We start from the raw sequence: 57671 nt of genomic DNA on the forward strand, positions 1-57671 counted from the left end.
CGGGTCATCTGGCACGGCGCGCTCGATGAGGAACACGTCGGCCTCCTTGCCGGTCTTGAGCACGCCGAGCTCGGTGTCGATGGCGCCGGCAGACGTCACGACCCAGTCCGGCCACGGTTGCGGCCCTCGCTCTGACGGCGTGATCGCCGGCCAGGTGGACCAGCGCTGGTCTTCGTCGGGTTCGACGTCGGCGAAGGCGAGTTCGATGTCATCGAAGGTGGATGCTGGGACGCGCGGTTCGGTGGCGTCGGGGAAAGAGGCGTCGGAAGACGCGAAAGAAGATGTCACGATGTGGACTCCGGGAGAGGGAGGCCACGCGCGGATCAGCGGCTGGTGGCCTCGAGAGGAAGATGGTCGGCTGAGAGCACGACAACGACAACGACTGCGTTCATCGCTCACTCCTCTCGCTCGGATGTCCCACGGCTTCCGGGCTGATCCCGGTGCACCCGCCGAGCCTAACCCCGTGATGGGTCGGTGTCCAGCATCCGATCGGTGGCGCATCGATGCCGGCATTCGACACCGCGCTAGGGTCGAGCCATGTCGGGGGCAGACGCGGGGCCGTTGCAGCGCACCGTCGTGCTGTTCGAGGGCAGGAGCGACCGGCTGGCGTTCGAAGTGCTCGCGCGTCGGCGCGCGAGCAACCTGGCGGGACTCGACCTCGTCGTCATGGACGGCATCACGAACCTGCGCACGCGGATGATGGCGCTGCGAGGGCCTGGCGTGCGGGTGCTCGGCCTGTTCGATGCCGCCGAGGGAGCGTACGTCGCCAGGGTGCTGGGTGATCTCGGGATGGTGGATGCCCGGGCATCCGACCTCACCGCGATCGGCTTCTTCGGGTGCGAGCGCGATCTCGAGGAGGAGGTGATCCGCGCCGCCGGTGCGGAGCTGGTGCTCGAGACGCTTGCAGCCCGTGGGGAGCTGGAGCGGTTCCGGGTGTTCCAGCGGCAGCCGGCGCAGCGCGTGCGCAGCGTGGCGGAGCAGTTGCACCGCTTCGCGGGCACGACCGCCGGCCGCAAGTCGCGCTTCGCCGCCGACATCATCGAGGTGCTTCCGATGGAGCGGATGCCAGCGCCGTTGGTGGGGCTGCTGGAGGCTGCTGCTGGTGGTGCGCAGAACGGCGATCCGTCGCGCATAATGTAGTCGGCGCAGATCTCGATGCGTCGTCCGCCTCTCCGCATTCACGACCATCAGAAGGCCGCAACGATGCCGCGACTGCCCCTCCGCCCCTTTATCGCGCTGCTTACTGCTCTCGTGCTGCTCATATCCGGGGCGGCTCCCGCTGCCGCTGCTGAATCGAGCGGCAGCATCCGAGGGGAGATCTTGGATGAGGTCGGCGGGCTGCTCGTGCGCGACGAACGCAACGTCACTATCGAGCTGTACGCCGGCGACCAGGCGAAGACCGCCGTGCTCAGCACGGCGGTGGTGCTCGACTTCGACGGCGGGTTCGTCCTGCCGGATGTGCCTGCAGGGCGCTACGCAATCGCCTTCCGGCCGGCAGCGTCCCGGCTGGTCGGTGAATGGTGGGGTGACACGCGGCGGGCTGCGGACCGGGCATTCGTCGACGTCTCTGCCGGAGGGGCAGTCGATGTCGAGGTGCGCCTGTCGAGCGCGGCTGTGGTGAGTGGAAAGATCGCGGGCCGGGATGTTCTCGAAGCGCCAAACATCGCTGTCACGGCGACGAGCGGTGACGCAGAGCTGGATGGCTGGCTCATGCGCCGAACGACGGACGAGCGCATGTCCGGAACCTATGAGCTTTTTCTGCCTCCCGGGATCTATGACTTGTCGTTCAAAGATGAGTCCGGTGCTCATCAGCCGCTCGCTGTGCGCGGAGTGCAGGTCGGGAGCCAGCCCGTCGTTGAGAACGTGACTCTGGCCGCCGCGCGTGCCTCGATCGCGGGGAGGATCAGCGTGAGAACCCCGAGCGGAGTCGTCCCCCAGATGGATGGCGCCTCAGTCGTTGCTTATGCATGGTCCGCGGCGAAACAGGCCTGGTCGAGCGTGGAGTACTGTGGGAGCCTTTGGCGAGATGATGACCGGTATCTCGTGGACTGTCTCGCGCCGGGTCGGTACAAGCTTGCCGTGATCTATGACGGCACCGAGGTGTTCGCGGGGGGAATGGATCTGGCCTCCGCGAAGGAGATCACGGTTTCCGAGACGCAGACCCTCACGGGAATTGACCTCGTCATCGACGCGCCGGTGAAGGTCAGTGGTCTGGTCGCCAGGCGCACAGCCGCCGGTGTCGTCGAGGCGATATCGGGGGCCACAGTCACCGTCTGGCGGAAGACGGTGCATGGGGACTTCGCGATCGTGCCGGATGCCGTACGGGGGTACACCTCGCACGGAGCGACGTCCGACGACGGCGAGATCTTCGGTGAGCTGGTGCCCGGGACTTACATGTTCAAGATATGGGCAGGCAGCGGCACCGCCGCGACCTATCTGCAGGGGCAGCGCCTGTTCGAGAACGCACCGCAATTCGAGCTGGGTCCGGGAGACAAACTCGACCTCGGTACCGTCGTGCTCGCCAAGCAGTCCTTCGAGGTGAAGCGTGTCGCTGGGCCCGATCGATTCGCGACCGCGGTCGAGGTCTCTAAGCAGATTGTGCCAACCGGACAGCGCGCGTCTGTCGTATATCTCACCAACGCGCGCGATTTTCCGGATGCCCTCGCCGCCGGGCCTGCCGCCATGCGCGCGAACGGAGCGGTGCTGCCCGTTTCGGAGTCGTCGCTGCCCGCGAACATCGCGGCTGAACTGCGTCGCCTGAATCCGAAGCGGATCGTGCTCGCCGGAGGATCCGGCGTGATCTCCGATTCGGTGAGGGTCGCGGCTGCGCGAGTGGTGCCGTCGGCGACTGTCGTGCGGCTCGGCGGTGCGAACCGCTTTCAGACGGGCGACCGCATCGTGAGAGATGCGTTCGGCGCAGGCAGCAAGTACGCGATTATCGCAACGGGTGTCACCTATCCCGATGCACTGGCTGCAGGCCCCGCGGCTGGTCATCTGAACGCCCCCGTCGTACTCGTGGATGGACGTAAGGGCTTCAGTGCCGACACGAGGGCCACGCTCACAAGACTCGGCGTGCAGGATGTCTTCATTGCGGGCGGCACCGGTGCTGTCAGCAGCAGCATTGAGAAGGGGCTGAAGACAATGCTCGGCTCCGCACACGTCACGCGCCTCGCGGGCATCAACCGCATCGACACGGCAATGTTTCTCAATCGGGAGATCTTCGGGGAGAGTGACCACGGCTTCGTCGCCAGCTCGGCTGGCTTCGCCGACGCGCTCTCGGGTGGACCGTTGGCGGCGAAGCATGATGCCCCGCTGTATCTGGCGCAGCAGAAGTGCATCGGTCACTGGGTGCTCGATGATCTTCGTTCGAAGGCTACTGCGCGCCTGGTGCTGCTGGGCGGTACCGGTGTGCTGGGTTCGGGGGTGCAGCGACTCGTGGAGTGCCGATGAGTTGTCGCCACCGATTCGAGTTCGCCGAAAGTTGAGTCACCTGCTATCAACTTTCTTGACAGCATCCGATCGCACAGTTACACTTGAGTCATCACGACTCAGGTTTCCTTGAGTCGTATTCCAGACATTCACCAACACAAGGAGAAAACACATGGCACGTGCTGTCGGAATCGACCTCGGAACCACCAACTCCGTCGTCAGCGTCCTCGAGGGCGGCGAGCCCAAGGTCATCGCCAACGCCGAGGGTTTCCGCACCACCCCGTCGGTGGTCGCATTCACCAAGGACGGCGAGGTGCTGGTCGGCGAGACCGCCAAGCGCCAGGCCGTCACCAACGTCGACCGCACCATCTCGTCGGTCAAGCGCCACATGGGCACCGACTGGTCGTTCGACGTGGACGGCAAGAAGTGGACGCCGCAGGAGATCTCTGCGCGCATCCTGATGAAGCTGAAGCGCGACGCCGAGTCGTACCTCGGTGACACCGTGGCCGACGCCGTCATCACCGTTCCCGCGTACTTCAACGACGCTGAGCGCCAGGCCACCAAGGAGGCCGGTGAGATCTCGGGACTGAACGTCCTGCGCATCATCAACGAGCCCACCGCTGCGGCTCTCGCCTACGGCCTCGACAAGGGCAAGGAAGACGAGCTCATCCTGGTCTTCGACCTCGGTGGCGGCACGTTCGACGTCTCCCTGCTCGAAGTGGGCAAGGACGACGACTTCTCCACCATCCAGGTGCGCGCCACCTCGGGCGACAACCGCCTCGGTGGCGACGACTGGGACCAGCGTGTCGTGGACTACCTGATCAAGCAGTTCAAGGAGACCACCGGCGTCGACGTCTCGGGCGACAAGATCGCTCTGCAGCGTCTGAAGGAAGCCGCAGAGCAGGCCAAGAAGGAGCTCTCCTCCTCGACGAGCACGAGCATCAACCTGCCGTACCTGTCGCTGACCGAGTCGGGCCCCGTCTCGCTGAGCGAGACGCTCACCCGCGCGAAGTTCGAGGACCTCACCAAGGACCTGCTCGACCGCACCAAGAAGCCGTTCGAGGATGTCATCCGCGAGGCCGGCATCAAGGTCAGCGAGATCGACCACATCGTTCTGGTCGGTGGCTCCACGCGTATGCCCTCGGTCGCCGAGCTCGTCAAGCGCGAGACCGGCAAGGACGCCAACAAGGGCGTCAACCCGGATGAGGTCGTCGCTGTCGGCGCCGCTCTGCAGGCCGGTGTGCTGAAGGGCGAGCGCAAGGACGTTCTGCTCATCGACGTCACCCCGCTGAGCCTCGGCATCGAGACCAAGGGCGGCATGATGACCAAGCTCATCGACCGCAACACCGCGATCCCGACCAAGCGCAGCGAGACCTTCACCACGGCCGACGACAACCAGCCGTCCGTCGCGATCCAGGTCTTCCAGGGTGAGCGCGAGTTCACCCGCGACAACAAGCCGCTCGGCACCTTCGAGCTGACCGGCATCGCCCCGGCTCCCCGTGGCATCCCGCAGGTCGAGGTCACCTTCGACATCGACGCGAACGGCATCGTGCACGTGTCCGCCAAGGACAAGGGCACCGGCAAGGAGCAGTCGATGACCATCACCGGCGGCTCGTCGCTGTCGAAGGACGACATCGATCGCATGGTGCGCGAGGCCGAGGAGAACGCCGCTGAGGACAAGAAGCGCCGTGAGGCCGCCGAGGTCCGCAACCAGGCCGAGTCTCTCGCCTACTCGATCGACAAGCTGATCAAGGAGAACGAGGACAAGCTGCCTGAGGACGTCAAGACCGACGTGCAGGCTGATGTCGACGCGCTCAAGACGGCTCTGGCCGGCGAGGATGAAGACGCGGTCAAGACCGCGTTCGACAAGCTGAACGAGTCGCAGGGCAAGCTCGGCGAGGCGATCTACGCACAGGGTCAGGCCGATGCTGCCGCCGGCGGCACCGAGGGCGAGGCCCCGGCCGACGACACCGCTTCCGATGAGGACGTGGTCGACGCCGAGGTCATCGACGACGAGGACGAGAAGAAGTAACCATGACGGACAAGAACTTCGACGACAACAGCGCCGAGGTTCCGGGCGAGGGGTCGGGTGCGCAGGCACCCGGCCCCGAGTCGCAGAACCCGGGCGCCCAGCCCAACCCGCCTGCCGCTGACGCAGCCGCGGCCGAGGGCTCGGACGACGACCTGACGGTCGACGACATCCTGAATGCGATGCAGACCGACGAGGCCTCTTCTGACGACGGATCGGATGCTGGGATCGTGAACGCCGAGCACGCTCTGCTCAACGACCTCAAGCGTCTGCAGGCCGAGTACGCCAACTACCGCCGCCGCACCGAAGAGCAGCGTCACATCGAGATCGCCCGCGCGAAGGGGGAGGCCGCAAAGGACCTGCTGCCGGTGCTCGACGACCTCGACCGCGCGCAGCAGCACGGCGATCTGGTCGAGGGCTCTGCCTTCTCGGTCATCGCCGGGAAGGTGCGCACCGTCGTAGAGCGCCTCGGCGTCGTCTCGTACGGTGTCGCGGGCGAGGAGTTCGACCCGCAGCACCATGAGGCGATCTTCCAGCAGCCCACTCCCGGCGCCACCAGCTCGACGATCCTCGAGGTCGTCGAGGTCGGCTATCGTCTCGGCGACGTCGAACTGCGCCCTGCGAAGGTCGTCGTCTCTGTTCCAGCGGAGTAGGTGATCAATGGCAAGCCAGGATTGGTTCGACAAGGACTTCTACAAGACGCTCGGCGTCACCAAGGACGTCTCCGACGCCGACCTCAAGAAGACGTATCGCAAGCTCGCGCGCAAGTACCACCCCGACTCCAATCAGGGTGATGCCAAGGCCGAGGCGAAGTTCAAGGAGATCAGCGAGGCGTACAGCGTGCTCAGCGACGCCGAGCAGCGTCGTGAGTACGACGAGATCCGCGCGATGGGGTCAGGCGCCCGCTTCACGGCGCCAGGTTCCGGGGCATCCGGCGGCTTCGAGGACGTCTTCAGCCGATTCGGTCAGGGCGGCGGCCAGCAGGCCGACTTCGATGACATCTTCTCGATGTTCTCGCAGGGCGGCGGCGGGTCGTTCGGCTCCGGTCGATTCGGCCAGCCGACCGGTGGCTACCGCGGATTCGGCGGCCCGCAGAAGGGCGCCGACGTCACGGCGACCACCACGCTCGACTTCGTCACGGCGGCGCAGGGAGACACTGTCAGCCTGCAGTCTGCCGACGGCAAGCCGTTCAAGGTCAAGGTGCCGGCGGGCGTCAAGGACGGGCAGAAGATCCGTCTGCGCGGTCGCGGCCGTCCCTCGCCGGACGGTGGCGAACCAGGTGACATCGTGTTGCAGGTGAAGGTCCGCCCGCATCCGGTGTTCACTCGCGATGGACTGAACCTGCGCCTGACGGTGCCGGTGACGTTCACCGAGGCGACGCTGGGTGCCACCATCGAGGTGCCGACGCTCAGCGGCGACGTCGTGAAGCTGCGGGTCGCCCCCGGCACGCCCTCCGGGCGCGTGCTGAGGGTGAAGGGCCGTGGCATCAAGTCGACCAAGGGCACCGGCGATCTTCTCGCCGAGCTGCAGGTGGCGGTGCCGTCGCACCTCGACGATGCTGCTCGTGCGGCTCTCGAGGCCTTCGCGGCAGCCGAGCCCAAGGAGAACCCGCGGGCCGAGATGATGGCGAAGGCGAAGGCCTAGTCATGGATGCTGACGTGCCCGTCTTCGCGATCGCGGTCGCCGCGGAGCTGGCCGGCATGCACCCCCAGACGCTGCGGCAGTACGACCGCATCGGACTGGTGGTGCCCGGCCGCACCCGCGGCGGCTCGCGGCGGTACTCGATGCGCGACATCGAGCAGCTCCGCGAGGTCGCCCAGCTCTCGAGTGAGGGGATGAGCCTGCCGGCCATCGCCCGCCTGCTCGATCTGGAGGACGAGGTGCGGATGCTGCGGCGGCGCGTTCTGGAACTCGAGGGTGCGCTGCGCGCCGAGCGCGAGACCCGCCCCGGCATGCGCGTGTTCGCCGCCGGGTCGACCGGTCAGGTCGTCACTGTCGGCTCTGGCCGGCGGATCCGGCGCTCGACGGAGGTCGTGCTCTGGCATCCGCGCTCCCGTGCATCTGACGACGCCGCGCCCGACGAGAACTGACGCACTCGTGCCCTAGGCTTGCCGGGTCGGGGGGCGACGGGATGCCTCCTGCTCAACCGGAGGAAACCCCATATGCGCACTGCGCCGAAGTCCGTCCTGTTCATCACCGCACTCGCCATCGGCATCGGCCTCACCGGCTGCTCTGCCGGCGGGCAGTCCGTCGCCGACGCCTGCAAGATCATCTCGGATGAGGGCGCCGCGATCACCAGCAGCGCCCAGGAGGCCATGGGCTCGGCCGCATCCGACCCGAAGGCAGCTGTCGACGCGCTCGGCGACGTACAGAAGCAGTTCGAAGAGCTCGGCGGCAAGATCACGAACGCAGAGGTCAAGCCCGCGTTCGACGACTTCGTGTCTGCGTATGGCGACCTCACCAGCGCGATCGGCATCATCGCCGAAGACCCCGAGAACTCCTCGGACGCGATGACCGCGATGTCGGATGCCACCACAAAGGTCACCGACGCCGGTCAGGCCATGAACAAGCTCTGCTCGTGATCTGACCCTATTGAGAAACCAGCTCCTGCATGAGAGATCACGCAGGAGCTGGGTTTTCGTGCGGGAAGTGGTTTCTCGCGGGCGGTAGTGAGCGCGGATGGAGGGGTCAGATGCCGAGCACGGCCTTCGCGATCAGGAAGTAGATGATCAGGCCTGTCGCGTCGACGAACGTCGTGATGAAGGGGTTCGAGAACACGGCGGGGTCGACCTTGATCGCGCGGGCGGCGAGCGGCATGATGCCGCCGATGGATGCTGCCACCGTGCACACTGCGAGCAGAGTCAGCCCGATGACCAGGCCGATGTGCCAGTCGTAGATGAGTCCGGTCAGGGAGAACCCGAGGATCCCCAGCAGCAGGCCAAGGCTCATGCCGACCCTGATCTCCCGGGAGAGCACCTTGCCGAGATCCCGAGGCGTCACCTCGCCCAGAGCGAGTGAGCGGGTCACGGTCGTCGCGGCCTGATTGCCGGTGTTGCCGCCGGTGCCGATCAGCAGCGGCACGAACAGTGCCAGCACGGTCATGTGCGCCAGCGTCGCCTCGAAGGTGTCGAGCACCTGCACCGTGAGCGTCGCACCGACCGCGAGCACCAGCAGCCAGACCACCCGCGAGCGCACCAGGCGCCGGATGGGCGTGGACAGGTAGGAGCGGCGCAGCGGCTCGACGCCGCCCTGGCGGGCAGCATCCTCACTCTCCTCCTGCTTCAGGATGCGTGCGGCGTCGTCGATGGTCAGCACGCCCACCAGGCGCTCCTCGCTGTCGACGATGGGCAGGGCGAGCAGTCCGAGGTCGGTGGTGCGGCGGGCGGCGGTCTCAGCATCCTCCTCCGCAATCGCGACATGCGCATCGCGCATGATGTCGGCGATGATGCTGTCGTCCTCGGCTGCGAGCAGGTCGCGCAGGCTGACGACGCCGACGACGCGGCGGCCGGAGTCGGTGACCGGAAGCGTGTAGATCGTCTCGGCGTGGTCGAGGTCTGCGCGCACGCGCCGCATCGTCTCGCCGACGGTCAGCTGCGGGTGCGTGAGGATCACCTCGGGGCTCATCCGGCGCCCGATCGCGTTCTCCGGATACCCGAGGACGGATGCTGTCAGGTCGCGTTCGCGCTGTGAGAGCCCGCGCAGCAGTCGAGGTGCGACGGACGCCGGCAGCTCGTCGAGCAGCCAGACCCGGTCATCCGGATCCATCTCGGCGAACAGGCGGGTGACCTCGGCATCCTGCAGCGCCTGGATCAGGTCGCTCTGCATGCCAGGCGTGAGCGCCTCGAACACCTCCAGCGCACGCGTCTTCGCCAGCAGACGATAGACGATCGCGCCGTTCGCGATGCGGAGCCGCCCGAGCAGTTCGACGATGTCTGGGACCGGCATCGGTGTGAGGGCGGTGGATGCTGCCGCGAGATCACCGCGGTCGATGGACTGCTCGATCGCCTCGGCGATGTCGGAGATGTGCTGCAGCTGCTTCGGAGTCATGGCATGCCTTACGGGAAGGCACCGCCGACAGCGGAGAGCGGAGCGACTCAGCCGAGCGGTGCGGAAGGGGTGGGAAAGACGGGTCTGCGACTGTGACTGTCACTGGACATGAGATACCACCTCACTTCCTGGGGGCTCGGGGCTACTCGTGCCACCCTACCCCGGGGCGGCTGAGTGCCCTCATCCGAGCGGGTCGACGGCGAACCGGAAGGCGGCGCCCTGGCGGAACGGCTCGACGATCTCGAAATTCTCGTAGGCTGGGCCGCCGGGGATCTCCGAGGCGCTCGCCCAGTACGACCACCGAGCGTTGACCAGCACCTCAAGATCAGGGTGCGGGTCTTCGATACGCCACGTCTGACGGGCCCGTCGTCCGAGGAACCGCCAGTGCTCTGCCATGTCATCGGCGTACGTCGCGGACCACGGGTCCTCTTCGTCTCCGATCGCACTGACCACGGCGACGTCGCCTTCGCGACGCAACCGGGACAGGTCGAAGCGAGCATGCCTCGAGAATCCGGTGCCCGAGAACTCCGGCCACAGTCCACGCGGCGATGCGGTGCCATCTGCGAGCTCGAGCACGCGCAGGCGCGCCCAGTTGCCCATCGTCGCGGTGAGGATCAGGTTCTGTAGGGGTACGGACGTCTCGTTCGCGAATCCCGCCACTTCCACCTCGTGTGGACGATCGGCCCGGAATCGCACGCGTACGCGCACATCAGCGCCGTTGTCGAACCGCTCGACGCCGATCCAGACGGTGAGGTGCTCGACGCCGTCGATCACCTCGAGCATCCCTCTCGCCGGAGCCAGCGGGTCCGCTGGGACGAGCACATCGTCTGCCCGATCGCCCGACCAGAACCGCTTGCCGCGCTCGCCGGGATCCAGTGCACTCTCCTCGAGTTCTGAGTACCCGCGCACATCGCTGCCCACCGGGACCGGCTCGACGGCGATGAAGTTGACCAGCCGCTCACGTGGATGGTCGAGGTAGGACGTGAAGATCCTCAGCAGACCGCGCGGCCCAGGAATCGGATGGATTCCGACCTGCAGGCCATCGGCATGACCCCACCGCGGCTCAGCATTCGATCTGACGGTCGGCCTCAGCCAGCGTCCGTCGGTCGCGGCCCGAGCGGCGGTGGCGAAACGCTCTTCCCCAGTCATTTCCGTCTCCTTCATGTTGAAATCGATTTCTTGATGGTATCGATTTCAGTAGAGTGAGGCCAGAGTCAAGGAGGATCATGCGTCGCGCTGCTCTCGTTCGCATTCTCGCCGGTGCCGCCGCGGTGGCTTCGGTCGTCATGTTCGCCGGCTGCTCGCCAGGAGGTGCGGTGAGCATCAACACCGACCCGAACCGGCCCTTCGTTCTCAAGGGCGTCTCAGGAGTCACTGAGATCGCGCAGCTGACGGGGCCGGATGCCATGAACGACACCGCATCGGTGGGGGTCGCCGGCACCGATCTGGGCTCGATGGTGAATCTCGGCGAGCGGACCTTCTTCCTCTTCGGCGACACGTTCGGCGAACGCGCGCCGGATGCGATCGGCGGCCAGGGCGACTTCTGGCGATCCAACGTGATGGCCTGGTCGAACGACGACGATCCGACCGATGGCATCTCCTTCGATGGGTGGCTCGAGGACGACATCGGATTGGCTGCGCCGATCATCGAGGGAGACCATGACTCCAACGAGATCGGCGGCGAAGTCACCAAGATCCCGACCTACGGATTCGCCATCGCCGAGACCCTCTACGTGTCGTACATGTCAGTCAAGCACTGGGGAGAGCCCGGGGCGTGGGATGCCAACTTCGCGGCCCTGGTGAAGTCGACGGACGGGGGCGAGAGCTGGCATCCGGTCGATGGCGTGCAGTGGCCCGGCGAGTCGAACTTCATCCAGGTGGGGACGGCGAACGTCCGGGAATCAGGGGTCGACTACATCTACTTCTGGTCGATACCGGCCGGTCGTTTCGGGGGTGTGCAGCTCATGCGCGTGCCGGCCGACGAGGAGTCGGTGGAGTCGCAGGGTGCATACGAGTACTTCACGGGGGCGACGGGCGAGAAGCCGCACTGGAGTCACGAGATGGCCGACGCGACGACCATCGTCGACGGCACGATCGGTGAGCTCTCGGTGATGCACTCCGAGTACCTGGATCGGTGGGTCATGACGTACTCCGATGCCGGCAACGCGTACATCCGCGAAGGCATCACCCCGTGGGGGCCGTGGGGTGATCCCATCGAGCTCATCTCGCGGTCGGACTACCCAGGTCTCTATTCGCCGTACCTCAATCCGCGCTACACCTCGGACGACGGCAGGACGATCTACTTCACGCTGTCGCTCTGGGATCCCTACAACGTGTTCTGGTTCTCGGCAGAACTGGAACGGCCGTGATCTCGGACGGTTCTCTTGTGCTTGAAATCGATTTCGTCTAACGTGGCGATCAAGCGGTCGACGGCGACCTGTCCGCTCGACCCTGGCGCCGGCGTCAGCCGGCAACACAGCCCCGATTCGACGACGATTCGTGTTCCTGAGGAGGAACCCATGGCAATCACCACATCGAGCAAGAGGCGGATCCTGCTGTCCGCTCTCGGCGCGATCACAGCGGTAGGCCTTCTGGCCGGCTGCGGATCCAGCACACCCGGCGAGGGTGCGGATGACGGCGGCGGCAGCGCCGACGGCGTCACCACGGTGCAGTTCTGGCACCGCAACTTCACGCCTGTGGAGAACGAGTGGTACAAGGACATCGTCAAGAAGTTCAATGCGTCACAGGACAAGATCAAAGTCGTCGACACTGAGGTTCCCGGTGACGCGTGGGACCAGAAGATGAAGGCAGCGCAGGCAGCAGGCAAGGCCCCTGACGTCTACACGTTCTCTGCGAGCATCACCGATGCGGTCAACGCGAAGCAGCTGCACTCGCTGACTGACATCGTGCCGCAGGACAAGCTCGACGAGATCATCGAGCAGGCGCAGCCGATCTCGCAGATCGATGGCACGTATTACGCCTATCCGCTGCTGCTCGAGCCGCAGACGGTGCTGTTCTGGAACAAGGCCATGCTGGACAAGGCCGGGGTCGACAGCGCGAAGGGCCCGGAGACCTGGGAGGACCTGCTGGCCGCGTGCGCGAAGATCCAGCCGACGCTTGCCAAGGGGCAGTACTGCATCTCTCCCGCCGCCGACGCACCCACCTTCGCCTGGTCGAGTGTCGGCCAGCAGTGGAACTTCGCCGGCCACACGGCGCTCACTGACGACTGGACGGCCCCGAACATCGACAACGACGGCTACCGCGACCTGATGTCGCAGTACAAGGCGCTGTGGGACAACGGCTACATGGCCAAGCAGGCGCTGGCACCCTACGTCGCCGGCAAGGACTTCGGCGAGCAGAAGGTCGCGTTCAAGGTCTCGGGCTCGTGGATGATGTCGGAGATCGGCTCTGACTTCCCCGACATGCTGCAGAACACCGGGGTGGGTGCGTTCGTCAACTCCAAGAACGCCGACGGACGCGGTGCCACGACGCTCGGCAACTTCCGCTGGGTGATCGACGCCAAGACGAAGAACGCCGAGGCGGCCGCAGAGTTCCTGACCTGGGCGCTGGCTGGCGACCCTGACCTGCTGGTGCCGTTCTTCGTCGGCACGCAGTTCACGAAGGTGCCAGTGCGCACCGATGTGCAGGACGCCGTCGCGAAGGATGAGGCCGCCGCAGACGCGCCGTGGTCGGACATCGTCGTCAACGACATCATCCCGACCGCGATCCCCGAGCCGACGTACCCGTGGGATGTCTCCCTCGCAGTCGGCACGGCGATGGAGTCTGTGATGAAGGGCGCCGCGACGCCGGATGCCGCCATCGCCACGGCCGAGAAGGCGATCCAGACGGTCATCGACCGGGATTCGCTGCCTGAGAAGGCACCGAAGAACTGATCATCGGATGCCGGGGATCAGCAGCATTCTGATCCCCGGCATTCCCCTGCACCCACACGACAGGAACGCACATGACCACCGTCGAGAAGAGTGCGCGACACGACGCACGCCAACGGCACGACAGATATCGCTACCGGGACACCAAGCTCGCCTTCCTGATGCTGGCGCCGGTGGTCATCCTGCTCGGCATCTTCGTGATCTGGCCGGCCGTGTACGCGGGCTACCTGTCCTTTCAGGACTGGAGCTTCTACAAGGATCCTGAGTTCGTCGGCTGGAAGAACTTCACCGATGTGCTGAGCGATCCGCTGTTCATCGCCACGATCGGCCGCGGCTTCATGTTCGTGCTGATGACGGTTCCGCCGATGCTCATCCTGGCCTTCCTGTTCTCCAGCCTGGTGGTTGCCGTTTCGCGCCGTTTCGCCAGCATCCTCAAGGTCAGCATCTACATCCCGACGATCATCTCGGCGGTCATCGCCTCGATCATCTTCGTGCTCATCTACGACTACTCCGGCGGACTGCTCAACGCGTTCCTCGGCGTCTTCGGCGTGGAGCCGATCGCCTGGATCGGCGATCCCAAGTGGGCGCTGCTGGCGATCGCGATCCCGGCGATCTGGCTGGGCATGGGCCTGACGTCATTGATCATGGTCGCCGCCATGGTCGACATCCCCGTCGAGTACTACGAGGCGGCGGCGATGGAGGGCGCCGGCTGGTGGCAGAAGACCTTCTACATCACGATTCCGCAGATGAAGAACGTGTTCCTCTATCTGCTGGTGACCGGCTTCGTCGCGGCGATCCAGCAGTTCGAGCTTCCGCTCGTCATGACCGGTGGTGGGCCGCTCGACTCGACGACCCTCCCGAACCTCTTCATCTTCAACCACTTCCGCAACGACATGAACGTCGGCTACTCGATCGCCGCTGCACTGCTGCTGTTCGTGGTGCTCGGCACCGTCTCGGCCCTCGTGTTCAAGTTCGTCAACTCCGAGAGGCTGGTCGACTGATGGCCGTCATGCAGGGTGAGACCACCCGGATCGTCCTCGCGGGCAAGGAGCCCGCGCCTCGAACGAGGATGCCCCGCACCACCGGTGGGTGGCTGACGTTCGTCGGCAAGCTGCTCGTCGGCATCGTCTTCATCGTCGCCGCCCTGTTCCCGCTCGCCTGGATGGTGATCGCCGGATTCAAGTCCAAGACCGAGGTCATCCAGACCCCGTTCCAGTTCTTCCCCGAGGTCTGGCGCTGGGAGAACTACACGCAGATCCTCGCGGACCCGACTTTCTCACGGACCATGGTCTGGACGTTCCTCGGCGCCCTCCTGTTCACGGTTCTCGCACTCGCGGTCAACTCGCTCGCCGCCTACGCGTTCGCTCGGCTCGACTTCCGCTTCAAGCGCACCATGTGGGTCATCGTCATCACGACCATGTTCATCCCTGGCATGACCATCCTGCTGACCAGCTTCATCGTGGTCACGCGGCTGTCGATGCTCGACACGCTCGCCGTGCTCGTCATCCCGGGTGCTGCCAGCGCTGGCATGGTCTTCTTCATCCGGCAGTTCTACCTGAACATCCCCGCAAGCCTGGAGGAGGCGGCAATGCTCGACGGATGCGGGCGGTTCGGCATCTTCGTCCGCATCTTCCTGCCGCTGTCAAAGCCGCCGTTCGTCGTGATGGGCATCACGGCATTCCTCGGCTACTGGAACTCGTACGTCTGGCCGATCATGACGATCACCACGCCAGAGCGCTTCGTCGTGCAGCAGTACCTGGCGACGTTCCGCTCGGAGCGCAGCACCGAGCTCGGCCTGCTGATGGCCGGATCGCTGCTGGCCGCAGCGCCAGTCATCATCCTGTTCCTCATCTTCCAGCGCCAGATCATCGGCAACATCAAAATGGCAGGGCTGAAGTAGAGCCCCCATCGAAAAGGAACCCAATGCTGCTGTCAGTCACCGGAGCGAGTGGGGTGGGTAAGTCCACCGCACTCGGGGCGCTGCGGAAGGTGGACTTCGGGCGGCCGATGATCTGCGTCGAATTCGATTCGATCGGCGTGCCGGAAGGGGCGGACACCGCCTGGAGACATGATGCGATCGAGCGCTGGGTGCAGTTCGCGCTCGCCGCACAGGACGAGGGCAGCGATGTGATGCTGTTCGGCCAGGCGCCGCCGGGAGAGCTGCTCGCGGCGCCGTCGGCCGACCAGCTCGACGGCATCGCGATCTGCGTGCTGCACGCCTCGCCCACCTCGCAGGAAGCCCGGCTGCTCGGCCGAGGTGAGCCGGCCGACTCGCTGGTGCACCACCTGCGCTTCGGCACCTGGTTCCACGAGCATGCGCGAAACCCGCAGCACGCACCCGAGGTGATCCGTGTCGAGACGCCGACGCCGATGGCATGGGATCGCTGGATGACCCTGACGCCCGACGACTCAGATTGGGTCACCAGGTGGCCGGTCACGGTCATCGCGACCGATGACCTGACGGCCGAGCAGGTCGCGGCTGAGGTCGAGGAATGGGCGAGAGGTGTCCAGAACGGCCAGGGCCCTGGCATCCGACTTCGAGGGAAACCGAAGAAGTGATATCGATTTCTTCCTCTGAGCAGTAGGGTTTCGACATGCGCATGTGAGCTGACCATTCGACCGAGGTGCACCGCCAGGCGATGCACCTCGACAGCCGGTGCCGCACCGACGCGGCCGGCCCGACCAGCTTGTTCACCATGCGAGAGGAGCCGGGCGCATGCGCCCCATCCCCGAGAAGTACATCGAGCCGCCCGCGGGAATCACCCCGGCCGGATTCCTGCTGTGGATCGTACGCAGTCAATGGACGACCGTGCTGCAGGGCACCGTCTGCGACATCATCTGGCTGCTCGGCCTGGCGCTCACGCCGTGGGCGATAGGCCGCGCTGTCGACGAGGGGCTCGTGGCCGGCGACTACGGCGCCTTCGCGCGATGGCTGGGCGTCGTGGTGCTGCTGCAACTGCAGCACTCACTGATCCAGGGGCTGCGAGACCGCGCCGGATCCATCAATTACGAGCGCGCGGTGTCGCGGGTCAATCAGATGATCGCACATACGGCCACACGCATCACCGTCGCAGCGAACAGCAAGCTCGGATCCGGATCGGTCGTCACGATGGCCACCAACGATGCCTGGTGGTTCGGGTTCGTGCCCATCAACGTCGGCACGCTGATATCGGCGCTCGCCTCATTCATCACGGTGTCCGTGCTGCTGCTGCGCGACTCCGTGCTGTTGGGCTTGCTCGTCATCGTCGCAGTGCCGACGTTCTCGATGCTGCAGGTCTTCCTGGTGCGAGTTCTGCGGTCGCGGCAGAGCCTGGCGCGCGACGCGACGCGAGAGATGAATGCCGTCGCGGCCGACAGCGTGCGCGGACTGCGCGTCATCCGAGGCATCGGCGGCGAGACCTGGTTCCTCGAACGGTTCCGTGCGCACTCGGACCGTGCGCGTGACGCGCAGAAGACGGTCGCCGGTCCTGTCTCACTCGCGGACGCGCTGGGAGTGTTCATCTCGGGGGTGCTCGTCGTCGGTCTGACCTGGATCGGCGCCGCGATGGTGGCCCGTGGGGAGTTGAGGGTCGGCGAGCTGGTCGCGTTCTATGGGTACGCCGGCTTCATGGTGCTGCCGGTCACCCTGTTCAACCAGGTGATCCGAGTGGTCGTCAGAGGAATGATCGCGGCACGAGCAATCGTCGAGATGCTCGATGTCGAGCCGCTGTGGCCCGACGCCAGCGCCGACGCCCGAGACACCCGAGACACCGAAGGTGAGCCGACGCCCCCGACCATCGGCGGCGCCTCGCCTGTGCTGTACGACTCGCGGACCGGACTCGAGGTGCGCCAGGGCGAACTGTTGGCGGTCGTCGCACGGGACTCGCAGGATGCGCGGGCGCTGGTCGACCGGCTCGCGAGACTTGTCGCTGACACCACCGACTCGGTGCTGCTCGACGGACGGATGCTGTCGACGCTGCCCCTGACCGAAGTGCGCGAGCGGATCGTGGCGTCTGACCCTGTGCCGTTCCTGTTCAGCGGCACGCTGCGCGAACTGCTCGATCCATGGCGGCGACATTCCGATCAGGAGATCCTGCAGGTGGTGGCAGCGGTCGACGCGTCCGACATCCTGGCACCTCTGGTCGAGGGATTGGACGTGCAGGTCGGAGAACGCGGAGTCGAGTTCTCGGGCGGACAGCGACAGCGACTTGGGGTGGCGCGAGCGATGCTGTCCGAAGCGGCGATCCTGCTGCTGCACGATCCGACTTCGGCGGTGGACTCGGCCACAGAGGACCGCATGGCGACAGGCATACGCGCCTATCGATCCGGTCGGACCACGATCGTCGTCACGACCAGTCCGCTCCTGCTCGGCGGCGCGGATCGCGTCGTCGTGATCGAGGGGGCCGAAGTGCTCGCCGAGGGCAGTCATGAAGAACTGGTTCGCGGGGATCCTGACTATCGCCGTGTGGTGTTGAGGGCTGGAGGTGCGGCATGACTGGCACGGGACTGCCCCGCGCGAGCTCGGCACGGGTGCGGGCAGAACTGCGTGTGATCTGGCGACGGGATCGCCCACGGTTCATTCTCGTGATCCTGCTGAATGCGGCGGCCGCCGCGACAGGACTGATCCCGCCCCGACTGGTGGGTGTGCTCATCGACCGACTCCGCGCCGGTGCGGGCGTCGGCGAGGTTGCGGTGTTCGGCGGGATCATGCTCGCCGGCGTCGTGGCGCAGAGTCTGTTCGTGCTCGCCGCGGCGCGCAGCGCGTGGACTCTCGGAGAAGATGTGTTCGCCCGACTGAGGCTCGCATTCCTCACCGATGCGCTCGCCGTGCCGATGAGCATTGTCGAGACGACAGGAACAGGAGAACTCGTCACCCGCACCACGCAGGACATCAATTCGGTCTCCGAGACGGTGCGATGGGTGCTGCCAGGAACGCTCATCTCGGCGCTGACGGTCGTGCTCACGGTCATCGCCGCCGCGGCGACGTCACTGCTCATCGCGCCGGTGCTGCTCCTCGCCGTTCCGCTGCTCGTCATCATGATGCGCTGGTACATCAAGCGCGCGCCCGCCGTGTACCAGCGGCTGGGCGACAGCTACGGCCCGACGTTCGCGTCATTGGACGAGACCGCCAACGGCGCCCGCACGGTCGAGGCTCTCAGCCTGCGTGAGCCGCGTCAGCTGTCGCTTGCCGCAGCGATCTCGGGACACTGGGTTGCGGCAGTCGGTCGAATCCGGCTGCGCCAGATCATGCTGCCCTGGTCGAATCTCGCGTTCGCGATCCCGGTGTTCTGCTCATTGGCGTGGGGCGGGTGGCTGGTCGTGCGCGGGGAGGTCAGCATCGGCACCGTCGTGACGGTGACTCTGTACGCGGCGGCCCTGGTCGCGCCATTGGAGTCGCTGATCGACTGGACCGATGAGCTCCAGCGCAGCTTCGTCTCATTCGCGCGGATTCTCGGGGTGGAGGAAGCGGTGGATCGCTCCCGCAAGCAGGCCGCGTCGCCGGTGTCCACCGAGGTCGAGCTGCGCGGTGCCAGCTTCGCGTATGTGGTCGGGCGAGAGGTCGTGCACGATGTCTCGCTGAGGATCGTTCCCGGTGAGCGCCTCGCGATCGTCGGCCCGTCCGGCGCGGGGAAGTCGACTCTGGCGCGACTGCTCGCGGGGGTGGATCAGCCGACGGCAGGTCGCGTGACGATCGGAGGAGTGGATGCTGCCGCGATCCCCGTCACGCACCGCAGGGGCCACGTCCTGCTGGTGTCGCAGGAGAGCCACATCTTCGCCGCGACCGTGCTGGAGAACATCCGCCTCGGACGCACCGACGCGCGCGAACAGGATGTGCGGGCGGCTCTGGCCAAGATCGGCGCGAGCGAGTGGATCGGCGAGCTTCCCGACGACTGGGACACGCTGGTCGGCTCAGGAGGGCATGTGCTCACCGGCGCCCAGGAGCAGCAGCTCGCCCTCGCGCGAGTCCTGATCGCAGACCCGCACACGATCATCCTCGACGAAGCGACGTCGGCGATGGATCCGGGGATCGCTCGCAGTCTGGAGGCGGCACTCGGGGCGACGGTGGAAGGTCGCACGGTGATCGCGATCGCGCACCGGCTCTACACGGCGTACGACGCCGATCGGATCGCTGTGGTCGAGGACGGTCGGATCGTCGAACTCGGCACGCACGAGGAGCTGGTGCTGGCCGGTGGTCCGTATGCCGACCTGTGGGACCGCTGGAGCGATGAGGGGACATCAGAAGCAGTGATGGGGTCCCGCAGGACAGCAGGACCCCATCACCTTTGGTCAGGGCACCCGGGTCAGTGAGACATCATCCAGCTGCATCCAGATGTCGCCGCTGTTGGTCCAGACTCCGCCGAACACCTGCACCGCATCCCGATCACCGCTGTCGAACTCGACGGTGAAGCGGGTCCACGCGCCGACCGAGACGAAGTGCGCCTCACCGAGCACAGTGCCGTCCAGCGTACGGGCGCCGAAGTAGCCGTTGTCGCTGTTCACCGAGGTGCGCAGGAACCCGGTGACCCGGTAGGTGGTGTCCGGTTCGACGGCCACATCCTGCCAGATGTCCCGCCAGCCGGTGTTGTTGCGCACGAAGGCACGGCGATCGCCGGTGAAGCCCGCCGCCGGCGAGTTGTCGATGCCCGAGTTCGGCTTCGCTCCCCATGAACCGTTCGTGCCATCGCCCAGCGTGGTGGAACGCTCGAAGCTGGCATCCGTGATGAGGTTCGGATCGACGATGTCGCCCTGCTTGTCGATGCGGAGGTGCATCAGGTACACGTTGTACGGGTTCCACTGCGACATCGCGAAGTAGATCTCGCCGTCCTTGTTCCACGGGTGGAAGTACCCGCCGTACAGCGCGGGGTAGTCAGTGGAGCTGGCCACGGTCTGCGGCGCCGTCCATGGACCCTCAGGATTCTTGGCGGTGTACATGACGATGTCCTCACCGGACAGCGTCATCAGCAGGAAGCGCTTGCTGTGCTTGTCGTACTGCACCGAGAGCTCGCTGATCGGGGCGTCGATGACGGGCACGGCATCGGCCTCATCCTTGCTCCACTTCCTGCCGTCCCAATACCGGTACGCCGACTTGTCCAGCAGCTTCTTCGCGGGAACCTTGGCCACCGATGCTGGGCCGTTGCGCCCGTTCTGGGTGCCGAACACGTAGATCGTGCCGCCATCCTTCACATACGCCTGCATCTGGAACGGGTCATCGCCGTCGGGATTGTCCCAACGGGTGTCGGAGACCGTCCAGTTCTCGCCGCCGTCGTCCGAGTAGGCGATGCCGGCGTGATTGGTGTCCCACATGCCGGGGGGACCCCACTGCCTGACGGACATGAATCCGAGGTACTGCCGATCGCCGACCGCGATTCCTGCGGTGGGGATGACGGTCATCTCGTCGCCGTTGATCTTCTTCGAAGGGATGATCTCCTTCGCGACCCCCTGAGGGGCCTGCGCCGCCCAGTCGAAGAGCATGCCGTCGGCGAGATCCGTGTCGCTGGAGCGCACCAGCACGTTGCTGCGCCAGTTGCCGTTGGGCGGGGCGCCGCCGCCAGGGCCCGTCCACGAGTTGCCGAAGGTGTCACCGAAGGCGGTGAGCACGTGTCCCGATCCGTCGTCCCACATGATGCCGAGGTCGGTGGACTTGATGTCCCACCGTCCCCAGGTGTTGTTGGGAGCGTCGGGGCCCGTGAGCTTCTCGACGACGGTTGCCGGCGTGCGAGCGGTGGTCGCCTCCGCCGGTGGCGGTGACGTGGTCGCAGCGAACGCGACGATGGCGAGGGATGCGACTGCGGCGCCTGCCGCGATTCGATTCAGGGGCGTCATTGCCTTTCCTTTCTCGGGTCGCCGGGTGGCGACGGGTGGTCAGCCCCAGACCTCCAGCTCGGCGATCGAGGTGAACCTCATGGGGCCGCCGGGTTCGCCGGTCAGGCGGATGCCGTCGGCGATGACCCGGGTGAAATCGAAGACGTACTCGTCGAACTCCAGGGCGGTGAAGTCGGTCGGGTAGGCCGGGGTGACGGTGAGCGATGTCACCGGCATCCACTCGCCATCGATCCGCACCTCGACGCGAGGGGCGGAGGCGAACCACCCGCCAAGTGAGTCCTGCCCACCGGGGACGTAGATCAGTCTCGACATGGCGCGCGGCGACGCCCACTCGTAGCCCCAGACGTCGTCGCCGCTGCCGGGGCCGAACGCCGAGTCCTCGGCGATCGTGCGATCGCCGTCGTTCAGCACGACTTCCTGCCCCTCGCGCACGCGTGACACCAGTGGCGTCGCGCCGTCGAGGGCGAGGTTGCCGGACGCCTCGGCGACAGCATCCGATCCCGGGTCGAACACCACGCGACGCAGGCCGAAGCAGTACGCGCGGCCGCCGCGGGACGACGCCGGCACGAACCAGTTGCTCTGCAGCCACATCTCGGTGCCGTCAGCCGAGAGGTACTTCGACGGCATCGTCGGGGCGTAGCCGCCATGCTTGGCGAGCGGTGAGCGTGGGCCGTGCCAGGGGAAGTGCCCGAAGTCGTGACTGTGCAGCAGTCGCCACGGCCCCCAGGGTGTCGGCGCCTCGAAGAACTCGAAGGTGTACTCACTCCATGTCGAATACAGGTAGCGGCCGAGGCCGGGGTTCCAGATCACGGACCCCTGCGCGATGCAGGTGAAGTCGTGCGCCGTCATGCCGAACGCGGGTGTCGGGTAGAAGCGCCGCTCGTCGACGAGAACCGGCTGCTTGTCGGCGATCGCAGAGGACCAGGTCGGGCCCTCGTCAGACGCGTCGGCGTAGAACTCCCATGCGCCGATGTCCTGCACCCGATCCGCGCGCACCCGCCCGAGGAACAGCTCGGTCGGATCCGGCACCCGCTTCGAGAACGAGGTGCGCCAGTTGCCGTCGATGCCGTAGGCGTAGACGTACTCGGATCCGCCGTTCGCCTGGCCGAGGTCGAGGAACATCACCGTCGTGAAGACGTGATCGTGGAACATCGGCTCATCCGGCCAGGTCCAGGTGCGGCCGAGGTCATCACTGCGGACGATCGTCGCCGTGGGCGCCTCGTTGAACGTGTCGGGGGAGTCTCCGCAGCGCAGATCCTGCACCGCGAGAAAGAGCACGTCGCGCCCGTCGAGGTTCACGCACACCATGCCGGTCGGCTTGCGGTTGAATCGCGCTGGATCCCAGATCGGGGCGACCGCGTCGCCGTCGGCGAGGCGCTCTCCGGTGAGTCCGGTCTGCGGCGTCCCATCGATCCGGTTCACCAGGATGTCGCTCCAGCCGTGCCGCGCGAAGCCGGTGCCGTCCCCGGCGGCGGCGTACAGCGCGCCGTCGGATGCCCAGGCCGATGGCCACAGGTCTCCGTCGCTGGCCGTGAGCACAGTGTTCGCCTGGTCGACGTGCGCGATTCGCAGTCGCAGGGGAGCGGATGCCGGATTCACCGGCGCCCCATCGATGATCGGGTGGCGTTCATTCATCGGCAAGGCTCATCTCGCGCAGCCCGAACCAGTAGGACGTGATGCCGGCGGGGGCGCAGGGGCACACGTTGGACTGCAGCCACATCGTGGTCTCGTCGCCCGAGACGAACTTCGACGGAACCGTGGTCGCGTAGCCGCCGATGCGGTCGGCCTGCCACGGGTACTCGCCGAAGTCCTCTGACAGGATCGGGGTCCACGGTCCCCACGGCTGCGGCGCCTCGTAGAACTCGAACGTGTACTCGGTCCACGAGGTGTACAGGTAGCGATCGCGCCCAGGCAGGTACGTCACCCCGCCCTGCGAGATCACGCTCATGTCGTACGCACTGCGGCGCTCGTCGACGAGCACGGGCTGCTTCTTCGCCACGTCGCGGGTCCAGATCGCGTCGGCGGCACCCGGTTCCCCGGCGTAGAACTCCCACTTCGAGCCGTCCTGCACGGCGGCGACCGGGACCCTGGCCAGGAACAGCTCAGTCGGATCGGGTACGACGTCGGTGAACGAGTCGCGCCAGTTGCCATCAAGGCCGTAGGCGTAGACGTAGTCCTTGTCCGGGCGGTGCTCCGCGTCCTTGCCGTAGTCGGCGAACCAGACTGTGGTGAAGACCCCGTCGGCGAACATCGGCGCCTTCTGATCCCATGACCAGGTCTCACCGTGGTCGTCGCTGCGCGCGATCGTCGCGTTCGGCGCGGCATTGAAATCGGCCGCGAGATCCTGCACCGCCAGGTACAGCGTGTCTTCGATGCACAGCATGCCGGTGGGCTTTCGGGTGACGCCCTCGTCGCTGCTCCAGACCTGACCGAGTGCGTCGCCGGTCGCGAGACCGGCGCCGGCGAGATCATCGGATGCCGGCGACCCGGTGATCCGGTTCATGACGATGTCGCTGGTGACGCTGCCGAACCCCGCCCCGTCGCCGTTCGCGGAGTAGAGCGCGTCATCGCCCGACCAGCAGTTCGGCCAGAGGTCTCCGTCGGAGACGCCGATCGCCGTCGGGGCGTCGGCGACGGATGCCGTCAGCGGGCCGGCATCCGCCGCTGCGCAGCCTGCCGTGAGAAGCAGACCCGCCGCAGCGATCGCTGCTCCGACGCCCTTCGCTCTGAGCGCGCTCATCTCACCAGACCGTGTACCCGCCATCGGCGAGCACATCCGACCCGGTCATGAAGCTGGATGCGTCCGAGGCGAGGAACAGGATCACCGATGCCACCTCGTCGGGCGTGCCGAGGCGGCCCATCGGCGTGCGCTCGCGCCATGTCTCGCCGAGCGCCGGGTCATCGGCCAGCACCTGAGCCGTGAGATCGGTGCCGATGTAGCCAGGCGACACCGAGTTCACGCGCACTCCACGAGAGGCCCATTCGCCGGCGAGCGTCTTCGTGAGGTGCACGACGCCCGCCTTCGCGGCGTTGTAGCTGGACTGCTTCTGGGGGAAGTTGCTGATGCTGCCGCTCATCGATGCGATGTTCACGATCGCGCCGTGGCCGGCATCGAGCATGTGGCGCCCGAACGCCTGGCAGACGTAGAAGGTGCCGGACAGGTCGATGTCGACGACCCGCTGCCAGTCTGTGACGGTCATGTCCTCCGCGCTCGCCGAGCGGACGATCCCAGCCGCGTTGAGCACGATGTCGGGAGCACCCCTGCGCGCTACGAGGTCATCGGCGACGGATGTCACCGCGGCAGCATCCGTCACATCCACCTTCACGAACTCGACGTCGTCGAGGGCAGCGGTCATCGCGAGATCGAGCACGACGACCTGCGCGCCCTGTGCGAGGAACCGCCGCACGGTCGCCAGGCCGATGCCGCGCCCGCCGCCGGTGACGACGACGAGCTTCGCGCGCAGATCGGGATAATTCGCAGTCTCGGACATGTATGCGTCCTGTCGTCAGCTCTGCGGTGCCCGCGGGGGCGTTGCGCCGATGTCAGGCACTGGGGCGGTACCTAAGTGAACCTCCAGGTCATCGGCACTCGGCGACTTCGGGCGACGGGCAGTCGGCCGGTCGAGATAGAACATCGCGGTCGATGCGATGTCGTCGCGCAGGGGCAGGTAGCGCCAGCCGCTGCGCCAGCCGAGCGCCTGGATGTCGACCTTCGGAATGCCGGTGGCGAAGTGGATCGGGTCCTGCAGATGCCAGCGGTACATGCCGAACCGCTGCTGTGAGACGTAGAGCCCGTCGGGGCGGATCACCTGGGGCATCCCGAGGTACGGCGTGGAGAACTCGGTGTAGCCCTTGCCAGGGATGTCGAAGTTCCACGCGCCGCCGAAGTAGTCTTCGGTGCCGGTGCCGGCAATGGTCGGGTAGTCGGTGTCGTCATCGAGGTAGAACTTGATCTCGCCCTCTCCCCACCAGCCATTGGAGTTCACACCCCACGCGATGTAGGTGCCGACGTACTGCCCTTCGCCCTCGATGCCCTCCAGGAGCACGTGCGGGGTGCGGTCCTCGAGCGGGTTCGACCGCCGCCACTGCGCGTGGAAGTAGCCGTCGTTCGAGTGGTCACCGCCGGTCTCGTAGGTGATCTGGTAGTACACCCGCACGTCGACGACGGAGGTGTTCTCGATCGTCATGCGGGCGCCGTCGCGGAACGGCATCGGCCAGTACGAGTTGAAGCCGCCGTGCGGGTTGGCCGCGATCGCCTGCGAGTTCACCTGTGCGAACACGCCCCAGCCGTTGCAGAAGAAGTCACCGTACGGCACTTCGACGGCGGGCTCCTCCGCACCGTCCCAGTACGCGCGCAGGATCAGCGTGCGCCAGTTGTCGGTGTGCGTCGTGATCCAGATGTGCGTGATCTTGCCTGCGCCGGCGATGGATGCCAGCTCGAACGTCTCACCGGCCTTGATGTCGACGCTGGGTGAGATCTTCCACCCTGGGCCGAGATCGCGAGCGCAGTCTGCTCCGGTACCTTCGGTGGCGCGCGCCCCGCCACCGACCGCCCCGTCGAAGTTCTCGGGAGAGATCGAGCGCGTCTGCACCTTCCGCAGCGCGGAGATGGAATTGAGATCGGACATGCAGGCACTTCCTCGTGTCGGGCTTGTGGGTGTTCCGCCACAGTATCGATTCGCCGCCCCTGTTGCAATCGATTTCAAGGGGATACTGTTGTAAAGCGCAGAGGTGCAGGGGGATATGTGGCCACGATCTACGACGTAGCAGAGCTCGCAGGAGTCTCTCCGGCGACCGTGTCGCGCGTGTTCAACGGCGTGGGGGTGTCGGCCACCAAGAGCGCGGCGGTGCGCGCCGCCGCCGAGCAGCTGAACTTCACCCCGAACCGCGCCGCCCGCACCCTGCGCCGGCAGAGCTCCGAGGTGATCGCGCTGATCATCCCCGACATCGAGAACCCCTACTTCACCGAGATGGCCCGCGGTGTGGAGGACGTCGCGAGCGAGGCCGGCTACTCGGTGGTGCTGTGCAATTCCGACGCCCAGCTCGACAAGGAGCTGACGTATCTGCGGATCGCGATCGCCGAGAACATGTCCGGGATCATCCTTGCGGCAGCATCCGACTCCACGGATCTCGACGAGATCCTCGCCACAGGCCGCCCCGTGGTGGCCGTCGACCGCGGGGTCGGCCACGATGTCGACGGGGTCGTGATGGCGAACCGTGATGCCGGGCGCCTCGCGACCGAGCATCTTCTGCAGACGTACCGCCGTGTCGCCTACATCGGCGGGCCGGAGCATATCGAGACCTCGTCCGATCGCGCCGAGGGGTGGCGGCTCGCGCACCGCGCTGCAGGTGCGGATGCGCCGCTGGAGCTGTTGCGGTTCTCGTCGTTCCGCGTCGATGGCGGTCGAGAGGCCATGGAAGAGCTGCTGGCCCTGCCCGAACCGCCCGATGCCGTGGTGGCCGGCAACAACCTCATCGGAGTCGGCGCGATCCAGGTGCTCACCGAGCACGCACTGACCCCGCCGAAGATCGGCGTCGCCGTGATCGGCGGACTGCCGTTCACCACGCTGTCGCCGAGCGCGGTGACGGTCGTGCGGCTACCCGCGCGGCACATGGGTGTGACGGCAGCGCGGATGCTGCTTGAGCGCATCCGCGGCGATGAGCAGCCGGCGCGCACGATCGTGCTGCGCAACGAACTGCAGGCGGCGTCAGCGCGGCCCTGAGCCGCCGATCCGGCTCGCAGAGTCAGGCGCCCTTTCGGCGAGCGCATCGACTTCGCGTCCTGTGCCTCGCTGGGCGCCCAGCTCTGCGTGGACGTTGTGTGCGCTGCGCGAGAGCCTTGCAACATGAAATCGATTTCGCGTACGCTGGGTGCAGCTTGTCATATCAAGGAGGACGACATGCGCTGCACCCTTGGGGTGGATATCGGAACGTCGAGCAGCAAGGGCGTGCTCGTCGCCGAAGACGGGTCGATCCTCGCTTCGGCGACGCGCGCACACGCCGTCGACCGACCCCACACGGGGTGGGTCGAGATGGACGCGCACATCTGGTGGGACGAGTTCGTCGCGATCACGCGTGAGCTGTCTGCCGCGGTGTCGGATGCTGAGATCACTGCCGTCGGCGTGAGCGGCATGGGCCCGTGCGTCCTGCTCGCAGACGACGACGACGAGCCCGTGCGCCCCGCCATTCTCTACGGGGTCGACACCCGAGCCACCGAGCAGATCGCCTGCCTCACCGACGAGCTCGGCGAGGACGAGATCACCCGCATCGGCGGCTCCACCCTCACCTCGCAGGCCGCCGGCGCGAAGATCGCCTGGGTCGCGGACGAGGAGCCGGACGCCTGGGCCCGAGCGAAGCGCCTGTTCATGCCCGCATCCTGGCTGGCACGCAAGCTCACGGGGGCGTACGTGCTCGACCACCAGTCGGCCAGCCAGACCTCGCCGCTGTACGACATCGAGAACGAGCACTGGCACGACCCGTGGTGGCAGCGCTATGCGGCCCCCATCGCCCAGCCGCAGCTGACCTGGGCCGGCAATATCGCTGGAGCGGTCACGCAGGCAGCATCCGACCTCACCGGCATCCCCGAGGGCACGCCCGTCATCACCGGCACCATCGACGCATGGTCGGAGGCGGTCAGTGTCGGCGCGCACGAAGTGGGCGACCTCATGCTGATGTACGGCACCACGATGTTCCTGATCGCGACCGGCGAGCAGACGCTGCGCACCCCCTCGATGTGGACCACTGCCGGAGCCTTCGCCGGCACCCGCAACCTCGCCGGTGGGCTGTCGACCTCAGGGGCGCTGACCGCGTGGCTCAAGGACCTGACCGACGCCGACTACCCGCAGCTGCTCGCCGAAGCGGCCGAGTCCGGCCCCGGCGCGCGCGGACTCGTCATGCTGCCGTACTTCGCGGGGGAGCGCACCCCGATCCAGGACCCGGATGCCCGCGGCGTCATCGCCGGGCTCACACTGAGCCACGGGCGCGGAGACCTCTACCGGGCAGCCCTCGAGGCCACAGCGCTCGGCGTGCGCCACAACGTCGAGACCATGCGGGCGGCCGGCGCCGACATCCGCCGCATCGTCGCCGTCGGCGGCGGCACGCAGGGGCGGCTCTGGCTGCAGATCGTGTCGGATGCCACCGGCCTCGTCCAAGAGGTGCCGGCCACCACGATCGGCGCCAGCTACGGAGCGGCCTTCCTGGCAGCATCCGCCGTCGCCGACAGCGCATCCGGTGCTGTGCGGCCGCAGATCGGCGACTGGAACCCCGTCGCCGACACCATCACGCCCGATCCGGCCGCGAAGCCCGTCTACGACGCCCTCTTCGACCGCTACCTGCGGCTCTACGACGGCACGCGCGACGTCGTGCACGAACTCGCCGACACGCAGCGCAAGGAGCGATCATGACGCGGCGCACCCGCCCGATCCCGCACACCGCCCAGCGTGCCGCCTTCCCGCTCGGCGGCATCGGCACCGGCAACGTCTCACTGGGAGCGCGGGGTGAACTGCGCGACTGGGAGTTCGAGAACCTTCCGGACAAGGGGCGCACCAACCCGCGCTCGTTCTTCGCCATCCACGCTGCGCCCGAAGGCGGCGAGGCCGTCACCCGCGTGCTCGAGGCCCGCCACACCGGTCGCCATGACCTGGATGCCGGGTACAGCTTCGACGACCTTGCCGGCCTGCCCAGACTCGATGCCGCAGAGCTGCACGGCGAGTACCCGATCGCCGAGATCGACTTCACCGACAGCGCCCTCCCCGTCGAGGTCTCGCTTCGCGCGTTCACCCCACTCGTGCCGCTGGACCCTGACGCCTCCGGCATTCCGGCCGCGGTGCTGCGGTACCGGGTCACCAACCCCGGCGCCACCGCGGTGACCGTCACCGTCGTCGGCAGCATGAGCCACACCGCCGGACGAGGCACCCCCGGCCCTGACGCACCGTGGGGCATGCGCGGGACGCAGTCCGTGCGCTGGCGTGAGGACGAGGGCATCCGAGGTCTCGACTTCGACATCGATCTGCCGCACGACGATCCGGGCTACGGCACCATGAGCCTCACCACGACGGATGCGTCGACGACGGTCAAGCCGCAGTGGGTGACCAGCTACTGGCCTGACGGCGGACGCCTGTTCTGGGACGACCTCACCGCAGACGGCCTTCTGTCCGCCGAGCCGCGGCTGACGCTCGAGGACAAGCCGCGTGGTCTGTTCGCCGAGCGCGACGCCGACGCGGGTGCCGTGCTCACCGAAGAGCAGATGATGGCGAAGCTGCCCCGCGTGCGCACCGGCTCGCTCGGCATCGTGCACACCCTCGCCCCCGGAGAGGCGCGCGACTTCGAATTCGTGCTGTCGTGGAGCTTCCCGAACCGTCGGCGCGGCTGGCACGGGCACATCGTGTTCGATGACGCTCTGGAGGACGGAACGCCCGACCTGCGCGATGAGCTCGATCCGATCGTGCGCAATCACTACGCCACGCTGTGGGCAGACGCGTGGGCGGCGGGCGCGCACCTGCACCGTGAGCTGCCGGCGCTGGAAGCGGCGTCGGATGCCTTCGTCGAGGCCCTCTACGGCGGCACGCTCGACCCGGTGCTCGCCGATGCGATCGGGGCGAACGTGGCTGCGGTCCGCTCGACCACCTGCTTCGTGCTCGAATCGCCCACGCCCGAACTCGGCGAGGGCCCGGTCTTCGCGGCCTGGGAGGGATCGTTCGATCACGGCGGGTCCTGCGAGGGCACGTGCACGCACGTCTGGTCGTACGCGCAGACGGTGGCCTGGCTGTTCCCGAGCCTCGAGCGCAGCGCGCGTCGCGCAGAGTTCCTGCTCGAGACCGACGAGGCCGGCGCGCAGAAGTTCCGCGGTAACCGCATCTGGGGCGCTCCGCGCTGGTTCATCGGCCCCGCGGTCGACGGGCAGCTCGGCACCTTCCTGCGGCTGCACCGCGAGTGGCGCTTCTCGGGCGACGATGACTTCCTGCGCGAGCTGTGGCCCGCCGCCGCCCGCAGTCTGGAGTACGCGATCCGCGAGTGGGATCGGGACGGCGACGGACTGCTCGACGGCGAGCTGCACAACACCTACGACATCGAGTTCCACGGGATCGACCCGCTCGCGAACGGCTTCCAGCTGGCGGCGCTGCGCGCCGGAGCCCGCATGGCCGAGCACCTCGGCGAGGCCGATCGCGCGCAGCGCTGGTCGGCGCGTGCCGACGAAGCGGCAGACGCGATGGAGCGGATGCTGTGGAACGGCGAGTTCTACCGGCAGCTGATCGACGACGTCGACGCACACCGGTACCAGTACGGCGATGGCGTCCTCTCGGACCAGCTGCTCGGCCAGTTCCACGCCTTCCTCGGCGGCCTCGGCTACCTGCTGCCAGAGGAGCACGTGCGCTCGGCGCTGGGTGCGATCGTGCGCCACAACCACCGCGACGACCTGCGCGCACATGAGAGCACGCAGCGCGTCTACGCGCTGAACGACGAGGGGGGCCTGCTGCTGGCTTCCTGGCCGAACGGCGGCCGGCCCGCGCTGCCTTTCGTCTACGCCGACGAGGTCTGGACCGGCATCGAACACCAGGTCGCGGCGACGCTGCTCTTCGCGGGCATGCCCGACGAGGCGCTGACGATCGAACGCAGCCTGCGGGCACGATACGACGGCGAGCACCGCAATCCGTGGAACGAGATCGAGTGCGGCAACCACTATGCGCGCTCGCTCGCGTCGTGGGCGCTGCTCATCGCCGCCAGCGGCGCGCAGTGGGACGGTGTCAGCCGCACACTCGCGTTCGACCCGGTGGACGCCGATGGCGCCCAGCGCTTCCTCTTCACGACCGGCACCGGCTGGGGTCGCGTCGACATCCGGCCCGCCTCGATCACCCTGCACCTCGACGGCGGTGATCTCGACCTCGCGCAGCTGGTGCTGCGCGGCGAGGTCGTCGGCCGCAGCATCCGACTCTCTGCCGGCGGCACTCACACCGTCAGCCTTCCCTGAACCACCTCACAACGGAGAACACCCATGGCCTACACCCTGCCGACATCGGCCCAGCGCCCGGCATCCGCCCCGAAGACCGCCTACCTGATCACCTCGGGCGACCTTCGAGAGTCGGCCAACACCGCAGGCTGGCCCACCCAGGTCGAGCTCGAGGCCGGCGTGACCGGCGTGCTCGAGGGGCTCGGCTGGAGCGTCATCCGCCCGTTCGGCGTCGACCCGGCTACCGGCCACGGATTCATCTCAAGCCAACGCATGGGCATGGAGGTCTTCACGAAGATCCCCACAGACGCGCCGCTGGTCGTCGCGATCGCCAACTGGCAGTACTCGCACCACGTGCTCGCAGGCCTGCGCACCCACGAGGGCCCGATCCTCACCGTCGCCAACTTCGCCGGCGACTGGCCTGGCCTCGTCGGACTGCTCGGTCTGAACGCGGGACTCACCAAGATGGGCAAGTCGTACGCCACCACGTGGTCGGTCGACTTCACCGACGAGTGGTTCACCGACGGCATCCGCGAGTGGACCGAGACCGGAGCCATCGTGCACGACGACTCGCACGTGCGTCCGCTGCCCGCGCTGCCCGACAGCCCGGAGAAGCAGCTCGGTGAGGCGCTCGCCGCGCAGCTGCGCGCCGACAAGGCCATCATCGGCGTCTTCGACGAGGGCTGCATGGGCATGTACAACGCCATCTTCGATGACGAGCTGCTCAACCACACCGGCATCTATAAGGAGCGCCTGTCGCAGTCGGCGCTCTACGCCGAGATGCTCGAGGTCGCCGAGGCCGAGGCCGACGCCGCCTATGACTGGCTGATCGACCACGGCATGACATTCCAGTACGGCGAGGATGCCGAGACCGAGCTCACCCGTGAGCAGGTGCAGTGGCAGATGAAGATGTACATCGCCGCCCTGCGGATCGCCGATGACTTCGGGTTGGATGCTGTCGGCATCCAGTACCAGCAGGGTCTGAAGGACCTCGTGCCGGCATCCGACCTCGCTGAGGGCATCCTGAACACCACCGAGCGTCCGCCGGTGCTCTCGCGCGACGGCTCGCGCGTGCTGCACGAGGGTCGCGCGTTCCCGCACTTCAACGAGGCCGACGAGGGTGTCGCGGTCGACGCGCTGGTCACCGACCGGGTCTGGCGCGCGATGGGCCTCGTGCCAGACAACACGCTGCACGATGTGCGCTGGGGTGAGGACCACGACGGCGAATTCGTCTGGGTGTACGAGATCTCGGGCTCGGTGCCCGCGTCGCACCTCGGCGGCTGGGACAAGGCCGAGGGCTGGCGCCAGGGTCACGTGTTCTTCCCCGCCGGCGGTGCGACGATCAACGGCGTCTCCAAGCCCGGTGAGGTCGTGCTGTCGCGTGTCTTCATCGCCGACGGCGTACTGCAGGCCGATATCTTCCGGGCATCGGTCGTCGAGCTTCCCGAGGCCGAGACGCAGCGCCGCAAGGACGCCACCAACCCCGAGTGGCCGATCGCGCACGTCGTGCTGCACGGGCAGAGCCGTGACCAGTTCATGGCGCGGCACAAGGCCAACCACGCGCAGCTCGTCTACGCCCCCGACGCCGAGACGGCCGACAAGGCCCTGATCGCCAAGGCCGCGATGTTCGCCGGCATGGGCATCCAGGTCAACCTGGTGGGCGACGTCCGCGCCTGACGCGCTCAGCGGGGGAGCAGGCCGTCGACCAGCGCGTCGACGACGTCGTCGGTCGGGGTGTCCGGATCGATCGATGACGTGAGCCTGTCGAAGACGAGGCCCTCGATCGCGTAGTGGAACAGGGCGATCTCCGCTCGCCCGCCGGGGAGTCCGGCGTTCTCGTTGAACGCCACGTCGGCGTCGAGGCCGGCGCGCTGCCGCTCGCCGAGGGACGCGGCGAGTTCAGGTCGGCGCGCTGCCTCGAGCCGCAGCTCGTACAGCGCGAGCGTGACCTCGCGGTTCGTCGTCAGTCGCCGCACGATGTCGCGCACGTAGTCTGCGAACAGCTCGCGGCTCGGCTGTGCGGATGCCCGTATCGCGAGATCCTCCGGCGTCGGAGCCAGGCGCTGCCAGATCCGCTCGAATAGCCCGGTGATGAGCTGCTCGCGGCTGCGGAAGTAGTTCGATGTCGTGCCGGTGGGCACCCCCGCCTCGGCGTCGACCGCGCGATGCGTGAGTCCCCGCGAGCCCTCTCGAGCCAGGACGGTGATCCCCGCATCCGCGAGCTCAATGCGTCGAGCGTCGTTCTTCGCCATGGCAGGACCCTAGCGCAATCACGACAGTTGTTGTAGTTTCTAACCACGACAACTGTTGTGATTGGAGAACACGGTGCGAGAACTTGTCTACTTCATCGCTGTCACCCTCGACGGATTCATCGCCGGCCCAGGGGATCAGTTCGATGGATTCGTCTACGAGGGCGACCACGTCGCGGCGATCGGTGAGAAGTACCGCGGCGCGGTGCCCACGCACCTCGCCGAGTCAGTGGGGCTCGCCACCGAAGGAGGCCCGTTCGACACGGTGCTGATGGGCTGGAACACCTACTCGATGGGCCTGCCGGACGCACCGAGCCCGTATCGGCACCTGCGCCAGGTCGTCTTCACGCGCACCCACGCCGCACCGGCCGAAGCGGAGGGTGTCGAGTTCACCGACCGCGACCCGGTCGAGGTGGTGCGCGAGCTCAAGGCGGAGGAGGGCGGTGCGATCTGGCTCTGCGGGGGTGCCGCGCTCGCGGCGCAGCTCGTCGACGAGATCGATCGCCTCGCGCTCAAGGTGCACCCGGTGCTGTTCGGATCCGGCATCCCAGTGTTCGGCGCCCGCCCGTACGCGCCAGAGCGCTGGCATCCGCTCTCGACCACCGCGTTCACGTCCGGTGTGACGCTGGCCGAGTACACACGCCTGGCCCCGAAGGGATAGGCGCGGCGCCAGGTCGGCGGCTACGCCGCTGGATGGGCGAGGGATGCCACGGCCTGGGCGGCCGCGCGGACGACGTCCTCGGCGAGGGCGTCGTCGCGGTCGACCAGCCAGGTCATCGTCAACCCGTCGGTCATGGTGAGCAGCAGGCGGGCGGCGACCGGCACCGGCACCGACCACTCGTGGCCGGTGTGCGTGGCGGCGAGCTCGAGCATCGCGACGGCCATCCGGGTGTACTCGGCGTACTGCTGGCGGGCCAGCTCGGGGCGCTCGCGCAGTGCATGCTGCGTGAGTTCGAGCATGGCCTGTTCGCGGGAGGGATCGGATCGCAGGTGCGCCAGGTAGCCGCTGAGGCCCTCCGTCAGCAGCTCTGTCAGTGAGCGTCCGACGAGCTCCGCCGGCGCGATCGCCTTCTCCTCCTTCGCCAGCACCTCGGTGATGAGCACGTCGATCAGCTCGTCGCGCGAGGTGAACGCGTAGTGGAAGCTCGCCAGAGACATGCCGGCCTCGGCGACGATCGTCCGCGTGGACGCGCTGCTCAGGCCCCGTGCGGAGATGACCCGCAGGGTCGCGGCGATCAGCGCCTTGCGCCTCTCTTCAACCGGTGTGTGTGCCATGGCATCCCCTCACTTGCTCTGGCTCGATTCTGCTCCTAAGGTAGCGGAAGTGGGTCAAGTGTCCCACATGAGATTTCAGATGCGGACGCAGCGGTCCGCAATACGGGAGACGACGATGCCCCTTCACAACCGACCCAGCGCCGAGGCGCTCGGCCGAAGCCTACCCGCTGGTTTCGTGATCGGCACAGCCACCGCGGCCGCGCAGATCGAGGGAGCAACCCAGGTCGGCCGCCGCACGCCGAGCGTATGGGACGCGTTCAGCGCCGAACCGGGCCGCGTGCAGGACGGCTCCACGACCGCCGTCACCGCCGACCACTTCCACCGTCACGTCGAGGACGTGCGGTTGATGAGCGAGCTCGGCGCCGACGCCTACCGCTTCTCGCTCGGCTGGACGCGTCTGCAGCCGAACGGCCGCGGCCCGCTCGACCCCGAGGGCGTCGCGTTCTACGACCGCCTGCTCGATGAGCTGCACGAATCCGGCATCACTCCGTTCGTCACCATCTCGCACTGGGACCTGCCCGTCGAATACGAGCAGGGCTGGCTCGACCGCGACACCGCGCACCGCCTCGGCGAATTCGCGGCCCTCGTCGGCGAGCGCTTCGGCGACCGCGTCGACTCGTGGATCACCATCAACGAACCCGCCACCGTGACGCTGAACGGCTACGCGCTCGGGCTGCACGCCCCCGGTCACTCGCTGCTGTTCGATGCTCTGCCGACCGTGCATCACCAACTGCTCAGTCACGGGCTGGCCGTGCAGGCGCTGCGGGCCGCCGGCGTGCGCGGCCAGGTGGGCATCACGAACGTGCACACCCCGGTCGTCGCCGCGAGCGGCAGCCCCGAGGATGCCATGATGGCCGCCCTCTTCGATGTCGTGCACAACCGCGTCTTCGCCGATCCCGTGCTGCTCGGCCACTACCCGCAGGTGCCAGACGAGCTGGCGCCCATGTTCGGCGCGTTCGCCGAGGTGCCGGCCGAAGACCTCGCGGTCATCTCGCAGCCGCTGGACTTCTACGGCCTCAACTACTACATGCCCACCCGGATCGCCGCCGGCGCCGGGTCGGCCGAGAGCCCAGACGGCACCAGCGAGGCGATGACCGAGCTGCCGTTCCGCCTGGAGCCGTTCGACGAATTCCCGACCACCGGGTTCGGCTGGCCGATCTCGCCGGAGTTCTTCGGCACCGCGCTCGCCGAGGTGCAGGAGCGCTACGGCGACGTGCTGCCCCCTGTCTACATCACCGAGAACGGCGCGAGCTTCGCCGACGAGATCGATGCCGAGACTGGCATCGTCGAGGACGATGAGCGCATCGGCTACCTCGCGGGACACCTCGAGGCCGCGATCACCGCCACGGCACCCGGCGGTGTCGCAGAGGGAATCGATCTGCGTGGGCTGTTCGTGTGGTCGCTGATGGACAACTGGGAGTGGGCGACGGGATTCACGCAGCGCTTCGGCCTGCTTCGGGTCGACTTCGAGACCCTGGAGCGCACGCCGAAGGCGTCGTTCAACTGGCTGCAGAGCGCGCTGCGCGCCCGCGACGAGGTCTGAGCGGGGCGCTGATCAGGCCGGTGGCAGCCGCAGCACGTTCGACTCGCCGGAGGTCAGATCGTCGGAGATGCGGATGCTGCGGGCCAGGTCGTCCAGCGCGCCTTCCAGTGTGCCGAAGCGCTCGCGGTCGCTGCACACCGCGTTGAGCGTGATGAGGTGGGTGCCGGTGTCCCAGGTGTAGCTGGCCGACGGCGGGGATGCCGGGTTCGGCGGCATAGGCAGGATGAGCTTCTCGCCGACGCCGAGAGGCGTCGGGAAGCTCTCGGTGTCGTCGTACTCCATCGGCATGGATGCCCGTGCCATGCGCAACTGCGCAGTGAGTTCCTGCACCGTGGCCATGGCCACGACCAACTCGGGCTCCGCCTTCCACGTCCAGGCCAGTACGCGTCCGTCGGCCTTGCGCATGGCCAGCGGAATAGCCTGGCTCGCGAGCCAGGCGCCTACCCGGGAACCTGGCACCCCATCGCGTCCGAGCGACGAATTGGCCTGCGCCATCAGCATCCGAACCGCCGCCTTGCGGTGCCGCCGGCCGCGTAGCCCGAGCGAGCCGGTCACGGGAATCCACAGGGCCGGGTCGGCGGAGGAGGTCAGGCGCATGCTCACACGCTACGCGAGCACCCCTGCGTCCGGCTGAGAGCGGCACGGCCCCGCTGCCGGGCCACCACAGTCCCCTCAGGTAGAGTTGCCAGCGCTCAGCGCTTACAGATTGGCAGCTTCTTCCGTGACATCCTCCCCTGACGAACACCCCGCCTCGACGGGCTCTGCGAATTCCGGGCGTCCCCTGAAGATCCTCATCGGCTGTGACACCTTCGCCCCCGACATCAACGGCGCAGCCCGGTTCGCCGAGCGCCTCGCTGCCGGCCTTGTCGAACGCGGCCACGACGTGCACGTCGTCGCGCCCAACGATCACTACCGCCGATCACCTGCGCACACCGAGATCATCGAGGGCCAACCGATGACAATGCACCGGCTGCCCGCCGTACGGTGGCTGCCGCACGACTGGGTGCGCTTCGTCTGGCCGTGGCGCTCGAAGTACTACGCCCGCCGCGTGCTCGACGACGTCCAGCCCGACATCGTGCACATCCAGTCGCACATCATCATCGGGCGGGGACTCAGCCGCATCGCGCATCAGCGCGGCATACCGATCGTCGCGACGAACCACGTGATGGCCGAGAACATCCTTGACCACACCGCCATGCCGAAGTTCATCAACGGCCCTGTGCTGAAACTCGCATGGGCCGATGCGAAGCGCACCTTCGACCTGACCCGCGCCGTGACGACGCCCACTCGCAAAGCTGCTGAGTTCCTTGAGCGCACGATCGACAGCACCGGCGTGATCCCGGTCTCGTGCGGGATCGATCGCCGCAACTACACGCCGATCGTCGGTCCGCGCGAGAAGAACCGCATCCTGTTCGTCGGGCGTCTCACCGGCGAGAAGCACGTCGACGTGGTGCTGCAGGCGATGACCAAGCTCGACCCCGCCCTCGACGTCACGTTCGACATCGCCGGCGGCGGCGACCAGCGCAAGGCTCTGGAGAGCCTCGCCGCGCATCTGGGGCTGTCCGACCGGGTCACCTTCCACGGGCGCGTGACCGACGAGCAGCTGCGCGAGCTCTACTCCAGGGCATCCGTCTTCGCGATCGCGTCGATCGCCGAGCTGCAGTCCATCGTGACGATGGAGGCCATGGCATCCGCGCTTCCCGTCGTCGGTGCGAACGCGGTCGCGCTGCCGCACCTCGTGCACGACGGAGAGAACGGCTACCTGTTCGGGCCGGGCGATGTCGACGACCTCGCCGACAAGCTCACGCGCGTGCTCACCGCGCCGCCCGAGGAGTACGAGCGGATGCAGCGTGCCTCGCTCGACGGCGTCGCGGTGCACGACATCAACCGCACCCTCGACACGTTCGAAGCCCTCTACCGGGACGAGCCGCTGCCCGAGTAGGCAACGGCTCGTACGGCGTGAAGCGGCGCCTACTTCAGGGCGAGGCCCTTCAGGCGCAGGAACTCCTCGCCCGAGATCGTTCCGGCATCCACCAGCGCCTGTGCATCGGCGATCTGCTGCGCAGGGCTCTTCGAACCGTCCGCTGCGGGTGCACCGGCATAGCGTGCGTCTTCAGCCGTCTTGTCGGCGAAGCCGCCCACGATCAGCCAGATCAACAGTGACACCAGCGGAAGAATGAACAGCAGCACCACCCAGACGGCCTTCATCCAGCCGCTCAGGCTGCTGCGAAAAAGGTCACGCAGCACATGCAGCAGCGCGAGAAGATACGAGACGATCAGCGCGCCCCAAAGCAGATATCCGACGAATTCCCAGAGGCTCATCAGTTCGCCTTTCTAAAAGTCCGGAAGGGGCGCCGGGCGAGCGCCCGACGCCCCTTCACAGGAATGCGAAAAGTCTGAGCTCAGGCCAGAGCCTTGGCCTTGAGCTTCTCGTACTCCTCGGTGGTGATCGTGCCCGCGGTCAGCAGCTTGGCTGCATCCGCGATCTCGTCAGCGGCGCTCTTGCCTGCGGCCTGACGGATGTAGGCGTCGGTCGCGTCCTGCGCGGCACGCGCCTGCGAAGCGCTGCGTTCAGCCATGCCCTGGCCGCGTGCGATGAGGTACACCAGCGCGGTGAGGAACGGCACGAAGATCAAGAAGATGACCCACAGCGCCTTGAACCAGCCGTTCAGCTTGTGGTCGCGGAAGATGTCTCCGATGATCGAGAACAGCACCATCAGGTAGGCGATGAAGAAGAACGCCCAGATCATGTACCAGAAGAAATCCCAGAATCCCATTTTGTAATCCTTTCGTGGGGAGAACCGGAAGCCACCGAGACTCGCGCCGACCAATTGGACGTCGAAATCAGGAGCAACACTGCCATGATGGCGCGATTGTGTGGTTCAGCGCCAGATCCAACATGCGTGTCGGCCGCGGATTCACCCATTGTGGGTGAGATCGTGACCGTCACGCGCTGCCGTCATTCGCGCGCGAAAGCCGCCTGCGCCTCGAGTTCGAGGTCGAGATACTGCTGTTCGCTCACGTCGATGCCGACGCCCAGCAGCTTCCCGCCCGTGAACGGGAACGGGTTGGCGTACTGGTGGCTCACGGCGTCGGCGCTGTCGAAGCCGATGCACAGGCCATCGCCGCACAGCGTGAACTTGCCGATCTGCGCCCGCATCGGCCCTTCGGCGACGACCTGATCGTCGACGTAGAGCTTGGCCGTGCCGATCGACTCGCCGTTCGCCCCCGCACTCTCGCGGATGAACTCGACTCCCAGTGCGTGTGCGCCCGGGGTGAGCGCATCCGAGGTGAACGTCTGCTCGGGCGGGATGCCCAGGAAGTTGTACACGTAGGTGAGGCGGTTGTCCTTGATGAACAGCGCGTGGCCACCGAAGCGGGAGCCGTGTGCGAAGAGCACGCCCTGCGAATCGGCTTCCACGACCACGTCGGCGATGATCTTGAACGACCGGCCGCGCACGTTCACCGCGACCGACTCGGGCACCGCCGTCGTGCCGGGGTAATAGACGTACCGGTTGCGCGCCGGCTCGGCCTGCGGCCGCTCGATCGTCAGCTGCTCGCGGGCCGGACGGTCATCGAGCGGGTAGACATTGTTCTCCTGCGCCTCGACCTCGAACGCCTCGACGAGCTCCTTGAGCTTCTCGGGGTGCTCGGCTGCGACGTTCTTCGACTCGGAGCGGTCCTCGTCGACGTGGTACAGCTCCCACTCGTCCTCCTCGAACCGGCCATGGCCGGTGAGCGGGGCGTGGATCGTGGAAGCCTTCCAGCCGTCCTTCCAGATGCCGCGAGTGCCGAGCATCGAGTAGTACTGCACCTTCTTCTCCGTGGGAGCCGTGGGCTCGGCGTCGAAGGAGTACTTCATGGAGACGCCGGGCAGCGGGCGCTGCTGCACCCCGCGGTACACGTCGGGGAACTCGATGCCGGCAGCATCCAGGATGGTCGAGACGATGTCGACGGAGTGATGGTACTGGTGGCGCACCTCGCCCTTCGCCTTGATGCCCGCTGGCCAGTGCACGATCAGCGGGTCGCACGTGCCGCCGGAGAACTGCGAGTAGCGCTTGAACATCTTGAACGGCGCGGAGAACGCCGCGGCCCAACCCGTGGGGTAGTGGTTGTACGTCTCGGCCGAGCCCAGAACGCCGATCTTGTCGAGGTTCTCCTGCAGGTCGTCGGGGAATCCGTTGAAGAACTTGTTCTCGTTCACCGAGCCATCGGGGCTGCCCTCGCCCGAGGCGCCGTTGTCTGCGCAGTAGAAGATCAGGGTGTTCTCGAGCTGGCCGGACTCCTCGAGGTAGTCGATGACCCGTCCGATCTGCACGTCCGTGTATTCGCTGAATCCGGCGAACACCTCGGCCATGCGGCTGAAAAGGCGCTTCTCATCGGGGGAGAGCGAATCCCACGGCTTGACGAAGTCGGCGGCGTTCGCCTGGTCGTCGGGCATCGGGTTGAAGGGCGTCAGGTCGGTGTCCTCGGGCATGATGCCCCGTTCGACCATGCGCTCCAGCACCCACGTGCGGTAGGCGTCGTAGCCGTCGTCGAAGAGTCCCTCGTACTTGGCGATGTACTCGTCGGGGGCCTGGTGCGGCGCGTGGTTGGCACCGGGATTGTACCAGGTGAACCACGGCTTGGAGGGGTTCGAGGACTTCTGGTCGCGGATCATGCGGATCGCCTGATCGGCCAGATCCTTCGAGAGGTGGTAGCCGTCCTCCGGCGTGTACGGCGCCTCGATGAAGCGGTTGTCCTCGACCAGGTCGGGGTACCACTGGTTGGTCTCGCCGCCCAGGAAGCCGTAGAAGCGGTCGAAGCCCATCGCGAGCGGCCACTGCGACTTGCTGCCGCCCGACGAGATGTCCTCCTCGGGTACGTTGTGGTTCTTGCCCACCCAGAACGTCGAATAGCCGTTGTCCTGCAGAACCTGGCCGACGGTCGCGCACTCAGCGGGGATGCGTCCGGAGTAGCCGGGGAAGCCGTTCGTGCCCTCCATGATCACGCCCATGCCGTTGGCGTGGTGGTTGCGACCGGTGAGGAAGGTCGAACGCGTGGACGAGCAGATCGACGTGGTGTGCCACTGGGTGTAGGTCAGACCGTTCTCGGCCAGTCGGTCGAGGGTCGGCATGTTGATGCGACCGCCGTAGGGCGACCACGAGGCCATGCCTGTGTCGTCGTACAGGATGACGAGCACGTTGGGCGCACCGTCCGGCGCCTTCTGGAGCTCGTACGGGCTCCAGTCCGCGACCGAATCACGGACGTCATGGGCGATCTTGCCCTGGAACTGCTTGCTCATGGTTCTGGTTCTCCCTCTCCAACGGCGCGCACTGGCACCCTCCGATGGGGATCACGCTAGTCACGATGCCGCGTCGGCAACAGGGGCTTCACCCGGCCCGGGTGAAGCCCCTGTTGCCGACGCCTGCGTCAGTCGCGCGCCATCGCGGCGGCGAGGTGCGCCTCGAGATCGATGTACACGTCGTCGCCGATGTCGAAGATCACCTTCTGGATCTCGCCGCCGGTGAAGTCGAATCCGTAGTCGTAGAGCGATGAGACCGGATCGGCGCTGTCGCGGCCGATCGTGAGCCCCTCGCCGCAGAGGGCGAAGTGCCCGAGCACGGTGCGGATCTGCGCCTCGCCGACCGGCTGGTCGTCGATGTACAGCCTCACCGGGCCCTTGGGTTCGCGGTACTCGCCGATGCCCTCCTTGATGAATTCGACGCCGATGATGTGCCGCCCAGGGGCCGGCACCGGGGCCGACACGCGGTTTTCCGGCGGGATGCCGAGGAAGTTGTACACGTAGTGCACCTGGCCATCCTTCACGACCAGCGCGTGCCCGCCGAACCGCGAGCCGTGCGCGAAGATCACGCCTTCCGTGTCGGCCGTGAACTCCACCTCGGCGGCGATCCTGTATGAGCCGCCGTGCACGTTCGCCGCTGAGCGCTCCGGGACCTCGCTCGTGCCCGGGTAGTAGACGAACTGCCCCGAGGGCGGCGCCGGCTGGTGGAACTCCATCGCGACGAAGGTCTCGAAGTCCTTCGGATTGCCGATGATCTGCAGATCGTTCAGCGGCAGCACGTCGTTGCGCTTCGCCTCCGACATCCACAGTGCCTTCAGCGCTTCGAGTTTCTCGGGGTTCTCCGCGGCCAGATCGTGCGCTTCGGACCGGTCGACATCGGTGTGGAACAGCTGCCACCGATCCTTGTCGAACCCGCTCATGCCGCTGACGGGACCGTGTACCGTGACTGCCTTCCAGCCGTCCTGCCAGATGCCGCGGTTGCCGAACATCTCGTAGTACTGGTGCGGCTTCTGCGTCGGGCCATCTGATTCGGCATCGAACGTGTACTTCATCGAGACGCCGTCGAGTTGGCGCTGCTTCACGCCGTTGTACTCCTCCGGCATCTCGACGCCGCAGACATCGAGGATCGTCGCGACGATGTCAGTCGAGTGGTGGTACTGGCTGCGGACTTCGCCCTTGGCCTTGATGCCCGCCGGCCACGAGATCACCAGCGGGTCGCACACGCCGCCCTGGTAGACGTAGCGCTTGAACATTCGGTACGGAGTCGAGAAGGCCGTCGCCCAGCCACTGGGATAGTGGTTGTAGGTGTCGGGCGATCCGAGCTTGTCGACCAGACGCAGGTTGTCCTCGAGCGAGTCGGGGTAGCCGCCGAAGATCTTGCCCTCGTTGACCGAGCCGTTCGGCGACCCCTCACCCGAGGCGCCGTTGTCGGCGGCGTAGATCACGAACGTGTTCTCGAGCTGCCCGGACTCCTCGAGGTAGTCGATGATGCGGCCGACCTGGGCGTCGGTGTATTCGCTGAAACCAGCGTAGACCTCTGCCATGCGGCAGAACATCGCCCGCTCCTCGTCGCCGAGCTCGGCCCAGGGGCGCACCATGTCTGTCTCGCTGAAGGTCCCAGGCGGCATCGGGTTGATCGGTGTGAGGTCGGTGTCGGCCGGCAGAATGCCCTTCTCGATCATCCGCGGCAGCACCCACTCGCGATACGCCTCGTACCCATCGTCGAACTTGCCCTTGTACTTGTCGATGTACTCCTGCGGAGCATGGTGAGGGGCGTGATTGGCGCCGGGGCAGAACCAGAGGTACCAGGGCTTCGCCGGCTCGGTCTGCTTGACGTCGCGGATCATCTTCAGCGCCTGGTCGGCGAGATCCTTCGACAGGTGGTAACCGTCCTCCGGAAGATACGGCTGGTCGATGTAGTGGTTGTCCTCGGCGAGCGACGGGTACCAGTTGTTGGTCTCGCCGCCGATGAAGCCGTAGAAGCGGTCGTAGCCCTGGGCGAGCGGCCAATTCTTCTTGTTCGCACCTGCGGTCCACTCGTCGATCGGCACGTTGTGGTTCTTGCCGACCCAGAACGTCGACCAGCCGGCATCCCTCAGGATGTTCGCCATCGTCGCGTTCGTCGGCGGGATATGCGAGTTGTACCCGGGGAAGCCGGTGGACGACTCCGAGATCGAGGCGAAGCCGTTCGCGTGGTGGTTCCGCCCGGTCAGGAACGTCGACCGAGTCGGCGAGCACAGCGCCGTGGTGTGCCACTGGGAGTACGTCAGACCGTTCTCGGCGAGCCGGTCCATGGTCGGCATGTTGATCCGGCCGCCATACGGCGACCAGGCGGCCGTGCCGGTGTCGTCGTAGAGCACGACCAGCACGTTCGGTGCCCCTTCCGGCGCCTTGTCCGAGAGGAAGGCACCCCAGTCGCCCACCGAATCGCGGACATCCAGCTCGATCTTTCCCTGAAATTCTCTTGCCATGACACCCTCCGAAGTGCGCGCTGAGATTCCTCACCCGAACAGTAGCGTCCGGGGAGGTGGCGCGAAAGAGTGGGTAACCGCCGGTCAGAGATCGGATGCCAGGCGGAAGCCGACATGCGACATGCCAGTGTCCTCCGCCTGAGGCGAGCGCGCGGCCGGCCGGAAGCGCAGACAGTAGTCCGGCGAGCACAGGAACGAGCCGCCCTTGAGCACCCGGCGCGGGATCTGCTCTCCTTCGCGCGCGGAGGCGACGGCCAGCAGATTCTGCCGCTTTCCAGCATCCACCGTCTGCGCCAACGGCACGACGTGCCGCGGCGAGTAGTAGTCGGTGGTCCACTCCCAGGTGTTGCCGATCATGTCGTACAGGCCGTACCCGTTCTCGGGGTACGAGCCGACTGGCGCCGTGCCGCCCACGCCGCGGTTGTCGTACGGGAAGCGTCCGAGCCAGGAGTTCGCGAGGGCCCGACCGCCGGGGTACGCCTCCTCACCCCATGCGAACCGCGCGCCGTCCACGCCACCACGCGCGGCGTACTCGTACTCCACCTCACTGGGCAGCCGCCCTCCCGCCCATTCGGCGTAGGCGACGGCATCGTCGTACGCGATGTGCACGACGGGATGGTCCATGCTGCTGTCGATCGAGGACGTCCTGCCGAACGGGGCCCGCCAGTGCGCCCCCGGCTCCCACCGCCACCACTGGCGCCAGTCGCGCAGGTCGACGGGCCCCTTGGTCGGCGTGAACACCATCGCTCCGGGTACGAGGTCCTCGGTGGCGACGCCGGGGTACGCGGCCGCATCGAGCGGCCGCTCAGCCACCGTGACATACCCGGTCTCGTCGACGAAAGCCGCGTAGTCGGCGTTCGTGACCGCGAACCGGTCGATGCGGAACGACTCCACCCGGCGCTCGTGCACCGGGCGCTCATCCGGGTAGAACTCGTCGGATCCCATCTGGAAGGTGCCACCGGGAATCTCGATCATCGCGCGCAGGTCATCCGCCATGCATCCACCGTAGTCTTCCTCGAACCGCCGGCTTGCTGACATGATGTCGTCGTGGATGAGACGACCTGGCGACGTCGCACGGGCCCGGCACTGCTCGCCGCCTCGATAGCGTTCCTGCTCGCTTACTCATGGCGGGTGATCACTGCGGCCGATGGGCCTGCCGCGCTCGTCGCGAACATCGTGATCATCGTCACCTGGGCGGCGTTCGTCGTGGACTACCTCGTACGGCTGGCCATCGCGCCGCGCAAGTGGCCGTGGTTCCGCCGGCATCTCCCAGATCTCGCAATCACCCTGATCCCGGTGCTGCGACTGGTGCGAGTGGCGAAGATCCTCACCCGACTGCCCGGCCGGCGACGCACGCACGCGGCGGCGCTGCGTACCCGGATCATGGTCTACGGTCTTGCCTCGACGGCGATCCTGATCTACATCGCCTCCCTGCAGGTGCTCGACGCTGAACGCCACGCCGATGGGGCGACGATCATCAGCTTCGGCGATGCCCTGTGGTGGGCGTGCGTGACCGCCACGACAACGGGGTTCGGCGACCTGACGCCGGTGACGACGACTGGCAAGCTCGTCGGGGTCGTGCTGATGTTCGGCGGCGTCGCGCTCGCCGGAATCATCACCGCCACCCTCGCCTCGTGGGTGGTCGAGCGCGGTGCGCGTGGAGATGATGCGGCGGCCACCGCGACGCGGAGTGACATCCACGCTCTGCAAGCGGAGATCGCAGCACTCCGCTCCTCGCTCGAATCGGGTGAGTCGGAGGGTGGCGATGATCGCACGGTGTCGTAACCTGACGGCATCACCACTGGAGGAGCGCCATGACCAATCTGCCCTCGTGGCGTGAGACCGCCACTCGCCGGACGATCATCGACTTCGTCGAATCGGTCACCACCGGCCCCGACGCCGTGCCCGTCGATGAGCGCATCGCCGTGTTCGACAACGACGGCACGCTGTGGTCGGAGAAGCCGGTGATCATCCAGCTCGACTACATCATCGGGCAGTGGAAGGCAGAGCTGCAGGCCGATCCCTCGCTCGCCGAGCGGCAACCGTACACGGCCGTCGCCACGGGAGACCTCGCCTGGATCGGCGGGGCCGTCGAGAAGCACTACGGCGGTGACGACTCGGACCTGCAGGTGCTGCTGGGGGCCCTGATCGGGCTGACCGACGGGGTGTCGGTGGCCGACTATGCAGCATCCGTCGCCGACTTCTTCCGCACCGCGACGCACCCCACCCTCGGCACGCCCTTCTCGGGTGCCGTGTATCAGCCGATGCGCGAACTGCTGCGCTACCTCGAGGCGCACGGCTTCACCTGTTACATCGCGTCCGCCGGTGAGCGGGACTTCATGCGCAGCGTCACCCAGGAGTACTACGGCATCCCGCCGGAGCGGGTGATCGGCTCGGCGTACGGGCTCACCTACGACGCCGAGACTCGCACGGTGCGGTACTCGGCGAACCTCGACTTCCTCGACGACGGGCAGATCAAGCCGGTGCGCATCTGGAGCCGCACGGGCCGACGCCCACTGCTCGCGGCGGGCAACGCCAACGGCGACCTGCCGATGCTGCAGTTCGCGGTCGGCGACGGCACCGGACGCCGTGGCCTCGGCCTGCTCGTGCACCACGACGACCAATCCGGCCGCGGCGACCAGCCGTACGACAAGGGTGCCGAACTGGCGCTCGCAGCCGAGGACATCACGGTGATCAGCGTCGCCGACGACTGGTCGCAGGTGTTCCCCACGCAGGACGAGGGATGACCTCGAGGACGCCGCCCGCGGCATCCGATTCCACTTCTCGAGACTGGCTCGCGCCCACACTGCACCGCTACCGGCGCGAGTGGATCGCACGCGACATCGTCGCCGGCCTCTCGGCCGGCGCCGTCGTCGTACCGCAGGCGATGGCCTACGCGACCATCGCGAACATGCCAGTGCAGATCGGCCTGTACACGTGCATGGTTCCGATGCTCGTGTACGCATTGCTGGGCGGATCGCGCGCGATGAGCGTGTCGACCACGTCGACGATCGCGACACTGACGGCGACCACGCTGGTATCGGCCGGCGTCGCAGCGAACTCCGAGAACCCGGTGCCCGACCTGATGGCGCTCACCCTGATGGTCGGCGTGATCCTGGTGCTGGCGCGGCTGCTGCGTCTCGGCAGCACCGTGGGGTACATCTCCAAGCCGACGATGCTGGGCGTGCAGGTCGGTGTGGGTGCGACCGTCGCCGCAGGGCAACTGCCCAAACTGCTCGGCGTCGACAGCGAGTACTCCGGGCATGGCTTCATTCGCTCGGTCATCGGCGCGATCGAGGCGATTCCAGCGGCCAACGTGCCGACCATGCTGCTCTCGGTCGGGTCGATACTCGCTCTCATCCTGTTCACCCGATTCCTGCCGCGCGTGCCCGGCCCGCTGGTCGTGGTGGCCGTCGGCATCCTGCTGATCGCGCTCACGGGCCTGAATGATGCTGGCGTCGCGCTCATCTCACCGGTGCCCCAGGGGTTCCCGCCGTTCGAGCTTCCGTCGTTCGCGCACATCGGCGGATTGCTCCCCGGTGCGCTGGCGATCGCCGTGATGGCCTTCCTGGAGTCCAGCGCGGTGGCGCGCGGCATCCGCGAGGTGGGGGAGCCGCAGATCGACAGCAACCGCGAACTGTTCGCCACCGGTGCTGCGAACGTGATCGGCGGATTCTTCCAGGTGCTCCCGGCGGCCGGCGGCTTCTCCCAGAGTGCGGTGAACAAGGCGGCGGGGGCGAGGTCGCAACTCGCCTCGATCGTCACCGTGCTGCTCGCAGTGCTGGTCGCAGTGTTCCTCGGGCCCGTGCTCAGCCTCATGCCGCAGGCCACGCTCGCCGCACTCGTGTTCGTGGCCGTGGCCGGGTTGATCGACCTGCCAGGGCTTGCACGGTTGTGGCGTCTGAACCGCACCGACTTCTGGATCGCCGCGTTCACAGCGTTCGTCGGTCTCACCGCCGGCCTGCTGCTCGCGGTCGCCGTCGGGGTGTTCGGTACCTTTCTCGCGATATTCCGCGAGCTCAACCGCATCCGTCTCGACGTCGGCGAGGTGCGCGACGGCGTGCTGCCGGTGCGGCTGCAGGGGCCGATGTACACCGCGAACGTGCTGCCGTACGAGAATGCGATGCTGGCCGCAGCCGACGCTGCTCCCGGCCTGCGAGCGCTCGCGCTGGATGCAGGGGAGATGCGTGTGCTGCCGGTCACCGTGCTCGACACCCTCACGGATCTCGACCAGGAGCTCGCCGCGCGCGGCATCGAGCTGCGGCTCGCCTCGGTACCCGAGACCGCCGCGCTGGTCGCACGCCGCGGCGGCTGGTTCTCAGCGCTGGAACAGCATGGGCGGGTGTACGGCACGCTCGATGCCGCAATGCGCGGACGCGGCGACTGACGGCGGGAGCGGGGATGAGCGACGCGGGCGAGAGCATTACCGGACCGCGGCGAGCCACACGGGCACGTCGGCTGATGGTGATGGCCGTGCCGGCGATTGCCGTCGGCATCGGTTCCGCTCTGATGCTGTGGGTGCTCGACCTGGTGTCGGGCGGCCTGCAGAACGTGCTCTGGGAATTCCTTCCCGGGGCATTCGGGTTCGGCCCCGACAACCCGTTCTGGGTCTTCGGCGTGCTCACCCTGACCGGCGCGGCGGTCGGGGCGGCCGTGCGCTACCTGCCAGGACACGGCGGGCCCGATTCCGCCGTGGGTGAGTTGGATGCTGAACCACCGAAGCTCATCGCGCTGCCCTCGCTGGCGATCGCCGTCGTGCTCGGACTGGCAGGAGGGGTGAGCCTCGGTCCGGAGAACCCAATCATCGGCATCAACAGCGCATTGGCCGTCGCGCTGCTAGCCCGCTTTGCAGCAGGCGTACCACCGAAGCTGGCCGCGGTCTTCGCCATGGCCGCGACGATCGGTGCACTCTTCGGCACTCCTGTCGCTGCTGCTCTCGTGCTCACCGGTGCAGTCGGCGCGATCAAGGGCGAGGGAGCACTGTGGGACAAGCTCTTCCTGCCGCTCGCTGCGGCGGCATCCGGCGCGATCACGACGAAGCTGCTCGGCGCGCACGCCATGACCTTCACTCTTCCTCCGGTCGGGGAGCTCGATGTCGTCGACGCGCTGGTGGGTACCGGCATCGCGATCGGCGCGGCGCTGATCGTCATCGTCGGGGCGATGTTGCTGCCGATCGTGCATCGAGCGTTCCACGCGCTGGGCAACCCACTGCTGTTCACCACGCTCGGCGGTGCCCTGCTCGGTGTGCTCGCCGTCATCGGCGGTCCGATGACGATGTTCAAGGGGCTGAATGAGACCGGTGCCCTGCTCGCCGATCCCGGAGCCTACTCAGTGGGGCAGCTGGCACTGTTCGCCGGGGTGAAGCTGCTCGCCCTGGTCATCGCAGCGGCAGCGGGTTTCCGTGGCGGTCGGGTGTTCCCCATCGTGTTCATCGGCGTCGCACTCGGCCTGCTGGCCGCAGCGCTGTTCCCCGGGACGCCGCTGGCGCTCGCTGTCGCCTGCGCCGTGCTCGGCGCAACGCTCGTGGCGACGCACGACGGATGGATCGCACTGTTCCTCGGTGTCGTGCTGGTGGGTGACATCCACGTGCTTCCGATGCTGTGCGTGATCGTCCTGCCGGTCTGGCTGGTGGTGACGGCATCGCCCGAGCTGATCGCGCGTCCCGCGGACGAGACGCCTGCGACCTGATCAGGTCGCCGATTCAGCGGTACGTCGTGCCGACCTCGGCGCGGTGCAGTGGATCGAGTCCGGTATCGGGAATGCGCGACCAGTCGGTCGGCGTGCGTCGGTAGCCGTCTCGGCGGAGGTCGACGATGGTGGCGATGAGGCCCCAGAGGGCCAGGGCTGCGATGATGATGACGATGAACATGGCAGAAAGACTATGATCGGATGAAATCAGCCACGAGTGGCAGGACGGACATGGTTCGTCGGAAAACTGCCAACGTGGCCCGTGCTGCCGAGGAGGGACGTCGATGAAGACCGTGGCCTGTGTGATCGATGAGGGCTTCGCGCCCTTCGAGTTCGGTGTGGCCTGCGAGGTGTTCGGGCTCGACCGCAGCGCCGACGGGGTGCCGAACTTCGACTTCCGCGTCGTCGCACCGCAGCCGGGGGCCGTGCGGTCGAAGCTCGGCTTCTCGGTGAACGTCGAGCACGACCTCTCCTTCGCCCACGAGGCCGACATCGTGGTTTTCTGCCCTCTGCCTCGCGAGAGCTGGGCGCACATCGATGCGCGCCTGATCGACCTCGCCGTCGCCGCCGTCACGAGGGATGCCTGGGTGGTGAGCGTCTGCAGTGGAGTGTTCGTGCTGGCGGCATCCGGACAGCTCGACGGTCGCAGGGCGACGACGCACTGGATGTACGCGTCCACGCTCGCGGCCATGTACCCGCAGATCGAGGTCGACCCCGACGTGCTCTTCGTGCAGGACGGGCGCATCATCACCTCGGCCGGCACCGCGGCCGGCATCGATGCGTGCCTGCATCTGCTGCGCATCGAGCTGGGTGCGGAGATGGCGAACCGCATCGCGAAGCGGATGGTCGTCCCGCCGCAGCGCGACGGCGGCCAGGCGCAGTACGTCGACCGCCCGCTGCTCGAGGTCTCCAGCGACTCCCTCTCAGGCGTCGCCGGCTGGGCCGTGCAGAATCTTCGCGACGAGCTGACCGTCGAGGAGATGTCCGCTCACGCGCTCATGTCGCCCCGCACGTTCGCGCGCCGCTTCAAGTCGGAGTTCGGCACGACCCCCGCCTCGTGGCTCAACCGCCAGCGGGTCATCCACGCACAGCGCATGCTGGAGCGCACGGATCTGAGCCTGGAGCAGATCGCGCAGGAGTGCGGATTCGGGTCCGCCGCCGTGCTGCGGCAGAGCTTCGCCCGCGTGCTCGACACCACGCCCACGGCCTACCGCGCGCGCTTCACTTGTGCGGTTCCGGCGGAGGTCGCGTAGGACGCGCGGCCGTCAGTTCCAGTGGCCGGGACGCGACAGGATGTGCGAGCCGGCGTTCACGACCTCGGAGCCGACCTCGGCCGTGACGTACAGCAGCGAGAGCGTCGGATAGCCGTGTCCGCGGTTGTCGCGGATGATGGCCCGATCGTCGGTCGGGTCGAGTGAGGTCGTCTCGGCGAGCAGGTCGATCCAGTGGGATGCCCAGTCAGGGGCATCCGACGTCTCCCGCGCCTCGGCGCGGAACCGGGGCAGCCACTTCTCGATGCGCGGTGTCGCGGCATCGTCGAGGTCGTCGTGCGCGATCATGTGCACGCCAGGGGTGACCGGCGTCTCGCGCAGTGCGGCGCCGTTCCAGGTGAGCACGCGGGAGTGCTCGGGCGAGACTTCGAGCAGGTTGAAACCGTGTGTGCGGGGCGTGCCCTCGGGCGAGCGCCCGGCGACGGACTCGAGCACCACGGCGCCGCGGGAGGCCAGCTGATCCGCGGGCACGTCGAGCAGGTCGGCGCGGTTCAGCAGCACGGCCAGGCGCCCCGCCTCGGGGTCGTAGGCCAGCCAGGCGCCGCCGGCGCGGCGGTCCCGGATGCCGATCACGTCCGGATACGTCTCCGGCCACCACGGGCCGAGATCATCCCAGTCGCGCTGCGGATCCTCGTCGCGCACGGCCAGCATCCGCACATCGCCCAGTTCGACATCGATGATCACGGTGCACATGCTGCCGAGTCTATGGCGGGCCCGATCCGAGTCGGCTCGCAGAACGTCAGTCGGAATCGGATGCCCGGCACCGGCGCCCTGGGGCAGAATCGGAGGCGTGAACATCGTCGTCGCAGTGACAGGCGGCATCGCCGCGTACAAGTCGGTGCATCTGGTGCGCCTGCTCATCAAGGCAGGACACGAGGTGACCGTCGTGCCCACCGAGGACGCACTGCGCTTCGTCGGCCTGCCCACGTGGGAGGCGATCAGCCGCAACCAGGTCACCACCAGTGTGCACGAGGACGTCGCGCGGGTGCGCCACGTCGCGCTCGGCCAGGCCGCCGAACTGATCATCGTGGCCCCGGCCACCGCGAACACCATCGCGAAGATGGCGGCGGGGCTGGCCGACGACCTGGTCGGCACGACTCTGCTCGCCACGACCGCGCCCGTCGCGATCGCGCCGGCCATGCACACCGAGATGTGGCGGCATCCGGCGACCCAGGCGAACGTCGCGACGCTGCGCGCACGCGGGGTGGCCGTGCTCGGCCCCGACTCGGGGGAGCTCACCGGCGGTGACTCCGGGCCGGGGCGGATGCTGGAGCCCGAGCAGATCGTCGAGGCGGCGCTCGCCATCGTCGGCGACCGCGATCTCGGCTTGCGGGATCTCGACGGCGAGCAGGACCTCGACGGCCTGCGGGCCATTGTCTCGGCTGGAGGAACCCGCGAGCCGATCGATCCGGTCCGCTATCTCGGCAACCGCTCCAGCGGTCGGCAGGGGGTCGCATTGGCGATCGCCGCGGCCGAGCGCGGCGCCGAGGTGGTGCTCGTGTGCGCGAACGTCGACGATTCCGTGCTGTCGGATGCTGCGCAGCATCCGCTCATCCGCATCGAGCACGCCGGAACCGCGGCCGAGCTCGGCGCCGTCATGCGATCGTTGGCTGACGATGCGGCCGTGATCGTGATGGCGGCGGCGGTGGCGGACTACCGCCCGGTCGACGTGTCGGAGGGCAAGCTCACCAAGGAGTCCGGCGGGCTGGAGAGCATCGAGCTGATCGAGACCGAGGACATCGTCTCGGGCCTGGCCGCACGCCGCCAGCCCGGGCAGCTCATCGTGGCGTTCGCCGCCGAGACTCCGGACGACCACGCCGAGTTGCTCGCCCGCGCGCGGCGCAAGCGCGAGCGCAAGGGCGTGGACCTGCTCGTGGTGAACGAGGTCGGCTGGGACCGCGGTTTCGAGGCGGCCGAGAACGCCGTGCAGGTGATCGGGGATGACGGGGCGGTCGTGGCGACGGCATCCGGAGCGAAGCGCGTCGTCGCCGACGCGATCTGGGATGCCATCGCCGAAGGGCTCTGATCCGGGCGCGTTCAGTCCGCTCTCGCGTGCAGAGCCCGCAGCGTCTGCTCGATCTCGGCGGTGGCGTCGTTCATCGTGCGATCGGCTGCCGTCAGCGCGCCGGTCATGCTGTCGTGTGCAGCCCGATCGGTGGGGGCGGATTCGGCGGCCAGTACGGCGTCGCGAGCCACATCCAACTGGAGGGCGAGCCTGGCGATGTGGTCCATCAGCCTGCGCACGTCGGCGCTGGAGGCCAGGAAGCCAGCCCAGCGCGCCAGCGCGTCGGTGACGCTCCTGCGCGCCTCCGAGATGGCGATCAGCACCGCATCGTGGTCGGTGGTCTCCGCGGTCGTGATCGAACGCGGCACGGCGACGCCGCGGCTGACCATGCTGCGCTCGTCGTCACAGAGCGCGTGCAGCAGGTCCGTGAGCGCGAGATGTGTGACGGGGTACCAGCGCTGGTGTGCTGCGTTGGCCGTCCATCGGTCGAAGAACAGCGAGGTGAGCAGGAACGTGAGGAGGCCGGCGGCGATGCCGGAGATGATGACCGCCTGCTGCCATATCCCGGTCGCGAGGTCGATCCAGATGGCCGCGACGAACAGCGCGGTTACGCCTGCTGTGCCCGCGATGCGGGCGAGACGCCGGCGACGGCGCATCCGCTGGTGCTCCATGCCGCTCACCATAGCCGGGATCGCCGGGGCACGAGGGCCGGGCGCGGGGTGGTCGGCGGTTGGGGGTGCGCGGCCGCTCCGGTGCGCTGTTCCGTACGTCTGCGCTTGCCAATCCGGGCTGCGCTCCTGCTAAACTTGAGTCATCACCACTCAACTTTGAAGGAGTCTCCCCAGGAGGAACGAATGACCAACCCCGCACAGAACGAAGAGCAGCAGAGCGCCCTCGAGCAGTTCGGCATCAACCTCACCGATCGCGCCCGCCAGGGCAAACTCGACCCGGTGATCGGCCGCGACAGTGAGATTCGTCGCGTGAGCCAGGTGCTCACCCGGCGCACCAAGAACAATCCGGTGCTGATCGGCGAGCCCGGCGTCGGCAAGACCGCCGTCGCTGAAGGACTCGCTCAGCGCATCGTCGCGGGAGACGTCGCCGAATCCCTCAAGGGCAAGGAGCTCATCTCGCTTGACATCTCGGCACTCGTCGCTGGTGCGATGTACCGCGGCCAGTTCGAGGAGCGGCTGAAGAGCGTGCTCAAGGAGATCACCGAATCCGACGGCAAGGTCATCACCTTCATCGACGAGCTGCATGTGCTGATGGGCGCCGGCGGCGGGGAGGGCTCGGTGGCAGCATCCAACATGCTCAAGCCCATGCTCGCCCGCGGCGAGCTGCGGCTGATCGGTGCCACGACGCTCAACGAGTACCGCGAGTTCATCGAGAAGGATGCCGCTCTCGAGCGCCGCTTCCAGCAGGTCTACGTTGGCGAGCCCTCGGTCGAGGACACCATCGCGATCCTGCGCGGACTCAAGGGGCGCTACGAGGCGCACCACGGGGTGACCATTGCCGACGGCGCGCTCGTCGCTGCGGCCGCGCTCTCGAACCGCTATCTGCCGAGTCGTCAGCTGCCAGACAAGGCGATCGACCTGATCGATGAGGCCATGTCGCGACTGAAGATGGAGATCGATTCGTCGCCCGTCGAGATCGATGAGCTCAAGCGGCAGGTTGACCGGATGAAGCTCGAAGAGCTCGCCCTGAAGCGCGAGAAGGATGCCGCCTCGAAGGAGCGCCTGGCGACCCTGCGCGAGCAGCTGGTCGACCTCGAGCGCGAGCTGGCGGGACTCGAAGAGCGCTGGGCGCGCGAGCGCCAGGGCCTGAACCGCGTCGGCGAATTGAAGAAGAAGCTCGATGACGCCGTCACGCAGCGCGACCTCGCCATGCGCGAGGCCGACTACACGCGGGCATCCAAGCTCGAGTACGAGACGATCAAGCAGCTGCAGACGCAGATCGCTGAGGCCGAGGCCGCCGAGGCGGCTGTCTCCAGCGAGGGGCGGATGGTCAACGAGCAGGTCAGCGACGAGGACATCGCCGCCGTGATCGCCGCGTGGACGGGCATTCCCGTCGGCAAGCTCATGCAGGGCGAGAGCGAGAAGCTGCTGCACCTCGAGAACGAGCTCGGCAAGCGCCTGATCGGGCAGAAAGACGCCGTCAAGGCGGTGTCGGATGCTGTCCGCCGCTCCCGCGCCGGCATCAGCGACCCCGGTCGTCCCACCGGTTCGTTCCTGTTCCTCGGACCCACTGGCGTCGGCAAGACAGAGCTGGCCAAGGCGCTCGCGGAGTTCCTCTTCGACGACGAGCACGCCATGGTCAGAATCGACATGTCGGAGTACGGCGAGAAGCACTCGGTCTCGCGCCTGGTCGGCGCCCCTCCTGGCTACATCGGCTACGAGCAGGGCGGTCAGCTGACCGAGGCCGTGCGTCGTCGCCCCTACTCGGTGGTGCTGCTCGACGAGGTCGAGAAGGCGCACCCCGAGGTGTTCGATGTGCTGCTGCAGGTGCTCGATGACGGGCGCCTGACGGACGGTCAGGGCCGCACGGTCGACTTCTCGAACGTGATCCTGATCCTGACCTCGAACATCGGCTCGCCGATCCTGATCGATCCGGTCATGTCGACGGAGGACAAGCGCGAGGCGGTGATGGGCCTGGTACGGCAGTCGTTCCGCCCGGAGTTCCTGAACCGGCTCGACGACATCGTGATGTTCCAGGCGCTCTCCGAGGACGACCTGGCGCAGATCGTGGAGCTGTCGGTCGATCAGCTGCAGAAGCGGCTCGCCGATCGCCGGCTCACGCTGGCGGTGACTCCGGATGCCCGTGCCTGGCTCGCCGAGCGCGGTTACGACCCGGTGTTCGGTGCTCGGCCGCTGCGCCGGCTGATCCAGACCGAGGTGCAGAACCGTCTCGCGACGGCGCTGCTCTCGGGCGGTGTCCACGACGGAGACACCGTGCGTGTCGATGTCGCAGCCGACGGCTCCGGCCTGGTGCTGACCAGCCAGTCGTCGTAACCAGTGCCGTCCGGCCCGACCGGCCGACCCGACCACCCGCGGTACGGATGGCGGGAAAATGTACGGATGGCGGGGAGATACCTCGGCGTGTTGCCCGCCACACGTACACGCTCCCGCCATCCGTACCAGAGTCAGGCTTGTGAGGTGGCCCACGCGGCCGGGCCCGGTGACCCGGCCGCGTACTCCTCGATTGGCACCGCATCGGATGCCCACGCATCGCGCACCGGCTGGATGATGCGCCAGCACTCCTCAGCCTCATCGGCGCGCACCGACAGCGCGACGTCACCGTCGAGCAATTCGTCGAGCACCTCCTCATAGGAGCGCTGCTGGCCTTCGCCGAGGTCGGCCAGCAGGTTCTCCTCGCGCAGCGCGAACGGATCATCGCCGCCGGTCACATGCAGCCGCAGCGACATCTCGTCCGGGCCGAGCGAGAACGTCAGGCGTCCGCCATCCGCCGGCACGCCAGACAGGCCAGGCGGCAGGTGCCGCACCGGCTTGAACGTCACCACGACCTCGGAGCACTTCTTCGGCAGCGCCTTTCCCGAGCGCAGCACGAACGGCACCCCCGCCCAGCGGTCGCTCGCCACCTCGAACACGACCTCGGCGAGGGTCTCCGTCTGGCGAGCGGCATCCACGCCGTCTTCATCCCGGTACGCGGGCAGATCGCGGTCGCCCACCCGCCCCGCGGTGTACTGGGCGCGCCGCGTCGACTCGTTCACGTCATCACCGAACACGTGCGTCGCCCGCAGCACGGCCGCCTTCGCGTCACGCAGATCGCGCTCGTCGAGCGTCGCCGGCGGATCCATCGCCAGCAGCGCGAGCACCTGCAGCAGGTGGCTCTGGATCATGTCGATCATGGCGCCGGCCTTGTCGTAGTAGCGCGCGCGACCCTCCAGCGCCACGCTCTCATCGAACCGGATCAGCACCGCCTGAATGTGCTCGGCTGACCACACCGGCTCCCAGATGCGGTTCGCGAGGCGCACGCCGAGCAGGTTCAGCAGCGTCGACCGGCCCAGGAAGTGATCGACGCGGAAGACCTGCTGCTCCGGCACCAGCGCCAGCAGCTTCTCGTTCAGCGCCCGCGCGCTGGCCTCGTCCTCGCCGAACGGCTTCTCCATCGCCAGCACTGTCCCCGCCGGCAGCGTCAGCCCCGCCATGGCGTCGATGGCCGCAGCGGTCACGGCCGGAGGCAGCGCGAAGTACAGCACCGTCGACGGCTCGAGGCTCTCGACGAGGGATGCGACGGCACCAGCATCCGTCACATCAGCCTGCCGATAGTCCGAGAGCGTGACGTGCGCCAGGGCCTCCGGCGCGTCGGTGAACGCCTCGGTCACCGCCGCGCGCCACGTCGTCGCATCCCAGTCCTCGCTGCCGGCGCCGCGCAGGATCACCTTTCGCTTGGGATGCTTCGACATCAGCGCCGCGAGCGAGGGCAGCAGCAGCCGCGAGGTGAGGTCGCCCGAGGCTCCGAGGATGAAAAGGGTCGTGGTCGGCATGGGGCAGACGATAGTCGCCTCAGCGGTGAAGCGCACGCCGTGACCCGGCGAGCATCCCACGACAGCAGTGCCGAGTTCTTCCTGAACGCCCGATGCTGGCATCCGATCCCCCTGCGTGGAAGACTGCGGAAGGTGGCTTCGCGCATCGAGGATTACGCCCTTCTCAGCAACTGCCGCACCGCGGCGCTGGTCTCGCGGGAGGGGAGCGTCGACTGGCTCTGCCTGCCAAGACTCGACTCG

The 57671-nt window shown here is 67.3% G+C and carries 49 protein-coding genes (2 of these 49 cut by a window edge); 29 read left to right on the forward strand and 20 right to left on the reverse strand.

All coding sequences use genetic code 11. From position 1 onward, the window contains the following. Positions 1-288, reverse strand: the 5' end (the start) of a protein-coding gene (locus MNR00_RS01090) for an RIO1 family regulatory kinase/ATPase (RefSeq protein ID WP_241927327.1). It extends 600 nt beyond the left edge of the window; the window shows 288 of its 888 coding nt (coding positions 1-288); it begins with the start codon at positions 286-288; the stop codon falls past the left edge of the window. A gap of 249 nt (positions 289-537) precedes the next feature. On the opposite strand from MNR00_RS01090, the gene MNR00_RS01095 reads away from it, so the two are divergent. From MNR00_RS01095 to MNR00_RS01125, 7 genes are all read left to right on the forward strand, one after another. Next, positions 538-1140: an ATP-dependent endonuclease gene (locus tag MNR00_RS01095; RefSeq protein ID WP_241927328.1), complete on the forward strand. Its 603-nt coding sequence runs from the start codon at positions 538-540 to the stop codon at positions 1138-1140. A 111-nt stretch (positions 1141-1251) separates the two neighbouring features. Beyond that, positions 1252-3450, forward strand: coding sequence for a cell wall-binding repeat-containing protein (locus MNR00_RS01100; RefSeq protein WP_241927329.1), 2199 nt, complete (start codon positions 1252-1254; stop codon positions 3448-3450). 151 nt (positions 3451-3601) lie between these two features. Further along, on the forward strand, positions 3602-5461 hold the full coding sequence (dnaK, locus tag MNR00_RS01105) for a molecular chaperone DnaK (protein WP_241927330.1): 1860 nt from the start codon (positions 3602-3604) through the stop codon (positions 5459-5461). 2 nt (positions 5462-5463) lie between these two features. Then, complete coding sequence (locus MNR00_RS01110; protein ID WP_241927331.1) at positions 5464-6111, forward strand: nucleotide exchange factor GrpE; 648 nt, start codon at positions 5464-5466, stop codon at positions 6109-6111. Between the two features lie 7 nt (positions 6112-6118). After that, on the forward strand, positions 6119-7102 hold the full coding sequence (locus MNR00_RS01115) for a DnaJ C-terminal domain-containing protein (protein WP_241927332.1): 984 nt from the start codon (positions 6119-6121) through the stop codon (positions 7100-7102). Positions 7103-7104: 2 nt separating this feature from the next. Continuing rightward, a complete protein-coding gene (locus MNR00_RS01120) occupies positions 7105-7548 on the forward strand; it encodes a MerR family transcriptional regulator (RefSeq protein WP_241927333.1) in 444 nt (147 codons plus the stop codon). Between the two features lie 72 nt (positions 7549-7620). Continuing rightward, the gene (locus MNR00_RS01125) at positions 7621-8040 is read left to right on the forward strand and encodes a hypothetical protein (RefSeq protein WP_241927334.1); all 420 of its coding nucleotides are present in this window, start codon (positions 7621-7623) and stop codon (positions 8038-8040) included. 106 nt (positions 8041-8146) lie between these two features. Here MNR00_RS01125 and mgtE read toward each other — a convergent pair whose 3' ends face one another. Then, positions 8147-9505, reverse strand: a complete 1359-nt coding sequence (mgtE, locus tag MNR00_RS01130; RefSeq protein WP_241927335.1) for a magnesium transporter — start codon at positions 9503-9505, stop codon at positions 8147-8149. A gap of 180 nt (positions 9506-9685) precedes the next feature. Beyond that, positions 9686-10654: a hypothetical protein gene (locus MNR00_RS01135; protein ID WP_241927336.1), complete on the reverse strand. Its 969-nt coding sequence runs from the start codon at positions 10652-10654 to the stop codon at positions 9686-9688. Between the two features lie 77 nt (positions 10655-10731). Between MNR00_RS01135 and MNR00_RS01140 the strand changes: the two genes are divergently transcribed. From MNR00_RS01140 to MNR00_RS01170, 7 genes are all read left to right on the forward strand, one after another. Next, on the forward strand, positions 10732-11874 hold the full coding sequence (locus MNR00_RS01140; protein WP_241927337.1) for a DUF4185 domain-containing protein: 1143 nt from the start codon (positions 10732-10734) through the stop codon (positions 11872-11874). Between the two features lie 150 nt (positions 11875-12024). Further along, a complete protein-coding gene (locus MNR00_RS01145; protein ID WP_241927338.1) occupies positions 12025-13398 on the forward strand; it encodes an extracellular solute-binding protein in 1374 nt (457 codons plus the stop codon). A 71-nt stretch (positions 13399-13469) separates the two neighbouring features. Then, on the forward strand, positions 13470-14396 hold the full coding sequence (locus MNR00_RS01150; RefSeq protein WP_241927339.1) for a sugar ABC transporter permease: 927 nt from the start codon (positions 13470-13472) through the stop codon (positions 14394-14396). Then, positions 14396-15295 (forward strand): carbohydrate ABC transporter permease, encoded by a 900-nt coding sequence (locus MNR00_RS01155; protein ID WP_241927340.1) that lies wholly within the window; start codon positions 14396-14398, stop codon positions 15293-15295. Before MNR00_RS01150 ends, MNR00_RS01155 begins: the two co-directional genes overlap by 1 nt. A 23-nt stretch (positions 15296-15318) precedes the next feature. Further along, positions 15319-15954: an AAA family ATPase gene (locus MNR00_RS01160; protein ID WP_241927341.1), complete on the forward strand. Its 636-nt coding sequence runs from the start codon at positions 15319-15321 to the stop codon at positions 15952-15954. A 157-nt stretch (positions 15955-16111) separates the two neighbouring features. Continuing rightward, positions 16112-17869, forward strand: a complete 1758-nt coding sequence (locus MNR00_RS01165; protein WP_241927342.1) for an ABC transporter ATP-binding protein — start codon at positions 16112-16114, stop codon at positions 17867-17869. Continuing rightward, positions 17866-19683 carry an ABC transporter ATP-binding protein gene (locus MNR00_RS01170; protein WP_241927343.1) on the forward strand — a complete coding sequence of 606 codons (1818 nt, stop codon included), beginning with the start codon at positions 17866-17868 and terminating at the stop codon, positions 19681-19683. The genes MNR00_RS01165 and MNR00_RS01170 overlap by 4 nt, the downstream gene beginning before the upstream one ends. Here MNR00_RS01170 and MNR00_RS01175 read toward each other — a convergent pair. Genes MNR00_RS01175 through MNR00_RS01195 form a run of 5 tightly spaced genes read right to left on the reverse strand, consistent with a single transcriptional unit; the run spans position 19663 to position 25826 of the window. Beyond that, complete coding sequence (locus MNR00_RS01175) at positions 19663-21198, reverse strand: DUF4185 domain-containing protein (RefSeq protein WP_241927344.1); 1536 nt, start codon at positions 21196-21198, stop codon at positions 19663-19665. The genes MNR00_RS01170 and MNR00_RS01175 overlap by 21 nt on opposite strands. A gap of 39 nt (positions 21199-21237) precedes the next feature. Next, positions 21238-22833: a DUF4185 domain-containing protein gene (locus MNR00_RS01180; protein WP_241927345.1), complete on the reverse strand. Its 1596-nt coding sequence runs from the start codon at positions 22831-22833 to the stop codon at positions 21238-21240. Then, positions 22826-23938 carry a DUF4185 domain-containing protein gene (locus MNR00_RS01185; protein ID WP_241927346.1) on the reverse strand — a complete coding sequence of 371 codons (1113 nt, stop codon included), beginning with the start codon at positions 23936-23938 and terminating at the stop codon, positions 22826-22828. Before MNR00_RS01185 ends, MNR00_RS01180 begins: the two co-directional genes overlap by 8 nt. A 1-nt stretch (position 23939) precedes the next feature. Beyond that, positions 23940-24689: an SDR family oxidoreductase gene (locus tag MNR00_RS01190; RefSeq protein WP_241927347.1), complete on the reverse strand. Its 750-nt coding sequence runs from the start codon at positions 24687-24689 to the stop codon at positions 23940-23942. Between the two features lie 15 nt (positions 24690-24704). Next, the gene (locus MNR00_RS01195) at positions 24705-25826 is read right to left on the reverse strand and encodes a glycoside hydrolase family 172 protein (protein ID WP_241927348.1); all 1122 of its coding nucleotides are present in this window, start codon (positions 25824-25826) and stop codon (positions 24705-24707) included. A gap of 117 nt (positions 25827-25943) precedes the next feature. Here MNR00_RS01195 and MNR00_RS01200 point away from each other — a divergent pair, with 117 nt between their 5' ends. The 4 genes from MNR00_RS01200 (at position 25944) to MNR00_RS01215 (ending at position 32821) form a co-directional block, all read left to right on the forward strand. After that, positions 25944-26921 (forward strand): LacI family DNA-binding transcriptional regulator, encoded by a 978-nt coding sequence (locus tag MNR00_RS01200; protein ID WP_241927349.1) that lies wholly within the window; start codon positions 25944-25946, stop codon positions 26919-26921. Between the two features lie 177 nt (positions 26922-27098). Beyond that, positions 27099-28601, forward strand: coding sequence for an FGGY family carbohydrate kinase (locus MNR00_RS01205; protein ID WP_241927350.1), 1503 nt, complete (start codon positions 27099-27101; stop codon positions 28599-28601). After that, complete coding sequence (locus MNR00_RS01210) at positions 28598-31165, forward strand: GH116 family glycosyl-hydrolase (RefSeq protein ID WP_241927351.1); 2568 nt, start codon at positions 28598-28600, stop codon at positions 31163-31165. Before MNR00_RS01205 ends, MNR00_RS01210 begins: the two co-directional genes overlap by 4 nt. Before the next feature lie 24 nt (positions 31166-31189). Beyond that, positions 31190-32821, forward strand: coding sequence for a fucose isomerase (locus MNR00_RS01215; protein WP_241927352.1), 1632 nt, complete (start codon positions 31190-31192; stop codon positions 32819-32821). 5 nt (positions 32822-32826) lie between these two features. Here the strand turns inward: MNR00_RS01215 and MNR00_RS01220 are convergent, their stop codons facing one another. Further along, positions 32827-33396, reverse strand: coding sequence for a TetR/AcrR family transcriptional regulator (locus tag MNR00_RS01220; RefSeq protein ID WP_241927353.1), 570 nt, complete (start codon positions 33394-33396; stop codon positions 32827-32829). 73 nt (positions 33397-33469) lie between these two features. Between MNR00_RS01220 and MNR00_RS01225 the strand changes: the two genes are divergently transcribed. Beyond that, on the forward strand, positions 33470-34054 hold the full coding sequence (locus tag MNR00_RS01225; protein ID WP_241927354.1) for a dihydrofolate reductase family protein: 585 nt from the start codon (positions 33470-33472) through the stop codon (positions 34052-34054). Between the two features lie 20 nt (positions 34055-34074). On the opposite strand, the gene MNR00_RS01230 is transcribed toward MNR00_RS01225, so the two are convergent. Then, positions 34075-34668, reverse strand: coding sequence for a TetR/AcrR family transcriptional regulator (locus MNR00_RS01230; protein WP_241927355.1), 594 nt, complete (start codon positions 34666-34668; stop codon positions 34075-34077). A 115-nt stretch (positions 34669-34783) separates the two neighbouring features. Here MNR00_RS01230 and MNR00_RS01235 point away from each other — a divergent pair, with 115 nt between their 5' ends. Next, positions 34784-36211: a family 1 glycosylhydrolase gene (locus MNR00_RS01235; protein ID WP_241927356.1), complete on the forward strand. Its 1428-nt coding sequence runs from the start codon at positions 34784-34786 to the stop codon at positions 36209-36211. 12 nt (positions 36212-36223) lie between these two features. Here the strand turns inward: MNR00_RS01235 and MNR00_RS01240 are convergent, their stop codons facing one another. Further along, positions 36224-36808 carry a hypothetical protein gene (locus MNR00_RS01240; protein ID WP_241927357.1) on the reverse strand — a complete coding sequence of 195 codons (585 nt, stop codon included), beginning with the start codon at positions 36806-36808 and terminating at the stop codon, positions 36224-36226. Positions 36809-36932: 124 nt separating this feature from the next. On the opposite strand from MNR00_RS01240, the gene MNR00_RS01245 reads away from it, so the two are divergent. After that, the gene (locus tag MNR00_RS01245; RefSeq protein WP_241927358.1) at positions 36933-38153 is read left to right on the forward strand and encodes a glycosyltransferase; all 1221 of its coding nucleotides are present in this window, start codon (positions 36933-36935) and stop codon (positions 38151-38153) included. 29 nt (positions 38154-38182) lie between these two features. On the opposite strand, the gene MNR00_RS01250 is transcribed toward MNR00_RS01245, so the two are convergent. The 5 genes from MNR00_RS01250 to MNR00_RS01270 form a co-directional block, all read right to left on the reverse strand. Continuing rightward, a complete protein-coding gene (locus MNR00_RS01250; protein ID WP_241927359.1) occupies positions 38183-38533 on the reverse strand; it encodes a PLDc N-terminal domain-containing protein in 351 nt (116 codons plus the stop codon). Between the two features lie 80 nt (positions 38534-38613). Next, on the reverse strand, positions 38614-38988 hold the full coding sequence (locus MNR00_RS01255) for an SHOCT domain-containing protein (RefSeq protein WP_241927360.1): 375 nt from the start codon (positions 38986-38988) through the stop codon (positions 38614-38616). 182 nt (positions 38989-39170) lie between these two features. Beyond that, complete coding sequence (locus MNR00_RS01260; RefSeq protein WP_241927361.1) at positions 39171-41495, reverse strand: arylsulfatase; 2325 nt, start codon at positions 41493-41495, stop codon at positions 39171-39173. Positions 41496-41623: 128 nt separating this feature from the next. Continuing rightward, positions 41624-43966, reverse strand: a complete 2343-nt coding sequence (locus MNR00_RS01265; RefSeq protein WP_241927362.1) for an arylsulfatase — start codon at positions 43964-43966, stop codon at positions 41624-41626. Positions 43967-44050: 84 nt separating this feature from the next. Further along, positions 44051-44941: a formylglycine-generating enzyme family protein gene (locus MNR00_RS01270; protein WP_241928892.1), complete on the reverse strand. Its 891-nt coding sequence runs from the start codon at positions 44939-44941 to the stop codon at positions 44051-44053. 72 nt (positions 44942-45013) lie between these two features. Here MNR00_RS01270 and MNR00_RS01275 point away from each other — a divergent pair, with 72 nt between their 5' ends. The 4 genes from MNR00_RS01275 to MNR00_RS01290 are packed head-to-tail and all read left to right on the forward strand — an operon-like array spanning position 45014 to position 49654. After that, a complete protein-coding gene (locus MNR00_RS01275; RefSeq protein ID WP_241927363.1) occupies positions 45014-45751 on the forward strand; it encodes a potassium channel family protein in 738 nt (245 codons plus the stop codon). Between the two features lie 29 nt (positions 45752-45780). After that, the gene (locus MNR00_RS01280; protein WP_241927364.1) at positions 45781-46713 is read left to right on the forward strand and encodes an HAD family hydrolase; all 933 of its coding nucleotides are present in this window, start codon (positions 45781-45783) and stop codon (positions 46711-46713) included. Beyond that, positions 46710-48353, forward strand: coding sequence for a SulP family inorganic anion transporter (locus MNR00_RS01285; RefSeq protein ID WP_241927365.1), 1644 nt, complete (start codon positions 46710-46712; stop codon positions 48351-48353). Before MNR00_RS01280 ends, MNR00_RS01285 begins: the two co-directional genes overlap by 4 nt. A gap of 14 nt (positions 48354-48367) precedes the next feature. Further along, positions 48368-49654: an ion channel protein gene (locus tag MNR00_RS01290; protein WP_241927366.1), complete on the forward strand. Its 1287-nt coding sequence runs from the start codon at positions 48368-48370 to the stop codon at positions 49652-49654. A gap of 13 nt (positions 49655-49667) precedes the next feature. On the opposite strand, the gene MNR00_RS01295 is transcribed toward MNR00_RS01290, so the two are convergent. Then, entirely contained in the window at positions 49668-49835 is a 168-nt protein-coding gene (locus MNR00_RS01295; RefSeq protein ID WP_241927367.1) for a hypothetical protein, read from the reverse strand. Between the two features lie 103 nt (positions 49836-49938). On the opposite strand from MNR00_RS01295, the gene MNR00_RS01300 reads away from it, so the two are divergent. Then, entirely contained in the window at positions 49939-50907 is a 969-nt protein-coding gene (locus MNR00_RS01300) for a helix-turn-helix domain-containing protein (RefSeq protein WP_241927368.1), read from the forward strand. A 12-nt stretch (positions 50908-50919) separates the two neighbouring features. Here MNR00_RS01300 and MNR00_RS01305 read toward each other — a convergent pair whose 3' ends face one another. After that, positions 50920-51618, reverse strand: a complete 699-nt coding sequence (locus MNR00_RS01305; RefSeq protein ID WP_241927369.1) for an NRDE family protein — start codon at positions 51616-51618, stop codon at positions 50920-50922. A 97-nt stretch (positions 51619-51715) separates the two neighbouring features. On the opposite strand from MNR00_RS01305, the gene coaBC reads away from it, so the two are divergent. After that, positions 51716-52951, forward strand: a complete 1236-nt coding sequence (gene coaBC, locus MNR00_RS01310) for a bifunctional phosphopantothenoylcysteine decarboxylase/phosphopantothenate--cysteine ligase CoaBC (RefSeq protein WP_241927370.1) — start codon at positions 51716-51718, stop codon at positions 52949-52951. 11 nt (positions 52952-52962) lie between these two features. On the opposite strand, the gene MNR00_RS01315 is transcribed toward coaBC, so the two are convergent. Then, complete coding sequence (locus MNR00_RS01315; RefSeq protein ID WP_241927371.1) at positions 52963-53601, reverse strand: hypothetical protein; 639 nt, start codon at positions 53599-53601, stop codon at positions 52963-52965. 183 nt (positions 53602-53784) lie between these two features. Here MNR00_RS01315 and MNR00_RS01320 point away from each other — a divergent pair, with 183 nt between their 5' ends. Beyond that, the gene (locus tag MNR00_RS01320; protein WP_241927372.1) at positions 53785-55935 is read left to right on the forward strand and encodes an AAA family ATPase; all 2151 of its coding nucleotides are present in this window, start codon (positions 53785-53787) and stop codon (positions 55933-55935) included. Between the two features lie 131 nt (positions 55936-56066). On the opposite strand, the gene MNR00_RS01325 is transcribed toward MNR00_RS01320, so the two are convergent. Next, complete coding sequence (locus MNR00_RS01325; protein WP_241927373.1) at positions 56067-57431, reverse strand: glucose-6-phosphate dehydrogenase; 1365 nt, start codon at positions 57429-57431, stop codon at positions 56067-56069. A 132-nt stretch (positions 57432-57563) separates the two neighbouring features. Here MNR00_RS01325 and MNR00_RS01330 point away from each other — a divergent pair, with 132 nt between their 5' ends. Then, on the forward strand, positions 57564-57671 hold the start of the coding sequence (locus MNR00_RS01330; RefSeq protein WP_241927374.1) for a glycoside hydrolase family 15 protein. The gene runs 1689 nt beyond the window's last position; the window shows 108 of its 1797 coding nt (coding positions 1-108); its start codon is at positions 57564-57566; the stop codon falls past the right edge of the window.

Source organism: Microbacterium sp. H1-D42 (assembly GCF_022637555.1).
Lineage (GTDB): Bacteria > Actinomycetota > Actinomycetes > Actinomycetales > Microbacteriaceae > Microbacterium.

What these genes read in the sequence shown, in the direction of transcription:
- MNR00_RS01155 (WP_241927340.1), top strand. Translation starts at nt 14,396, where the DNA reads ATGGCCGTCATGCAGGGTGAGACCACCCGGATCGTCCTCGCGGGCAAG.
- MNR00_RS01240 (WP_241927357.1), bottom strand. Translation starts at nt 36,808, where the DNA reads ATGCGCCTGACCTCCTCCGCCGACCCGGCCCTGTGGATTCCCGTGACC.
- MNR00_RS01230 (WP_241927355.1), bottom strand. Translation starts at nt 34,668, where the DNA reads ATGGCACACACACCGGTTGAAGAGAGGCGCAAGGCGCTGATCGCCGCG.
- MNR00_RS01205 (WP_241927350.1), top strand. Translation starts at nt 27,099, where the DNA reads ATGCGCTGCACCCTTGGGGTGGATATCGGAACGTCGAGCAGCAAGGGC.
- MNR00_RS01220 (WP_241927353.1), bottom strand. Translation starts at nt 33,396, where the DNA reads ATGGCGAAGAACGACGCTCGACGCATTGAGCTCGCGGATGCGGGGATC.
- MNR00_RS01110 (WP_241927331.1), top strand. Translation starts at nt 5,464, where the DNA reads ATGACGGACAAGAACTTCGACGACAACAGCGCCGAGGTTCCGGGCGAG.
- MNR00_RS01270 (WP_241928892.1), bottom strand. Translation starts at nt 44,941, where the DNA reads ATGATCGAGATTCCCGGTGGCACCTTCCAGATGGGATCCGACGAGTTC.
- MNR00_RS01115 (WP_241927332.1), top strand. Translation starts at nt 6,119, where the DNA reads ATGGCAAGCCAGGATTGGTTCGACAAGGACTTCTACAAGACGCTCGGC.
- MNR00_RS01160 (WP_241927341.1), top strand. Translation starts at nt 15,319, where the DNA reads ATGCTGCTGTCAGTCACCGGAGCGAGTGGGGTGGGTAAGTCCACCGCA.
- MNR00_RS01315 (WP_241927371.1), bottom strand. Translation starts at nt 53,601, where the DNA reads ATGGAGCACCAGCGGATGCGCCGTCGCCGGCGTCTCGCCCGCATCGCG.
- MNR00_RS01235 (WP_241927356.1), top strand. Translation starts at nt 34,784, where the DNA reads ATGCCCCTTCACAACCGACCCAGCGCCGAGGCGCTCGGCCGAAGCCTA.
- MNR00_RS01305 (WP_241927369.1), bottom strand. Translation starts at nt 51,618, where the DNA reads ATGTGCACCGTGATCATCGATGTCGAACTGGGCGATGTGCGGATGCTG.
- MNR00_RS01125 (WP_241927334.1), top strand. Translation starts at nt 7,621, where the DNA reads ATGCGCACTGCGCCGAAGTCCGTCCTGTTCATCACCGCACTCGCCATC.
- MNR00_RS01185 (WP_241927346.1), bottom strand. Translation starts at nt 23,938, where the DNA reads ATGAGCGCGCTCAGAGCGAAGGGCGTCGGAGCAGCGATCGCTGCGGCG.
- MNR00_RS01290 (WP_241927366.1), top strand. Translation starts at nt 48,368, where the DNA reads ATGAGCGACGCGGGCGAGAGCATTACCGGACCGCGGCGAGCCACACGG.
- mgtE (WP_241927335.1), bottom strand. Translation starts at nt 9,505, where the DNA reads ATGACTCCGAAGCAGCTGCAGCACATCTCCGACATCGCCGAGGCGATC.
- MNR00_RS01190 (WP_241927347.1), bottom strand. Translation starts at nt 24,689, where the DNA reads ATGTCCGAGACTGCGAATTATCCCGATCTGCGCGCGAAGCTCGTCGTC.
- MNR00_RS01120 (WP_241927333.1), top strand. Translation starts at nt 7,105, where the DNA reads ATGGATGCTGACGTGCCCGTCTTCGCGATCGCGGTCGCCGCGGAGCTG.
- MNR00_RS01295 (WP_241927367.1), bottom strand. Translation starts at nt 49,835, where the DNA reads ATGTTCATCGTCATCATCATCGCAGCCCTGGCCCTCTGGGGCCTCATC.
- MNR00_RS01175 (WP_241927344.1), bottom strand. Translation starts at nt 21,198, where the DNA reads ATGACGCCCCTGAATCGAATCGCGGCAGGCGCCGCAGTCGCATCCCTC.
- dnaK (WP_241927330.1), top strand. Translation starts at nt 3,602, where the DNA reads ATGGCACGTGCTGTCGGAATCGACCTCGGAACCACCAACTCCGTCGTC.
- MNR00_RS01300 (WP_241927368.1), top strand. Translation starts at nt 49,939, where the DNA reads ATGAAGACCGTGGCCTGTGTGATCGATGAGGGCTTCGCGCCCTTCGAG.
- MNR00_RS01140 (WP_241927337.1), top strand. Translation starts at nt 10,732, where the DNA reads ATGCGTCGCGCTGCTCTCGTTCGCATTCTCGCCGGTGCCGCCGCGGTG.
- MNR00_RS01215 (WP_241927352.1), top strand. Translation starts at nt 31,190, where the DNA reads ATGGCCTACACCCTGCCGACATCGGCCCAGCGCCCGGCATCCGCCCCG.
- MNR00_RS01255 (WP_241927360.1), bottom strand. Translation starts at nt 38,988, where the DNA reads ATGGGATTCTGGGATTTCTTCTGGTACATGATCTGGGCGTTCTTCTTC.
- MNR00_RS01210 (WP_241927351.1), top strand. Translation starts at nt 28,598, where the DNA reads ATGACGCGGCGCACCCGCCCGATCCCGCACACCGCCCAGCGTGCCGCC.
- MNR00_RS01280 (WP_241927364.1), top strand. Translation starts at nt 45,781, where the DNA reads ATGACCAATCTGCCCTCGTGGCGTGAGACCGCCACTCGCCGGACGATC.
- MNR00_RS01260 (WP_241927361.1), bottom strand. Translation starts at nt 41,495, where the DNA reads ATGAGCAAGCAGTTCCAGGGCAAGATCGCCCATGACGTCCGTGATTCG.
- MNR00_RS01165 (WP_241927342.1), top strand. Translation starts at nt 16,112, where the DNA reads ATGCGCCCCATCCCCGAGAAGTACATCGAGCCGCCCGCGGGAATCACC.
- MNR00_RS01170 (WP_241927343.1), top strand. Translation starts at nt 17,866, where the DNA reads ATGACTGGCACGGGACTGCCCCGCGCGAGCTCGGCACGGGTGCGGGCA.
- MNR00_RS01150 (WP_241927339.1), top strand. Translation starts at nt 13,470, where the DNA reads ATGACCACCGTCGAGAAGAGTGCGCGACACGACGCACGCCAACGGCAC.
- MNR00_RS01285 (WP_241927365.1), top strand. Translation starts at nt 46,710, where the DNA reads ATGACCTCGAGGACGCCGCCCGCGGCATCCGATTCCACTTCTCGAGAC.
- MNR00_RS01180 (WP_241927345.1), bottom strand. Translation starts at nt 22,833, where the DNA reads ATGAATGAACGCCACCCGATCATCGATGGGGCGCCGGTGAATCCGGCA.
- MNR00_RS01320 (WP_241927372.1), top strand. Translation starts at nt 53,785, where the DNA reads ATGACCAACCCCGCACAGAACGAAGAGCAGCAGAGCGCCCTCGAGCAG.
- MNR00_RS01325 (WP_241927373.1), bottom strand. Translation starts at nt 57,431, where the DNA reads ATGCCGACCACGACCCTTTTCATCCTCGGAGCCTCGGGCGACCTCACC.
- MNR00_RS01135 (WP_241927336.1), bottom strand. Translation starts at nt 10,654, where the DNA reads ATGACTGGGGAAGAGCGTTTCGCCACCGCCGCTCGGGCCGCGACCGAC.
- MNR00_RS01195 (WP_241927348.1), bottom strand. Translation starts at nt 25,826, where the DNA reads ATGTCCGATCTCAATTCCATCTCCGCGCTGCGGAAGGTGCAGACGCGC.
- MNR00_RS01265 (WP_241927362.1), bottom strand. Translation starts at nt 43,966, where the DNA reads ATGGCAAGAGAATTTCAGGGAAAGATCGAGCTGGATGTCCGCGATTCG.
- MNR00_RS01145 (WP_241927338.1), top strand. Translation starts at nt 12,025, where the DNA reads ATGGCAATCACCACATCGAGCAAGAGGCGGATCCTGCTGTCCGCTCTC.
- MNR00_RS01250 (WP_241927359.1), bottom strand. Translation starts at nt 38,533, where the DNA reads ATGAGCCTCTGGGAATTCGTCGGATATCTGCTTTGGGGCGCGCTGATC.
- MNR00_RS01095 (WP_241927328.1), top strand. Translation starts at nt 538, where the DNA reads ATGTCGGGGGCAGACGCGGGGCCGTTGCAGCGCACCGTCGTGCTGTTC.